This is a genomic window from Edwardsiella piscicida, from assembly GCF_021733145.1.
GTDB classification, from domain to species: Bacteria; Pseudomonadota; Gammaproteobacteria; order Enterobacterales; family Enterobacteriaceae; genus Edwardsiella; species Edwardsiella piscicida.
In genome coordinates, this window is sequence record NZ_CP090968.1 from 1,036,182 (window position 1) to 1,093,852 (window position 57,671).

The 57,671-nt window shown below is 61.5% G+C and carries 50 protein-coding genes (2 of these 50 cut by a window edge); 27 read left to right on the plus strand and 23 right to left on the minus strand.

Annotated elements, in window-relative coordinates; all coding sequences use genetic code 11:
• The 3 genes from L1P05_RS04655 to proY form a co-directional block, all read left to right on the plus strand.
• Positions 1–743, plus strand: the 3' end of a protein-coding gene (locus L1P05_RS04655) for an EAL domain-containing protein (protein WP_045474895.1). It extends 1,483 nt beyond the left edge of the window; 743 of the gene's 2,226 nt are visible here — the last part of the coding sequence; its start codon lies beyond the left edge, outside the window; it ends in the stop codon at positions 741–743.
• A 679-nt stretch (positions 744–1,422) separates the two neighbouring features.
• Positions 1,423–2,730, plus strand: coding sequence for a branched-chain amino acid transport system II carrier protein (gene brnQ / locus L1P05_RS04660; protein WP_034168418.1), 1,308 nt, complete (start codon positions 1,423–1,425; stop codon positions 2,728–2,730).
• 138 nt (positions 2,731–2,868) lie between these two features.
• Positions 2,869–4,266: a proline-specific permease ProY gene (gene proY / locus L1P05_RS04665; RefSeq protein WP_012847816.1), complete on the plus strand. Its 1,398-nt coding sequence runs from the start codon at positions 2,869–2,871 to the stop codon at positions 4,264–4,266.
• Between the two features lie 86 nt (positions 4,267–4,352).
• Here proY and L1P05_RS04670 read toward each other — a convergent pair whose 3' ends face one another.
• Entirely contained in the window at positions 4,353–4,619 is a 267-nt protein-coding gene (locus tag L1P05_RS04670; protein ID WP_012847817.1) for a hypothetical protein, read from the minus strand.
• A 131-nt stretch (positions 4,620–4,750) separates the two neighbouring features.
• Positions 4,751–6,028, minus strand: a complete 1,278-nt coding sequence (locus L1P05_RS04675) for a mechanosensitive ion channel family protein (protein ID WP_012847818.1) — start codon at positions 6,026–6,028, stop codon at positions 4,751–4,753.
• A gap of 287 nt (positions 6,029–6,315) precedes the next feature.
• Here L1P05_RS04675 and malZ point away from each other — a divergent pair, with 287 nt between their 5' ends.
• Positions 6,316–8,106: a maltodextrin glucosidase gene (malZ, locus tag L1P05_RS04680; RefSeq protein ID WP_012847819.1), complete on the plus strand. Its 1,791-nt coding sequence runs from the start codon at positions 6,316–6,318 to the stop codon at positions 8,104–8,106.
• A 54-nt stretch (positions 8,107–8,160) separates the two neighbouring features.
• Here the strand turns inward: malZ and L1P05_RS04685 are convergent, their stop codons facing one another.
• Together L1P05_RS04685 and L1P05_RS04690 are read right to left on the minus strand one after the other, a co-directional pair.
• Complete coding sequence (locus L1P05_RS04685) at positions 8,161–8,763, minus strand: peroxiredoxin C (protein WP_012847820.1); 603 nt, start codon at positions 8,761–8,763, stop codon at positions 8,161–8,163.
• Between the two features lie 260 nt (positions 8,764–9,023).
• A complete protein-coding gene (locus L1P05_RS04690) occupies positions 9,024–9,605 on the minus strand; it encodes an ACP phosphodiesterase (protein ID WP_012847821.1) in 582 nt (193 codons plus the stop codon).
• A 245-nt stretch (positions 9,606–9,850) separates the two neighbouring features.
• Here L1P05_RS04690 and queA point away from each other — a divergent pair, with 245 nt between their 5' ends.
• From queA to secF, 5 genes are all read left to right on the plus strand, one after another.
• Positions 9,851–10,924: a tRNA preQ1(34) S-adenosylmethionine ribosyltransferase-isomerase QueA gene (queA, locus tag L1P05_RS04695; RefSeq protein WP_012847822.1), complete on the plus strand. Its 1,074-nt coding sequence runs from the start codon at positions 9,851–9,853 to the stop codon at positions 10,922–10,924.
• Between the two features lie 147 nt (positions 10,925–11,071).
• The gene (gene tgt / locus L1P05_RS04700) at positions 11,072–12,211 is read left to right on the plus strand and encodes a tRNA guanosine(34) transglycosylase Tgt (RefSeq protein WP_012847823.1); all 1,140 of its coding nucleotides are present in this window, start codon (positions 11,072–11,074) and stop codon (positions 12,209–12,211) included.
• 140 nt (positions 12,212–12,351) lie between these two features.
• Complete coding sequence (yajC, locus tag L1P05_RS04705; RefSeq protein ID WP_012847824.1) at positions 12,352–12,684, plus strand: preprotein translocase subunit YajC; 333 nt, start codon at positions 12,352–12,354, stop codon at positions 12,682–12,684.
• Between the two features lie 27 nt (positions 12,685–12,711).
• Positions 12,712–14,568 (plus strand): protein translocase subunit SecD, encoded by a 1,857-nt coding sequence (secD, locus tag L1P05_RS04710; protein WP_012847825.1) that lies wholly within the window; start codon positions 12,712–12,714, stop codon positions 14,566–14,568.
• A gap of 11 nt (positions 14,569–14,579) precedes the next feature.
• Entirely contained in the window at positions 14,580–15,548 is a 969-nt protein-coding gene (gene secF, locus L1P05_RS04715) for a protein translocase subunit SecF (RefSeq protein ID WP_012847826.1), read from the plus strand.
• Between the two features lie 51 nt (positions 15,549–15,599).
• Here secF and L1P05_RS04720 read toward each other — a convergent pair whose 3' ends face one another.
• The 6 genes from L1P05_RS04720 to L1P05_RS04745 all read right to left on the minus strand — a co-directional run bounded on the left by L1P05_RS04720 (position 15,600) and on the right by L1P05_RS04745 (position 21,312).
• Positions 15,600–16,991, minus strand: coding sequence for a sigma-54 interaction domain-containing protein (locus L1P05_RS04720; protein WP_012847827.1), 1,392 nt, complete (start codon positions 16,989–16,991; stop codon positions 15,600–15,602).
• 153 nt (positions 16,992–17,144) lie between these two features.
• Positions 17,145–18,353, minus strand: a complete 1,209-nt coding sequence (locus L1P05_RS04725; protein ID WP_012847828.1) for an OFA family MFS transporter — start codon at positions 18,351–18,353, stop codon at positions 17,145–17,147.
• Positions 18,354–18,390: 37 nt separating this feature from the next.
• A complete protein-coding gene (locus L1P05_RS04730; RefSeq protein ID WP_012847829.1) occupies positions 18,391–19,074 on the minus strand; it encodes an EthD family reductase in 684 nt (227 codons plus the stop codon).
• Complete coding sequence (locus tag L1P05_RS04735) at positions 19,071–19,790, minus strand: EthD family reductase (RefSeq protein ID WP_012847830.1); 720 nt, start codon at positions 19,788–19,790, stop codon at positions 19,071–19,073. Before L1P05_RS04735 ends, L1P05_RS04730 begins: the two co-directional genes overlap by 4 nt.
• Positions 19,791–19,813: 23 nt before the next feature.
• Entirely contained in the window at positions 19,814–20,560 is a 747-nt protein-coding gene (locus L1P05_RS04740) for an SDR family NAD(P)-dependent oxidoreductase (protein ID WP_012847831.1), read from the minus strand.
• A 26-nt stretch (positions 20,561–20,586) separates the two neighbouring features.
• A complete protein-coding gene (locus L1P05_RS04745; protein WP_012847832.1) occupies positions 20,587–21,312 on the minus strand; it encodes an SDR family NAD(P)-dependent oxidoreductase in 726 nt (241 codons plus the stop codon).
• Between the two features lie 374 nt (positions 21,313–21,686).
• On the opposite strand from L1P05_RS04745, the gene L1P05_RS04750 reads away from it, so the two are divergent.
• Positions 21,687–23,753 (plus strand): oxidoreductase, encoded by a 2,067-nt coding sequence (locus L1P05_RS04750; RefSeq protein ID WP_012847833.1) that lies wholly within the window; start codon positions 21,687–21,689, stop codon positions 23,751–23,753.
• A gap of 78 nt (positions 23,754–23,831) precedes the next feature.
• Here L1P05_RS04750 and L1P05_RS04755 read toward each other — a convergent pair whose 3' ends face one another.
• From L1P05_RS04755 to L1P05_RS04765, 3 genes are all read right to left on the minus strand, one after another.
• Positions 23,832–25,883 carry an oxidoreductase gene (locus tag L1P05_RS04755; RefSeq protein ID WP_012847834.1) on the minus strand — a complete coding sequence of 684 codons (2,052 nt, stop codon included), beginning with the start codon at positions 25,881–25,883 and terminating at the stop codon, positions 23,832–23,834.
• Between the two features lie 69 nt (positions 25,884–25,952).
• The gene (locus tag L1P05_RS04760) at positions 25,953–27,377 is read right to left on the minus strand and encodes an APC family permease (protein ID WP_012847835.1); all 1,425 of its coding nucleotides are present in this window, start codon (positions 27,375–27,377) and stop codon (positions 25,953–25,955) included.
• Positions 27,378–27,447: 70 nt separating this feature from the next.
• Positions 27,448–28,632, minus strand: coding sequence for a MalY/PatB family protein (locus tag L1P05_RS04765; RefSeq protein ID WP_015683283.1), 1,185 nt, complete (start codon positions 28,630–28,632; stop codon positions 27,448–27,450).
• A gap of 361 nt (positions 28,633–28,993) precedes the next feature.
• Here L1P05_RS04765 and nrdR point away from each other — a divergent pair, with 361 nt between their 5' ends.
• The 6 genes from nrdR (at position 28,994) to pgpA (ending at position 33,237) form a co-directional block, all read left to right on the plus strand.
• The gene (gene nrdR / locus L1P05_RS04770; protein WP_012847837.1) at positions 28,994–29,443 is read left to right on the plus strand and encodes a transcriptional regulator NrdR; all 450 of its coding nucleotides are present in this window, start codon (positions 28,994–28,996) and stop codon (positions 29,441–29,443) included.
• Between the two features lie 22 nt (positions 29,444–29,465).
• Positions 29,466–30,587 carry a bifunctional diaminohydroxyphosphoribosylaminopyrimidine deaminase/5-amino-6-(5-phosphoribosylamino)uracil reductase RibD gene (ribD, locus tag L1P05_RS04775; protein ID WP_012847838.1) on the plus strand — a complete coding sequence of 374 codons (1,122 nt, stop codon included), beginning with the start codon at positions 29,466–29,468 and terminating at the stop codon, positions 30,585–30,587.
• Between the two features lie 155 nt (positions 30,588–30,742).
• Positions 30,743–31,213: a 6,7-dimethyl-8-ribityllumazine synthase gene (gene ribH, locus L1P05_RS04780; protein ID WP_012847839.1), complete on the plus strand. Its 471-nt coding sequence runs from the start codon at positions 30,743–30,745 to the stop codon at positions 31,211–31,213.
• Positions 31,214–31,234: 21 nt separating this feature from the next.
• The gene (gene nusB / locus L1P05_RS04785) at positions 31,235–31,654 is read left to right on the plus strand and encodes a transcription antitermination factor NusB (RefSeq protein WP_012847840.1); all 420 of its coding nucleotides are present in this window, start codon (positions 31,235–31,237) and stop codon (positions 31,652–31,654) included.
• A gap of 109 nt (positions 31,655–31,763) precedes the next feature.
• Positions 31,764–32,735, plus strand: a complete 972-nt coding sequence (gene thiL / locus L1P05_RS04790; protein WP_012847841.1) for a thiamine-phosphate kinase — start codon at positions 31,764–31,766, stop codon at positions 32,733–32,735.
• Between the two features lies 1 nt (position 32,736).
• Complete coding sequence (pgpA, locus tag L1P05_RS04795) at positions 32,737–33,237, plus strand: phosphatidylglycerophosphatase A (protein WP_012847842.1); 501 nt, start codon at positions 32,737–32,739, stop codon at positions 33,235–33,237.
• Positions 33,238–33,317: 80 nt separating this feature from the next.
• On the opposite strand, the gene dxs is transcribed toward pgpA, so the two are convergent.
• The 3 genes from dxs to xseB form a co-directional block, all read right to left on the minus strand.
• Entirely contained in the window at positions 33,318–35,183 is a 1,866-nt protein-coding gene (gene dxs, locus L1P05_RS04800; protein ID WP_012847843.1) for a 1-deoxy-D-xylulose-5-phosphate synthase, read from the minus strand.
• Between the two features lie 75 nt (positions 35,184–35,258).
• Entirely contained in the window at positions 35,259–36,164 is a 906-nt protein-coding gene (ispA, locus tag L1P05_RS04805) for a (2E,6E)-farnesyl diphosphate synthase (RefSeq protein WP_012847844.1), read from the minus strand.
• A 3-nt stretch (positions 36,165–36,167) separates the two neighbouring features.
• Positions 36,168–36,410, minus strand: coding sequence for an exodeoxyribonuclease VII small subunit (gene xseB / locus L1P05_RS04810; RefSeq protein ID WP_012847845.1), 243 nt, complete (start codon positions 36,408–36,410; stop codon positions 36,168–36,170).
• Positions 36,411–36,623: 213 nt separating this feature from the next.
• Between xseB and thiI the strand changes: the two genes are divergently transcribed.
• A complete protein-coding gene (thiI, locus tag L1P05_RS04815; RefSeq protein WP_012847846.1) occupies positions 36,624–38,072 on the plus strand; it encodes a tRNA uracil 4-sulfurtransferase ThiI in 1,449 nt (482 codons plus the stop codon).
• Positions 38,073–38,117: 45 nt separating this feature from the next.
• Here thiI and yajL read toward each other — a convergent pair whose 3' ends face one another.
• Together yajL and panE are read right to left on the minus strand one after the other, a co-directional pair.
• Complete coding sequence (gene yajL / locus L1P05_RS04820) at positions 38,118–38,711, minus strand: protein deglycase YajL (protein WP_012847847.1); 594 nt, start codon at positions 38,709–38,711, stop codon at positions 38,118–38,120.
• Positions 38,671–39,588: a 2-dehydropantoate 2-reductase gene (gene panE / locus L1P05_RS04825; protein WP_012847848.1), complete on the minus strand. Its 918-nt coding sequence runs from the start codon at positions 39,586–39,588 to the stop codon at positions 38,671–38,673. The genes yajL and panE overlap by 41 nt, the downstream gene beginning before the upstream one ends.
• 169 nt (positions 39,589–39,757) lie before the next feature.
• Here panE and L1P05_RS04830 point away from each other — a divergent pair, with 169 nt between their 5' ends.
• The gene (locus L1P05_RS04830) at positions 39,758–40,249 is read left to right on the plus strand and encodes a YajQ family cyclic di-GMP-binding protein (RefSeq protein WP_012847849.1); all 492 of its coding nucleotides are present in this window, start codon (positions 39,758–39,760) and stop codon (positions 40,247–40,249) included.
• Between the two features lie 35 nt (positions 40,250–40,284).
• Here L1P05_RS04830 and L1P05_RS04835 read toward each other — a convergent pair whose 3' ends face one another.
• The 3 genes from L1P05_RS04835 to L1P05_RS04845 are packed head-to-tail and all read right to left on the minus strand — an operon-like array spanning position 40,285 to position 43,804.
• A complete protein-coding gene (locus L1P05_RS04835; protein WP_012847850.1) occupies positions 40,285–41,664 on the minus strand; it encodes an MFS transporter in 1,380 nt (459 codons plus the stop codon).
• Between the two features lie 36 nt (positions 41,665–41,700).
• Complete coding sequence (gene ampG / locus L1P05_RS04840; protein ID WP_012847851.1) at positions 41,701–43,182, minus strand: muropeptide MFS transporter AmpG; 1,482 nt, start codon at positions 43,180–43,182, stop codon at positions 41,701–41,703.
• Positions 43,183–43,225: 43 nt separating this feature from the next.
• Positions 43,226–43,804 carry a lipoprotein gene (locus tag L1P05_RS04845; protein ID WP_015461117.1) on the minus strand — a complete coding sequence of 193 codons (579 nt, stop codon included), beginning with the start codon at positions 43,802–43,804 and terminating at the stop codon, positions 43,226–43,228.
• Positions 43,805–44,222: 418 nt separating this feature from the next.
• On the opposite strand from L1P05_RS04845, the gene bolA reads away from it, so the two are divergent.
• From bolA to L1P05_RS04885, 8 genes are all read left to right on the plus strand, one after another.
• Positions 44,223–44,549: a transcriptional regulator BolA gene (bolA, locus tag L1P05_RS04850; protein WP_012847853.1), complete on the plus strand. Its 327-nt coding sequence runs from the start codon at positions 44,223–44,225 to the stop codon at positions 44,547–44,549.
• A gap of 471 nt (positions 44,550–45,020) precedes the next feature.
• Positions 45,021–46,322 carry a trigger factor gene (gene tig / locus L1P05_RS04855; protein ID WP_012847854.1) on the plus strand — a complete coding sequence of 434 codons (1,302 nt, stop codon included), beginning with the start codon at positions 45,021–45,023 and terminating at the stop codon, positions 46,320–46,322.
• 226 nt (positions 46,323–46,548) lie between these two features.
• Positions 46,549–47,169 carry an ATP-dependent Clp endopeptidase proteolytic subunit ClpP gene (clpP, locus tag L1P05_RS04860; protein ID WP_015461119.1) on the plus strand — a complete coding sequence of 207 codons (621 nt, stop codon included), beginning with the start codon at positions 46,549–46,551 and terminating at the stop codon, positions 47,167–47,169.
• Positions 47,170–47,351: 182 nt separating this feature from the next.
• Positions 47,352–48,623: an ATP-dependent protease ATP-binding subunit ClpX gene (gene clpX / locus L1P05_RS04865; RefSeq protein ID WP_012847856.1), complete on the plus strand. Its 1,272-nt coding sequence runs from the start codon at positions 47,352–47,354 to the stop codon at positions 48,621–48,623.
• A gap of 221 nt (positions 48,624–48,844) precedes the next feature.
• Positions 48,845–51,199 (plus strand): endopeptidase La, encoded by a 2,355-nt coding sequence (lon, locus tag L1P05_RS04870; RefSeq protein WP_015461120.1) that lies wholly within the window; start codon positions 48,845–48,847, stop codon positions 51,197–51,199.
• A gap of 216 nt (positions 51,200–51,415) precedes the next feature.
• A complete protein-coding gene (hupB, locus tag L1P05_RS04875) occupies positions 51,416–51,688 on the plus strand; it encodes a nucleoid-associated protein HU-beta (protein ID WP_012847859.1) in 273 nt (90 codons plus the stop codon).
• 284 nt (positions 51,689–51,972) lie between these two features.
• The gene (gene ppiD, locus L1P05_RS04880; RefSeq protein WP_012847860.1) at positions 51,973–53,853 is read left to right on the plus strand and encodes a peptidylprolyl isomerase; all 1,881 of its coding nucleotides are present in this window, start codon (positions 51,973–51,975) and stop codon (positions 53,851–53,853) included.
• A gap of 142 nt (positions 53,854–53,995) precedes the next feature.
• Positions 53,996–54,331 carry a ComEA family DNA-binding protein gene (locus tag L1P05_RS04885; RefSeq protein ID WP_015461121.1) on the plus strand — a complete coding sequence of 112 codons (336 nt, stop codon included), beginning with the start codon at positions 53,996–53,998 and terminating at the stop codon, positions 54,329–54,331.
• A gap of 78 nt (positions 54,332–54,409) precedes the next feature.
• Here the strand turns inward: L1P05_RS04885 and queC are convergent, their stop codons facing one another.
• Both queC and L1P05_RS04895 read right to left on the minus strand, forming a co-directional pair.
• Positions 54,410–55,099 carry a 7-cyano-7-deazaguanine synthase QueC gene (gene queC, locus L1P05_RS04890; protein WP_012847862.1) on the minus strand — a complete coding sequence of 230 codons (690 nt, stop codon included), beginning with the start codon at positions 55,097–55,099 and terminating at the stop codon, positions 54,410–54,412.
• 51 nt (positions 55,100–55,150) lie between these two features.
• Positions 55,151–56,863 (minus strand): SgrR family transcriptional regulator, encoded by a 1,713-nt coding sequence (locus L1P05_RS04895; protein WP_012847863.1) that lies wholly within the window; start codon positions 56,861–56,863, stop codon positions 55,151–55,153.
• A 100-nt stretch (positions 56,864–56,963) separates the two neighbouring features.
• Here L1P05_RS04895 and cof point away from each other — a divergent pair, with 100 nt between their 5' ends.
• A protein-coding gene (cof, locus tag L1P05_RS04900) for an HMP-PP phosphatase (RefSeq protein ID WP_012847864.1) crosses the window boundary here: on the plus strand, positions 56,964–57,671 show its 5' portion. The gene runs 111 nt beyond the window's last position; the window shows 708 of its 819 coding nt (coding positions 1–708); the start codon lies at positions 56,964–56,966; its stop codon lies off the right edge, out of view.

Here is a 57,671-nt window from a genome sequence, read left to right on the forward strand (position 1 = left end):
TGAGAACCCTGCAACGCGCGTTGGAAAACGATCGCTTTATCCTGTCGGTGCAGCCCATCGACGGCTTTCGCGGCGAAAGCTATCAGGAGATCCTGCTGAAGATGGTCGATGAGCAGGGGGGCCTCCTGAGCCCGGAGAGCTTTTTGCCGATCGCCGAGGAGTTTGGCCTGACGGCCGCGCTCGACCGCTGGGTCTTGACCCATACGCTCGCCTTTATCGAGCGGCACCGGGCGCAGCTGCCCGGGATCCGGGTGGCCATTCCGCTCTCCTGCGCCGGTCTGAGTCCGCCGACGCTGCCGGCGCTGCTGGAGAGCGTGCTGGGGCAGTACCGCATTGAGCCCTGGCAGCTGATCCTGACCTTTCGGGCGGACCAGCTGGCGGCGCTGGCGCCTGCGCCGTCGGCGCTGAGCGCGCTGCGTGCGCTGGGGTGTCACGTCGCCCTGAGCGGCATAGACTTTGTTCACGCCGGCGGCCAGCCGGAGAGCCTGGATGCCGACATCCTGCAAATGACGCCCGCGCTGAGCCGCCGCCTGGGCGCCGACAGCGCGGAGCAGTATATCGTCACGGCGCTGTGTCAGGTTGCCCATCTTCGACGCCAGACGGTCGTGGCCCGGGGGGTGGATAGCGAGGCCCAGCGCGCGCGCCTGAAGCAGCTGGGGGTCGACGCCATTCAGGGGCGCCTGGCCGGGGTACCGATCCCGCTGAGCGCGCTCTTGCCCGCGGCGGAGATAGCAAAAGAATAGCGGTTTATTACGCTATTTTATTTGCAACGGGGAAAAGTGATGACTATCGACAGTTATCAGCTTGATTCTTCGTCTTTAACGGGTCGACTCTTTAACGATTTTCTGGGCGCTGACCACGCGATGTGTCCCGCCGGGCTATGCAGAGGAAAATGCTTTTCGTCGGCGTTTTTTTGCGCTAACGCCCGCAGGGTACACCAGCGATGGGGGCAATTTATCTCTGGTCATACTCCAATAACTCCAAATCATTATCTAAACTGGTGTATTTATATGGAGAATGATTCCGCAGTTGAATTTAATACTTGTCTTTTACCGGCGGTAACGTGTTTACTTATCACCGCTGTCGCCATATTACGCCTGTCGTGCATGGGGATCGTGAATGCCGTCGCCGTCAAGGCGCGGCAGGGCTGTGCGGCTCCGCACTGGAGTGCGTGCACGGTTTCCCCGCGGCGTGGTATGTGTGGATGTAAATGCGGTATAAGGACCTGGGCAAATGCCGCCCTGACGCGATTCTGAGGTAAGCTCCCCCAGAGTAGTGAGAGTGATCTCTGTTGCCATCCGCAAGGATTTTTCCCCCGCGATACCAAATAGTGACGCTTCCCAACCGCTGCGCGCCGCCGGGCCGCCGCGCGCTGTGGACAGCGGATATATCCTAAGAATTAAGGCATCACGACATCATATTATGACGCATCGTTTAACCTCTAGAGATATCCTGGCGCTGGGTTTTATGACCTTTGCGCTGTTTGTCGGCGCGGGCAATATTATTTTCCCACCGATGGTGGGACTGCAGTCTGGCGAACATGTCTGGATTGCCGCGCTGGGCTTCCTGATCACCGCCGTCGGTTTGCCGGTGGCGACCGTGGTGGCGCTGGCTAAGGTCGGGGGCGGCATCGACGCCCTCAGCTCGCCGCTGGGCCGCCGCGCCGGTCTGCTGCTGGCGACGGTCGCCTATCTGGCGGTGGGACCGCTGTTCGCCATTCCGCGTACCACCACCGTCTCCTTTGAGGTCGGGATCGCTCCGCTGACCGGCGATGGAACGTGGCCGTTGCTGGGCTATAGCGTGATCTATTTTGCGCTGGTGGTCGTGATTTCGCTGTACCCGGGAAAACTGCTGGATACGGTGGGCCACTTCCTGGCGCCGCTGAAGATTGCCGCGCTGGCGATCCTGGGGATCGCCGCGCTGATCTGGCCCGCGGGCAGCTTGGTTCCGGCGACCGAGGTGTATCGCCAGATTCCATTCTCCACGGGCTTTGTTAACGGCTATCTGACCATGGATACGCTGGGTGCCATGGTGTTTGGCATCGTCATCGTCAACGCCGCCCGCTCGCGCGGGGTCAGCGATGCCCGCCTGCTGACGCGCTATACCATTTGGGCCGGTCTGATCGCCGGTCTGGGGCTGACGCTGGTGTACCTGAGCCTGTTTAAGCTGGGGTCCGACAGCGGCGTACTGGTGCCGGATGCCCAGAACGGCGCGGTGATCCTGCACGCCTATGTACAGCACACCTTCGGCAACATGGGGGCTATCTTCCTGGCGGCGCTGATCTTCATCGCCTGTATGGTGACGGCGGTCGGTCTGACCTGCGCCTGTGCCGAATTCTTTGCCGAGCATCTGCCCCTGAGCTACCGCACGCTGGTGTTTATGCTGGGTCTGTTCTCCATGGTGGTCTCCAACCTGGGGCTGAGCCTGCTTATCAAAATTTCGATCCCGGTGCTGACGGCCATTTATCCGCCCTGTATTGCGCTGGTGGTGCTGAGCTTTACCCTGCGCTGGTGGCACCGCGCGCCGCGGGTCTTTGTGCCGGTGATGGCGGTCAGTCTGCTGTTTGGCATTCTGGATGCGCTGACCGGCGCGGGGATGGTGACGTCCCTGCCGACGTGGGTTCAGCATCTGCCGCTGGCGGAGCAGGGGCTGGCATGGCTGCCGCCGTCGCTGGCCATGATGGCGCTGGCCGGCCTGTACGATCGCCTGCTGGGGCGCGCCCGGTCATGATGTAAAGCGTGGTCGTCATGAAATTGTTACAGTTGATGGCGTGAACTGCGTCGGCGGCCACTCTATAATCATCGGCGTTTTTTAGCACGGGCGTCTGCGCCCGTGTTTTTTTTGACAGGCGAATGGGTAACTCATCACATGCAACAACAAGCCAATAAGCTAAAGCGGGGGCTCAATGCGCGTCATATCCGCTTTATGGCGTTGGGGTCGGCGATTGGCACCGGCCTTTTCTACGGTTCGGCCGACGCCATTAAGATGGCGGGGCCCAGCGTGCTGCTGGCCTATCTGATCGGCGGCGTGGTCGCGTTTATCATCATGCGTGCCCTGGGTGAGATGTCGGTTAATAACCCACAGGCCAGCTCTTTTTCGCGCTATGCGCAGGACTATCTGGGACCGATGGCCGGCTATATCACCGGTTGGACCTACTGCTTTGAGATCCTGATTGTGGCGATCGCCGACGTGACGGCGTTCGGCATCTATATGGGGGTGTGGTTCCCGGCGGTGCCGCACTGGATCTGGGTGCTGAGCGTGGTGCTGATCATCGGCGCGGTGAACCTGATGAGCGTGCGGGTGTTTGGCGAGCTGGAGTTTTGGTTCTCCTTCTTTAAGGTCGCCACCATCGTGGTGATGATTCTGGCGGGCTTTGGCATCATCATCTGGGGCATCGGCAACGGCGGTCAGCCGACCGGCATTCATAACCTGTGGAGCAACGGCGGCTTTTTCAGCCACGGTGTGATGGGGATGATCCTGTCGCTGCAGCTGGTGATGTTCGCCTATGGCGGGATTGAGATCATCGGCATCACCGCCGGCGAGGCGGCCGATCCCAAGACGGCGATCCCCAAGGCGATCAATTCGGTGCCGCTGCGGATTCTGGTGTTTTACGTCGGCACCCTGTTTGTGATCATGTCCATCTATCCATGGAATGAGGTCGGCACCCAGGGCAGCCCCTTCGTTCTGACCTTCCAGCACCTGGGGATTACCACCGCCGCCGGGATCCTGAACTTTGTGGTGATCACGGCCTCGCTGTCGGCGATTAACAGCGATGTGTTCGGCGTGGGCCGCATGCTGCACGGTATGGCGCAGCAGGGACATGCGCCGCGTATCTTTGCCCGCCTCTCTCGCCACGGCATTCCGTGGGTCACGGTCGTGGTGATGGTGCTGGCGCTGCTGGTGGCGGTATACCTGAACTACATCATGCCGCAGAATGTCTTTTTGGTGATCGCCTCCCTGGCGACCTTTGCCACGGTTTGGGTATGGATAATGATCCTGCTGTCGCAGATCGCCTTTCGTCGTCGCCTGACGCCGGAGCAGGTCAAGGGGCTGGATTTCCCGCTGCGCGGCGGCGTGTATACCTCTCTGCTGGGGATCCTGTTTCTGGCCTTTATCATCGCGCTGATCGGCTATTTCCCGGATACGCGGATATCGCTGTACGCCGGCGCCATCTGGATTTTGGCGCTGCTGATCGGCTATCGCTTTGTCCGTCAGCCAGCGTCACCGGACCTGGCGCAGTCGCTGCCGCCGGAGCACGCGGAGTGATACGCGCCGCGCGCCGCTGAACGCGAGAGAAAGAAACGGAGCCTAAGGGCTCCGTTTGTCGTTATAGAAGGGCTCCGTCTGTCGTATCAGCGAGGGCGGCGGCGGGCGCGGACTTCGCTTACGCCGGTAAGGGGATCGGCCGGTGCCTCCTCCTGTTCATCGCGCCAGGCGCCGTTGCTGCGCTGGCGCAGCGCATCGCGGACGTCGTGCAGGGTACTGATCATCTCTTCATAGTGCTGTGCGGCATGCAGGCTGTCGGGCGAGACGCCGTTGCCGCTGGCGCCGTGCAGGCAGCCCACCAGGATCAGGGCCGACAGCAGCGGCAGCAGATGTGCGCGTAGCCGTGTAAACAAAGCAAACTCTCCCGGTTAAAAACGTGCGTTGTCTTTGTATCCCAGCCACGGTGGGGCGTGAACCCCGTATTCATATCGTGAGAGAGATGGGAGAGCTTTGTTACGGCACGAAACATCTGCGTCGGCAACTGTCAGCTAAGGGTAAGGTTACTCCCGCTGTCTTGGGACAGATGCTGCGCGATGGCGCGCACGTCCGTACCGGTCGGCGTCTGGTGGAGCCGTAGGCCAAACTGCTCGATGACGGCAAAGGTGTGATCGAAGATATCGGCCTGAATCCCCTCATACTCAGCCCAGACAACGGTATTGGTGAAAGCGTAGATCTCGATGGGCAGGCCATCGGACGTCGGCGCAAGCTGACGAACCATCAGGGTCATGTCCTTGCGGATACGGGGGTGATGCTGCAGATAAGCCTGCAGATAGGCGCGGAGGGTGCCCAGATTGGTCATACGACGGCCGTTGAGCGGCGAGTCCAAATCGATATGCTGCCGCTGGTTATCGTTGGCAATCTCCAGGCTCTTGTCGCGCAGATAGGGCTGCAGCAGCGCGCTGCGACGCAGTCGAGCCAGATCGTCATCGTTGAGAAAGCGAATGCTGGTGGTATCGATGTTCAGGCTGCGCTTGATGCGGCGCCCGCCCGACTCCGACATGCCGCGCCAGTTTTTAAACGAGTCGGACACCAGGGCATAGGTGGGGATGGTGGTGATGGTATTGTCCCAGTTACGCACCTTAACGGTGGTCAGACCGATGTCGTTGACCGCCCCGTCGGCGCCGTACTTGGGCATTTCCAGCCAGTCGCCGAGGTGCAGCATGTCGTTGGCCGACAGCTGGATCCCGGCGACCAGCCCCAGGATCGGATCTTTAAACACCAACATCAATACCGCCGCCATGGCGCCGAGGCCGCTGATCAGCAGGATCGGCGACTGCCCCATCAGCAGCGAAATCATCAGGATGCCGATAAGGATCGCCGCCAGCAGCTTGGTGCCCTGAAAGATGCCGCGCAGCGGCAGCTGCGTGGCGACGGAGAGCTGATGGGAGAGATCCAGCAGGATATCCAGCAGGGAGAACAGGGAGAGCAGGGCGAACAGCAGGATCCACAGCTGGGCGGCGACGATCAGCGCATAGCCGGCGTCGGTGCCGGGGTGCAGCCAGAATACGGCCTGAATATTGACGATGATCCCCTGGAACATCGAGGCCAGGCGGTGGAAAAGCTTGTGCTGTGTTAGCGCCTTAATCCACATATTCTCACTCTGCAGGCCGCGCGCCTGTAGACGGGTGAGCAGCAGACGGTGCAGCAGCAGGTGAATGATCGCCGCCGTCAGAATAATCAGTCCCAGAACAATCACCAGCGAGGTCACATGGGTGAACTCAAAACCGAACTGCTCCAGCCAGCGCATTAATACTTTTTGCATGCAGGCTCCTTCATTTTTCTTGTGATGCATTGCGTGTGGTCACGGGCGCCACGGCGCCCCTCCCGGCGTCGATGCGCGGTGAGGGCGGGCAACCCTGTGATAGGCTAGCGGCTGTAGGCGAGCAGTCAACCGGTTTTCTCTTTATTTGACACTGACTTACAAAAAAACGGATGTGGGTATCGCCTCATCCCCCGCGCTCATCCCCCTAAAATAGCGCGACAGGGGAGGCGCGGCCACGCTGGGCGGTGTCATGATCGCGGTATCTTGCTGAATGAGGGAAGGGAATCATGTTCAATGCCTGGCACCTGCCGGTCGCGCCCTATGTGCGTCGCCGCGGAGACGATATGGTGGTGACGCTGCTGCTGACGGGTGAGGATCTGCCGCAGCGGGTACTGCTGCGCTGTGAACCGGACAATGAGGAGTGGCTGCTGCCGATGCGCCGCCACCGGCGCCGCGCGGGCGTGTGCTATCGGGCCCGCCTCTCGCTGCGGGAGGGTGAACCGCTGCGGCGCTACTGTTTTAAGCTGCTGTGGGCCGATCGCCAGCGCTGGTTTACGCCCTTGGGGCTGCAGGCGACGCCGCCGGGTCAGGAGGCGCAGTTTGCCGTCAGCGTACCGTCGCCCTATCCCGAGTGGGTTGCCGATCAGGTGTTTTACCAAATTTTTCCCGATCGCTTCGCCCGCGGCGCCGCGGCGGAGAACGCGCCGCACCCGGGCTGGCGCGACTGGACGACGCCGCTGGACGCGACGGCGGATGCCCACACGTTCTACGGCGGCGATCTGGATGGCGTCACCGCACGGCTGCCCTATCTACGGTCGCTGGGGGTTACCGCGCTCTATCTGAACCCCATCTTCAGCGCGCCGAGCAACCATAAATATGATACCGCCGACTATTATCGAGTGGATGCGGGGCTGGGCGGCGATCCGGCGCTGATCCGGCTGCGGCAGGCCACCGCCCAGGCGGGTATCCGCCTGCTGCTGGACGGCGTATTCAATCATACCGGAGATACCCACCGCTGGTTCGATCGCCCGCGGCGCGGCGAGGATGGCGCCTGTCACCACCCCGCGTCGCCGCAGCGTGAACGCTACAGCTTTGACGCCGACGGGCGGGCGCTGGGCTGGAAAGGCGAGGCCTCCCTGCCCAAGCTGGACTACGCCAGCCCACGGGTGGTCGACAGCATCTATCGGGCGGATGACAGCGTGATGCGCTATTGGCTGCGCCCGCCCTATGCCATTGATGGCTGGCGGCTGGACGTCATCCACATGCTGGGCGAAGGGGGCGGTGCCCGGGGTAATCTGCATCATCTGGCGGAGATGTACCGGGCGGTTAAGGCCGAAAATCCCCAGGCCTACGTGCTGGGCGAGCACTTTGGCGACGCGCGCCGCTGGCTGCAGGCCGGGGTAGAGGACGGCGCGATGAATTACATGGGCTTTGCCCTGCCGCTGCGCGCGTTTCTCGCCGGCGTGGACGTCGCCTACCAGCCCATTCGGCTCAGCGCGGCCCAGTGCGCTGAATGGATGGCGTCATACCGCGCCGGGCTGAGCCAGACGCAGCAGCTGTGTCAGTTTAACCAACTGGATAGCCACGATACCGCCCGTTTTATTACCCTGCTACGGGGAAACCGTCAGCGGATGATGCTGGCGTTGACCTGGCTGTTTACCTGGATAGGGGCTCCCTGCCTGTACTATGGCGACGAAATTGGCCTGGCGGGGGAGAACGATCCCTACTGCCGAGCGCCGTTTCCCTGGGACCCTGCGCAGTGGGATGGCGCGCTGCTCAGCCTGTGCCGTCAGCTGGCGCAGATGCGTCGCCGACACGCCGCGCTGCGCCGCGGCGGCTGTCAGATAATCCATGCCGATGGCGAGACGCTGCTGTTTATCCGCCGGCTGGCGCGGCAGTCGATTCTGGTGGCTATCCAGCGCGCTGGCGCGGGGGCGCTGACGCTGCCCTGTACGCCGCTGCTGCCGGCGGGGGCATGGCGCGCGCTGTGCGGCGCCGGGCAGCTGGAGGCGGGGGCGGAGACCTTGGCGCTGAGGCTCCCCGCAGAGAGCGCCAGCGTGTGGGTGCTGAATGGGTGAGCGGGCATAAAAAAAGCGACCCGCGGGTCGCTTTTTTTGGCGCAGAATAAACGATTACAGTTTATCGGCGTTTTCAGTCAGGTACTTGGCAACGCCGTCCGGAGAGGCGCCCATGCCAGCTTTACCCTTTTCCCACTGCGCCGGGCAGACGTCGCCGTGCTCTTCGTGGAACTGCATGGCGTCGACCATACGCAGCATTTCATCAACGTTACGACCCAGCGGCAGATCGTTGACCACCTGGTGACGTACGATGCCATCTTTGTCGATCAGGAAAGATCCGCGCAGCGCTACGCCCTCTTCCGGGTGTTCGATGCCGTAAGCGCGCATGATTTCATGCTTAACGTCGGCAACCAGCGGGTACTGTACTTCGCCGATACCGCCCTTATCCACCGGGGTTTTACGCCAGGCGTTGTGGACAAACTCGGAGTCCATGGAGACGCCGACCACTTCAACGCCGCGCGCTTGGAACTCGCTATAGCGGTGATCGAAGGCGATCAGTTCAGACGGGCAAACGAAGGTAAAGTCCATCGGCCAGAAGAAAACCACGGTCGGTTTACCCTGAGTGAACGCTTTGAAGTTGAATTTATCAACGATTTCACCGTTACCCATCACTGCGGCAGCGGTAAAGTCGGGGGCTTGACGAGAAACCAGGACCATAATAACTCCCGTTAATAGTATTCAGTAGGTTATCGAATCTTTATCTGGCGTTAACTATACGAAGTTGTCGTTTGTAAATAAAGCGTGAAGCGCCAATCAATATGATAGTCAGTGCCAATCAATTGTTACGGATAATGACTAAAAAGTGGCCATCACCGACGATGAGATGTCAAAACCATAGCGCAAAATACGATTTTAGCCACCTTTTATGTGCCTATATTGTTATGAAAATGCGCGTTTGGGAACATATTGCACAGGCGCTACAGCGCCTTGGCGCCCGCCTGGCGCATCATCTGGGGGTAGAATTGCCAGAACTGAGCCTCTAAACGATGGTAGTGACGTTCGATATCGCCGAACGATCCGCTCAGCGCCGCCAGCCGGGGACGGCGCTGAGCCATGCCGCTGAGCACCCTGGCGATAAACGGCAGCTCGGCATAGCGCTGCAGCCAGCGCTCTTGCCACAGGTGTTGATTCAGCGTGCGAAAGCGCGGCGGGGTCCCCGCGAGATGGGGCAGGATCGCGGCGCGGGCCTGGGCGATAAAGTCAGGCAGCGGCCGCTGCGGCTCCAGCGTTGACCAGTGGCGGGCCAGAAAATGGTCCCAGACGATATCCAGCGTGATCGGGGCGACGCGACGATAGTCGTCGCCGAACCAGGCACGAGCGGCGCGGACCTGCGGCAGGCTATCGGTCACGCTGTCGACGCGGCGGTGCATACGGATCCCGGCGCAGACGTCGGCATCATAGTAAGGCTTGGGATCGCCGCGGACAAAGTCGGCCAGCAGGTTACCGAGCAGCGAACTGTCCGCCAGCGCGGCCAGATGAAGGTGGGCGAGAAAATTCATCCGCAGAGTATACGGGAGCGCGCGGCGCAGAGCCAGAGCCTACACCGATGCGCCGCGCCGCCGGTCGTGCTCCCGGTCGCCCTGGGAGCCCCGCCTTGCGGTGGTTCTCGCCGCCGCCGCCGCGCGCGGGAAAGCGCCTAATTTGCCGCCGGGCGGCATCTGCGGTTGCAGCCTCTCGTCGGCGGCTCTAGACTAGGCCGTTTTTCTTCTGCGTATTACCGTCAATCATATAGTGAAACCAAACCATGCGTGTGTCCGACTTTACCTTTGAACTGCCCGATGAACTGATTGCCCGCTATCCCCAGGAACAACGCAGCGGCTGTCGCCTGCTGTCGCTGGATGGTCCGACGGGCGCGCGGGAGCACGGGGTGTTCACGGATATCGTCGATAAGCTCAATCCGGGCGATCTGCTGGTGTTCAACAACACCCGGGTGATCCCGGCGCGTCTGTTTGGCCGTAAGACCAGCGGTGGTAAGGTCGAGGTGCTGGTCGAGCGCGTTCTGGATCGCGCCCGGGTACTGGCGCACGTGCGGGCGTCCAAGGCACCCAAGCCGGGCGCCGAGCTGCTGCTGGGGGATAACGAGGATATTCGTGCCACCATGCTGGCCCGCCACGATGCCCTGTTTGAGCTGGGGTTTGACGATCCGCGCGATGTGTTGGCCATCCTCAATGCGGCCGGCCATATGCCGCTGCCGCCCTATATCGATCGCCCGGATGACGAGGCGGATCGCGAACTGTATCAGACCGTGTACAGCTCACGCCCCGGCGCCGTGGCGGCGCCGACCGCGGGTCTGCACTTCGATCAGCCGTTGCTGGACAGGCTGCGCGACAAAGGGATCGAGATGGCCTTTGTGACCCTGCACGTCGGCGCAGGCACCTTTCAGCCGGTGCGGGTTGAGAGCATTGAAGATCACATCATGCACTCCGAATACGCGGAGGTCCCGCAGGAGGTGGTCGATGCGGTCCTGGCCTGTAAGGCGCGCGGCAATCGGGTGATCGCGGTCGGCACCACCTCCGTTCGTTCGCTGGAGAGCGCGGCGGCGGCCAGTAAGCAGGCGCTTATCGCGCCCTTCTTTGACGATACGCAAATCTTTATCTATCCGGGCTATCACTATCAGGTGATTGATGCTCTGATTACCAACTTCCACCTGCCGGAGTCCACGCTGATCATGCTGGTCTCCGCGTTTGCCGGGTATCGCCATACGCTGGATGCCTATCGCGACGCGGTGGCGCGGCAATACCGTTTCTTTAGCTACGGGGATGCCATGTATATTACCCGTAACCCGCAGGCTGAACAGGAGCAGGTGGTTTCAGCCTGATTTTTACGCGGCCCGCCGGCGCAAGCGGCGGGCTATTTTTCGCCCGATTACGGCGGCTAACGCCGTCGGGGGCCGGTTTCCCGCCGCGTCGGGTGCGCCGGTAGGGCATGACACCATCAGACTGTTTTTCTGATGACGGAGGTTTGAGTGAAGTACGAATTAGTCAGCACCGATGGACGCGCACGGCGTGGCCGCCTGATTTTTGAACGCGGCGTCGTTGAGACGCCGGCGTTTATGCCGGTAGGGACCTACGGCACGGTAAAAGGCATGACGCCGGAAGAGGTGGCCCAGACCGGCGCCCAGATCCTGCTGGGTAATACCTTCCACCTGTGGCTGCGCCCGGGCCAGGAGATCATGAAGCTGCACGGCGATCTGCATGACTTTATGCAGTGGCCGGGGCCGATCCTGACGGACTCCGGTGGTTTCCAGGTGTTCAGCCTGGGTGCGATGCGTAAGATCAAGGAGGAGGGGGTTTACTTCCGTAATCCGATCAACGGTTCTCCGGTGTTCCTGAGCCCGGAAAAATCGATGGAGATCCAGTATGACCTGGGCTCGGATATCGTGATGATCTTCGATGAGTGCACCCCCTATCCGGCGGACTGGGACTACGCCAAGCGCTCCATGGAGATGTCGCTGCGCTGGGCTAAACGCAGCCGTCAGCGTTTTGATGAGCTGGGTAACAAGAATGCGCTATTCGGCATCATTCAGGGCAGCGTTTACGAAGATTTACGAGATGTATCATTAAAAGGGCTGGTAGAGATCGGCTTTGATGGTTACGCTGTGGGCGGCCTGGCGGTAGGTGAGCCCAAAGAGGATATGCACCGTATTCTGGAGCATGTCTGCCCGATGATCCCGCAGGATAAGCCGCGTTACCTGATGGGCGTCGGCAAGCCGGAGGATCTGGTGGAAGGGGTGCGGCGCGGTATCGACATGTTCGACTGCGTTATGCCGACGCGCAACGCGCGCAACGGCCATCTTTTCGTCACCGGCGGGGTGGTAAAAATTCGCAATGCGAAATACAAAGAGGATACCACTGCGCTGGATCCCGAGTGCGATTGTTACACCTGTCGCAATTATAGCCGCGCCTACTTGCATCATCTCGACCGTTGTAACGAAATTCTGGGTGCCCGTTTAAACACCATCCACAACCTGCGTTACTATCAGCGTTTGATGGCGGCTTTACGCCAGGCTATCGAGGAAGGTAAATTAGAGCGCTTTGCGGCTGATTTTTATGGTCGCCGAGGTCGTACGGTTCCGCCGCTGGGCGCAGCCGACGCCGCGTCCTGATCCCGCCGTCGTGCGGCGTTAAGGGCGGCAGCGTAGAAAGGTTAGGCCGGTTGGGAAATGGATCCCGACCGGTTTAATGCACTTACTGTGCTTTGGCAGTGTGTTGTTGCTATCTATAGTAATTAATGAGGGATATTTCGATGAGTTTATTCATTTCTGACGCTGTTGCATCTGCAGGGGCTCCGGCGCAGGGCAGTCCGTACTCTCTGGTGATCATGCTGGTCGTATTCGGCCTGATTTTCTATTTTATGATCCTGCGCCCGCAGCAAAAACGTGCCAAGGAACATAAAAAACTGATGGACTCCATCAGCAAGGGTGATGAGGTGCTGACCAACGGTGGTCTGATTGGCCGCGTGGTTAAAGTGGCCGACACCGGCTATATCGCCATTGCGCTCAATGACACTACCGAAGTGATCATCAAACGCGACTTCGTGACCGCCGTCCTGCCGAAAGGTACGATGAAAGCGCTGTAATTTTCGATTTTCCCTAAGGGAACTGCCGTGTTAAACCGTTATCCTTTGTGGAAGTACATCATGCTGATCGTGGCGCTGGTCATCGGTCTGCTGTATGCGCTCCCTAACCTTTATGGCGAGGATCCGGCTGTTCAAATCACTGGCGCGCGCGGTGTCGCCGCCAGTGAGTCAACACTGGTCCAAGTCCGTGATGTGCTTGAAAAACAGCATATCCCCAGCAAATCCATTGCGCTGGAAAATGGTGCCATTCTGGCACGCTTTACTGATACCGACATTCAGCTGCGGGCGCGCGAAGCGCTGGTCGATACGCTGGGTGATAAATATGTCGTCGCACTCAACCTGGCACCCGCTACCCCGAAGTGGCTGGCGATGGTCGGCGCCGAGCCGATGAAGCTGGGTCTTGACCTGCGCGGCGGCGTGCATTTCCTGATGCAGGTGGACATGGATACTGCGCTGAGCAAGCTGCAGGAACAGACCATGGATACCCTGCGCAGCGATCTGCGCGACAAAGGCATTCCTTACTCTACCATTCGTAAGCTGCCCGATCCCGCCAGCGGAGGCGTGGAGATCAACTTCCGTGACGCCGCCGCCCGCGATGCGGCCAGCAATTACCTCTCTCCGCGCCACCGCGATCTGGTCTTCAGCAACGCCGGTGATACGACGCTGAAAGCGGTGATGACGGACGATCGCCTGCGTGAGGCCCGTGAGTATGCGGTGCAGCAGAACATCAACATTCTGCGTAACCGTGTGAACCAGCTGGGCGTTGCCGAGCCGCTGGTACAGCGCCAGGGCGCCGATCGTATCGTGGTTGAGCTGCCGGGTATCCAGGACACGGCGCGTGCCAAGGAGATTCTGGGTGCGACCGCGACGCTGGAGTTCCGTCTGGTCAACAGCAACGTGGATGCGCAGGCCGCCGCCAGCGGTCGCGTGCCGGGTGACTCTGAGGTCAAATATACCCGTGACGGCCGCCCGGTGGTGCTGTACAAGCGGGTGATCCTGACCGGTGACCACATCACTGACTCCACCTCCAGCCAGGATGAGTTTAACCGTCCGCAGGTTAACATCTCCCTCGACAGCGCCGGCGGCAGCGCCATGTCCAACTTCACCAAGGACAATATCGGCAAGCCGATGGCGACCCTGTTTGTGGAATATAAGGACAGCGGCAAGAAAGACGCCAGCGGCAAGCCGATCCTGGAGAAACAGGAAGAGGTGATCAACGTGGCGACGATCCAGTCGCGCCTGGGTAACAGCTTCCGGATTACCGGCATCGATAACCCGGCTGAGGCCCGTCAGCTCTCTCTGCTGCTGCGCGCCGGTGCGCTGATTGCGCCGATCCAGATCGTGGAAGAGCGGACTATCGGCCCAACCCTGGGGATGCAGAATATTGAGCAGGGGCTCGAAGCCTGCCTGTGGGGCCTGGTCGCCTCTATCATCTTCATGGTGGTGTACTACAAGAAGTTCGGTCTGATCGCGACCACCGCGCTGTTGGCTAACCTGGTGATGATCGTCGGGATTATGTCGCTGCTGCCGGGGGCCACGCTGACCATGCCGGGCATTGCGGGGATCGTGCTAACCCTTGCGGTAGCGGTTGACGCCAACGTACTGATAAACGAGCGTATCAAGGAGGAGCTGCGCAACGGGCGAACCGTTCAGCAGGCGATCCATGAAGGCTATAAAGGCGCGTTTTCCAGTATTATCGATGCCAACGTGACCACGCTGATTACCGCAGTGATTCTGTACGCCGTGGGCACCGGCTCCATCAAGGGCTTTGCCATCACCACCGCTATCGGTGTGGCGACCTCGATGTTTACCGCCATTGTCGGTACCCGCGCCATTGTCAACCTGCTGTACGGCGGCAAGCGCATCAACAAGCTGTCTATCTAAGGGGTTAGGGAATGGCACAAGATTATACCGTTGAACAACTTAACCATGGGCGTAAGGTCATTGACTTTATGCGCTGGGATTACGTTGCCTTCACGCTTTCCGGGCTGCTGCTGCTGGCTTCCTGTCTGGTGATGTACGTGAAGGGCTTCAACTGGGGCCTGGACTTCACCGGCGGGACGGTGATTGAGCTGACGGTGGAGAAAGCACCGGATCTCAATGCGATGCGTGCCGCTCTGGTGAAGTCAGGCTTTGACGAGCCGGTGGTGCAGAACTTCGGCAGCAGCCGCGACATCATGATCCGCATGGCGCCGATTAGCGGCAACGCGGGTCAGGAGCTGGGTAACCGGGTCGTGGCGGTGGTCGAGCAGGTCATCGATGGCAATGCTTCCGTTAAGCGTATCGAGTTCGTCGGTCCGAGCGTGGGCAGCGATCTGGCGCAGGCCGGCGGCATGGCGCTGCTGGTGGCGCTGATCAGTATCCTGATCTACGTCGGCTTCCGCTTCGAGTGGCGTCTGGCCCTCGGTGCGGTGCTGGCGCTGGCGCACGACGTGGTGATCACGCTCGGGGTGCTGTCGTTGTTCCACATCGAGATCGATCTGACCATCGTGGCATCGCTGATGTCGGTTATCGGCTACTCGCTCAACGACAGTATCGTGGTCTCTGACCGTATCCGCGAAAACTTCCGCAAGATCCGTCGCGGTACGCCTTATGAGATCGTGAACGTTTCGCTAACGCAGACCCTGAGCCGTACCATCATGACCTCTGCTACCACGCTGGTGGTGGTGCTGTGTCTGTACGTCTTTGGCGGCGCGATGCTGAAAGGCTTCTCGCTGACCATGCTGATCGGGGTCTCCATCGGTACCGTGTCGTCTATCTATGTCGCCTCGGCACTGGCGCTGAAGCTGGGCATGAAGCGTGAGCACATGCTGCAGCAGAAAGTGGAGAAAGAGGGCGCCGATCAGCCTTCGCTGCTGCCATAAGCGATGCGAATGGCCGCTAAGGGCGGCCAACGCAGACGGAACAATCCGCCATTACAGTCCGTAATGGCGGATTTTTTTATACAGCGTACTGCGAGAGATCCCCAGCGCCTGGGCGATGCGGGTCTTATTCGCGCGGTAGCGCTGCATCAGGGTCCATATTTGGCGCCGCTCCCAGGCGGCATAGCTGTCCGGCGACGTCGACTCCTCCTCCGGTTGGTCGAGCTCGGGCGGCAGATCGCCGCAGCGCAGGGTGGCGCCGTCGGTAAAGTTAATCCCCCGCTCGATGACGTTGCGTAGCTGACGAATATTCCCCGGCCAGCGGTAGGCGCACAGGCGGGCCATGGCCTCCGCCTCGATGGCGGTCACGCGGCTGCCCCCCAGCGAGGCGAGAAAAAAGTGGGCCAGCAGCGGGATATCCTGCGGTCGCTGGCGCAGCGGCGGCAGCACAATGGGAATGACGTTGAGTCGATAGTAGAGATCCTGGCGAAAGGTACGCTCGCGCACCATTTGCCGCAGATCGCGGTTGGTGGCGGTGATAATGCGCACATCGATGGGGATCCCCCGGGTATCGCCCAGACGTACCACCGTGCGCTCCTCCAGCACGCGCAGCAGGATCGCCTGGGCATCGAGCGGCAGCTCACCGATCTCATCCAGCAGCAGCGTCCCGCCGTGGGCGGCCTCAAATTGGCCGCTGGCGCCGCCGCGTCGGGCACCGGTAAAGGCGCCTTCGCGGTAGCCAAAGAGCTCGCTGCTGATCAGGCCGCTGGGGATGGCGCTGCAGTTGATGGCGATAAATGGACGGGCGGCGCGTGGGCTGTGGCGATGGATGGCGCGGGCGAACAGCTCTTTGCCGGTGCCGCTTTCACCGCTTAGCATGATGGAGCTGCTGCCGCCCGCAACGCGCAGCATGGTGCGCCAGGCGCGTAGAAAGGCCGGCGCTTGGCCGATCAGCCCATCCTGCCGCGCCGGCTCGCCTTGGTCGAGCGGAGGGGCGGGAAGGGCGACGGCGCCCGATGGGGAGAGACGGCGGCGAAAGTGGTGCATCATCAGTAAAAACACCGGCGAGTACAGGGATGCGGGCAGCAGAATTAACAGAATATAGGCGCTCTCCCCCGTCGACGGCGTGTGAAGCCAGGCATAGCTGGCCTGATCCTGCAGATCGTGAGGGGGATGCTCCGCCGGGCTGAGCCAGGCCACCGGGTGCGCGGGCGTAATTTGGGCGGCGGCGCTCGCGGCGAGCGCCTCCGCTCGCCATACAGCGGGCGGAAAGTCGGCGCCCACCGTATGAAGCAGGCGTAAATCGGGGCGCATAATCGCGATGCCGGCGCCCAGGGCGTTCATCTGCGCCAGCCATTCGCACAGCAGGCTATCGGTCAGCAGCGGCGATAGCTCCGCCGCGTTTTTACAGGCGCTGAGGGCGCGGTCGGCGGCGGTATCAGGCATGGGGTCTGCTCCAGGAAAGTATCCTGGACAGCAGAGTAGCAAAGGCGTCGGGTGGAGCAGTAGCGCTTTTGGGTCGCTTTATGATCGCCGCCGCACAGCGGACGATCATAAATTTTATAATAAAATATAATATGTTGAATATATACCAACGGTCTATTCAATCACGGGGATCCGCTGCCGCTTTTGCAGCCATAGCATACCGGCAATGCTGATCAGGGCGATAACGATGATGGCGTAGTAGGCCTGGGCATAGGAGCCGGAGCGTTCGTAGGCCTGCGCCGCAATGCGCGGAAAAATCAGGCTGCCGCTTGCCGGTCCCAGCAGGTACAGAATGCCGTAGTTGACGCCCAGATGCTTACTGCCCCACAGCTCGGAGATCATGGCCGGATAGACGGCGTAGGAGCCGCCCCAGCATAGGGCGAAGGTGGCACAGCCGCCCATAAAGAGCAGTCGGGTGTCGGCGCGCATCAGCGCCAGGGCACCGAGGCAGTAGAGGGCAAAGATGGCGGCCTGACAGGCAAATCGGCCGAAGCGGTCAGAGAGCGCTCCCCAGAGCAGGCGTCCGGCCAGATTGAAAAAGGCGAAGACGGTGACCGTTGAGGCGGCATCGGCCACGTCCAGCCCTAGCTGATTGACCGCAATAGCGACCGAGTGGCCTACCATCACCGCGCCGGAGCCGACGGCCAGGCTAAAGGTGGGGAACACCACGTAGAACGCCGGGTCGCGCACCATGCCCGGGGGGGGGATCTCGGGGCCGCCGAGGGGGGCTGGGGTATTCTCTCGTCGTCTCCCCGGCGGCTGATAGCCGGCGGGGGGGGCGGAGAGAAATAGCGCCAGCAGCACCATGGTCAGCAGGAAGATCAGGGCCGACAGCGCATAGAATGCGGTGGGGTGGCTCGGGTCGAAGTAGGCCATGGCGATCGGCTTCCAGAGGAAGGGCCCCAGCGACGCAAAGGCGACGATCGCACCGCCGGCCAGCCCCTTTTTATCCGGAAACCAGCGCACTACGTTGACCACGCAGTTGGTGTAGATAAAGCCATCGGCAATTCCCGCCAGGATCCCCGCGGTGAGATACAGGTGCCACATTTGGGTGGCGAAGGAGGCCAGATACCAGGCCAACGCCCACAGCGCACAGCCCGCGCTGATGACGATACGCGGCCCGAATCTGTCCATCATGCGCCCGGCGAAGGGCGCCGTAAGGCCAATAAAGATCAGCAGCAGCGAATAGACCAGCACGATCTGGGAGATGGTGGCGCCGGGGATATAGGCCAGCAGCGGCTGCTGGAACAGACTCCAGATATTGATATAGGACACTTGGCACAGAATAACCCCTGAGGCCAGTAAAATAAGCCAGCGTTGCATAGCACCTCCCTGTCAGTGTGTCATACGGTGAATCCGGTTAGGGAATGATCCGCTCCTGCTCTACGAGATAGGTCGAGACGGCCTGCAGGAAGCTGTGGGCATGGCGCTGCGCCCGCTGTCCGGCTTCGGAAGCGAAATCGGCCTCCAGGGCCGCCAGATCGTCGAAGTAGAGTTCGACAATGCCGTCAATGGCGACCTCATCGTAGGCGCAGGGACGTCCTGCGACGCTGCGCCCCAGGATCAGGCTTTGCTGATAGCCCCGTACTCCCTGAAAACGACGGAGATAATCACCGTGGATATCCCACCACTCATGGCGGAACCGTTCGGGGGACATCTCCGGGCGCCGCTGAATAAAAGAGACGCGTTTGAGGCGTGGGGGAAGAGGGGCTGGCGTGGGGATGATGTTGTTCTTGAGCGTGATCAGGCGGATTGGCGGCTGGGCCGGATCGATCTCACCCATGAGGGATTGCCGTACCGGATCGTCGTAAGCCTGCATCAGCTGAAACAGATCATCGCACGCTATTTCTATAAAAAGATTGGCATCGACGGGACAGCGTGGAAAGTCGACGCCGCGCTGCGCGGTATCTATCACGCGATGGCGCACCAGACGACGTAGCGTCGGGTACGACGGCGCCGCGCTGGCCGGATCTTGTCCGGCAAGGGGACGCGTTTCGGGTGTTGACGGGGGGCTGCGCATGAGCAATTCCCAACTGGTGATCATGTGGAGCTCTCCTGTGACGCGCTGCCTGCGATAGGCGCGGTTTCGACGAGGAAGGTGGTCATGCTGGCAATAAAGGTCTGTCCGTGGGCGGCGATCTGTGCATAGGTCGGTGAGGCAAAGCTGGCTTCCAGACTGGCCAGATCGGCAAACCAGAGCTCAACAACGCCGTCATAGGGGTAATCGTCATACGGCGCGGATACGCCATCCACCAGACGATCCAGAATAATGTTCTGGTTATAGCCGATGACGCCGGGCATGCGTTTGACCATCTCGGCATGAGGGCCAAACCACGCGTTTTGAAACTGCTCTGCGCTTATCTCGGGTCGACGACGCAGGAAGGTGATGCGTTTAATCCCGGCGGCGGCGGGGCTGGGTAAGGTGACGACTTCATGCTTGAGTAAGATCACCACGGGACATACCTGAGTAAACCGGGCTAGATCGGCCTGGGCAGCCTCCGCTTGCGAGGTTATTCCGCGCTGCATGGCGTGCAAATCGTCAAACCACAGTTCGGAAAAACCGTCGGCTTTTAGCGTTTCATGCTCATCGTGGGCGAATTGGATACCGTGTTGGCGGCAATCGACGACCCGGTTTTGCTGGTAGCGGCGGATCCCCGTCATGGCACAGACGATCGGGGCGTGTACCTCACGCCAGTGGTGAAGAAACTGTTCACGGCTGAGATCCTGCCGCCGCGAAACGATCCCCATGCGTGTAATCATAATGCGATCTCCATCGTTGAGGGTCAGTGGGTGGTATAGCCGCTGTCAACGATGTAGCTATCACCGTGGACATAGGCGGCGCGATCCGAGGCGAGGAACAGCATCACGGCGGTGATCTCCTCTGGATGGGCGAAGCGGCCAACGCTGTACTTTTGCAGCATGCGCTGGTACTTCTCGGGGTTGCTGCGCGTGGCTTCGGTCAGCGGCGTAATGGCGGATCCGGGACATACGGCGTTGACCCGAATGCCGTGGGGGGCCAGCTCCAGCGACATCAGGCGGGTCAGCTGTACAACGCCGGCTTTGCTGGGGCCATAGGCGGCGGAGTATGGCGTGGCGCGCAGAGCGCCTATCGACGCCGTGTTGACGATGATGCCGCGGATCCCCAGGCGTATCATTTCGCGGGCCACCGCCTGCCCGACCCAAAAGCAGCCGTTCAGATTGATGTCGATAACCCTGCGCCACGCCGCCTCGGTGATCTCCATCAATGGGGTAAAAATGCCGATGCCGGCGTGGTTAAACAGAATATCGATGCGGCCAAAATGCGCGACCACGTCGCTGACCATGCGGATGACCGCGGCCCGATCGCTGACGTCACAGGGGAAGGGAAAGGCGCGCTCGGGCAGGCTATCGCACAGCGCCTGCGTCGCCAGCGCATCGCTATCGGCGATGGCGATTCGGGCGCCTTCGTCTGCCAGGCGCCGAACCAGGTTTTCCCCCAGCCCGCTGGCGCCGCCGGTGACCAGCACAATCTTGTCGTTAAAGCGTGTCATGAGATGACTCTCCTCAGCGTAGGGGGCTACTGAACGCGGTAGCCGCCGTCGACGTAATAGCACGCGCCGTTGATAAAGCTGGCTTCGTCGCTGGCCAGGAACAGCGCCACGGCGGCGATCTCGTCCGGCTCGCCGTAGCGCTGATCCACCAGCTTGGACATGAACATGGCCCTGCGCTGCGGATTCGCGCGGCTTTGCGCGGTCATGTCGGTTCGCGTAGCGCCCGGGCCAAAGGCATTCACGCGAATGCCATGCTGGGCCAGCTCCAGCGCCATGACCCGGGTTAACTGCATCACCGCGCCCTTGGACGCGGCGTAGGCGGCGGTGGTGGGGGAGACTAACTCACAGGCGATCGAGGCCGTATTGACGATGGCGCCACGGGTGCCGCGCTCCACCATGGCGCGGGCGACGGCCTGGCCCAGCAGAAACATGCCCTTGACGTTGACGTTGAAGGTGGTTTCCCAGCTTTGCTCGCTCTCTTCTAAAAACAGGTTGTAACGGCAGATCCCGGCGTTGTTGAACAGCAGATCGATATGGCCGTAGCGCTCCAGCGTCAGCGCGATCAGCTGCGCGACGTCCCGCTGACGACTGACGTCCGTCGGAACGGCGAGCACCCGTTCTCCCAGCGTTGCCTGTGCGTCGGCGATCACCACCGCCTCGGCGCCCTCCTGCAGCAGGCCGCAGACGATCGCTTTGCCAATGCCCTGTGCGCCGCCGGAGACAATGGCGACCTTCCCTGCAAAACGCGACATAGCACACCTCCTGTGCGGTAAGCGCGGGATTCCGGCGGCGCGTCTGCGCCGCTGCGGAGCCCGCCGTACACGGTAAGCAAGGTCTGTACCAGCCGGGCTATGGCGTGAGGCGCCGCCGACGGCGGCGATGGCGGGTAAGAAGAGGAGCGGATTTTTGCTCTGTATGTATAAAAACGTCCATATTTGTCGAGCGGCTACTGGTCAAAACGCAACGCTTGGGCGTTTGCGCCGGCGCCGGGTGCGGCGGTGGTCCGCGGGGCCGGCGTACGAGAGGGGGCAGCCCCGCTGGCGTGGCGTACATATTGCATTCGTCTTACCGCTGTCCGCGCTGGGCGGCACCCATATCGCCCGCTGTTTACCGTAAGGGGAATTCCATGGCCGACTACACACACCTGCTCTCACCGCTGGCGCTGACGCCCACGCTGTCGCTGAAAAACCGCATCATGAAGTCACCGCAGTCCACGATGTACTGGGGAGAGGAGTATGCGATGAGCGATCGGGTGGTGGATTTTTACGACAGCATTGCCCAGGGCGGCGCGGGGATGATCGTGATCGCCGGGATCCTGTGGTATCCGGCCCACCCCGGCGGGGTCTACGGCGCGCTGTTTGACGATCGGTATATCGCCGGGATGAGACGGCTGGTGGAGGCCCTGCACCGCCACGACTGCGTGGTGTTTTGTCAGTTTCACCACACCGGTCCCTCGGCGCCCAGCGATGAGCACGGCGGCCCTCCCTTTGGCGCCGCCGCGCTGGAGCAGGCGGCGCTGCCTTCGCCCGCCCCCTATCTGCATGCCAGCCGCGGCGTCACCCGGGATGAGATAGCCATGCACCGCGAGCGCTATATTGCAGCGGCGGTACGCGCCTATCAGGCGGGGTTCGACGGGGTCGAGGTGCACGGCGCCCACGGTTATTTTCTGCAAAGCTTTCTCAGCCGGGTGTGGAATCGGCGCGAGGACGAGTATGGTTGCCAGAGCATTGAAAACCGCACCCGGCTGATGGTGGAGATCATTCGGGGTATCAAGGCCAGGCTGGGGGAGGATTTTCCGGTCGGCGTGCGCATCAACGGTGAGGAGTTTATGGCGCAGGGGGCGATGACGCTGGAGGAGTCTATCCAGATAGCCCAGGCGCTGGAGCGGGCGGGCGCCTGCTATATCAGCGTGAGCGGCTATGGGTTTGGTCCGCTACCGATGACCTATGTGCCGGACTATTTTCCCTATCCGGAGCCGGAGCCCGCGATGCGCCCCTATATGGCGCGCTACCGGCATGACGGGCTCTATGCCGTTGGTGCGGCGGCGATCAAGCCTCACGTCGGGATTCCGGTGGTGGCGGTCGGGCGGATGGATGAGCAGCGCGGGGAGCGGCTGCTGCAGGAGGGGAAGGCGGATATCATCGCCTATGGCCGTATGCTGTGGGCCGATCCGGCCTTTCCCAATAAGCTGCGGGAGGGGCGGTCTCTCGATATCGTGCGCTGTAACCGCTGCGCCACCTGTGAGGATCCCCCGCGCGCCGCGCGCCGCTGTCGGGTGAATCCGGCGCTGGGTCGCGAGCACGCGCTGGCCATTCACCCGGCCGTACAGGCCAGGCACATTCTGGTGATCGGCGCTGGCCCCGCCGGAATGGAGGCCGCGCGGGTGGCAGCGCTACGCGGTCATCAGGTAACGCTGTGCGACGCGGCGCCGCGCCTGGGGGGGCGGCTGTGGCTGGCCGCGATGATCAAAGGGGCGGAGGTCGAGGATGTGCAGCCGCTGCTGCACTATCTGACGCGTCAGGTGCAGCGCGGCGCCGGCATTGAGATCCGCTTGAATCAGTCCATGAGCGTCGAAGCGGTCGCCGCCCTAAAGCCGGATGCCGTGGTGGTGGCGACCGGGGGTAACTATGCGCTGCCGGATATTCCCGGTATTCAGCGCTGGAATGTCCGGGGGGTCAAGTCACTGGCGCGTCTGGCGGCCTGGCCGCTGCGCGTGTTTGGTCCGGATCTGCTTAATCGGCTGAGTCGGATCGCGCTGCCGCTGGGATCGCGTGTTGTGATTCTCGGCGGGCAGATCGAGGGTATCCAGGGGGCTGTCTTTCTTGCCAAGCGCGACAAACGGGTCACCGTACTGGAGCCTTCGGCGCAGCTGGGCGAGGGGATACCGCCCCGCTATCGGGAGCGTGCGCTGGCCTGGCTGCGGCAGCATCCGCGGGTCACGCTGCATACCGGCGTACGCTGGCAGCGCATTGATCGGGAGGGTGTTCATATCGTCACGGAGGCGGGCGTCGCCCGCTGCGAGCCCTGTCATTCGGTGCTGGTGCTGACCCGGCAGAGCCCGGCGACCGAACTGGCCGATGCCCTGCGCGCGCGTGGAATAGAGGTACATACGATCGGCTCGATCAACGGCGCTCGACACAGCCTGATCGTCGATGCCCTGGCACAGGGGCGGGAGGTCGGCGTGCTCCTGTAAATATGGCAGAGCGGCGTCCGCTGTGGGCGCCTTTTTCTGTCTGTTGACCCCCGGCGATGCCGGGGGATATTTATTGACTTACAGAGTGCAGCCGATGCGCCGCCCGTCGAGCAGGGCGTGCTTCAGCAGCCCGTTTTCTGCCCCCAGCGCCGAGCCAATCTGGTGCAGCTCCGCGACAAGGGGGGTGAGGGCGTCCGCCAGTTTTCGCGCAGGCGCTTGGGGTATCAGCACCATTACCGTATCGCAGGGAAGCGTGTGGCGCTGCCCTAGCTTGTCGCACACGATGACCTCATGACGCTGAATTGACAAGACGCGCGTTTCTGTCAGCAGGGTGACCTCTTTACGCTGTAGCCACGGCAGTAAACGCTGCAGATAGCGCTCCGGGATCCCGCTCCCCACCTCCGCGCCGGACTCTACCACGGTGACCGTACGTCCACGCTTGCGTAGAAATACGGCGCCCTGCAGCCCCTCGATCTGTCCGCCAAGCACCACCACCCGTTGTCCTACCGGCAGATAGAGGCGGGTCAGACGTTCCAGCAGCCGGGGGCCGAGCAGGCGCAGGGGGAGCGCGGCGCGCTGGGCAAGCCGTTTGATGCTCAGGACGTGGGGTAGATCGATACCGGGAAGGGCGGGCAGCGGATACTCTCCGCTGCTGGCGATGACGATGGCGTCGGGCCGCTCGCGCTGCACCAGCGCCTCGGTTACCTCGACATCTAAGCGTAGAGTAACCGTGGATTTGGCCAACTGTGTGCTGAGCCAATCATAGAGGGGGAGGACGTTTTCCACGTCGCACCCTTTGATCATCGCCGCCAGGCGGATCCGTCCACCGAGCACGGGGGCGCGATCGTACAGCGTGACCCGATGACCGCGCAGCGCCGCCACCCGTGCCGCCTCCATCCCGGCGGGACCCGCGCCGATGATCATGACGCGCTTAGGCTGGGCCGCAGGCTGGATAGCCAGCTCGCGCTCACGGCCCAGCGAAGGGTTGACCCGGCAGATCCGCGGCTGAGTGACCGGATCTTCGCAGCTGGCGCAGCGGGTGCAGCGCATGACGTCCTCAGGACGCCCCTGGCGCACCTTTTGCGGGAAGTCGGGATCGGCCCACAGCGTTCGCCCCAGGCCGATGAGATCGGCATCGCCGTCGCGCAGGATGCGCTCCGCCCGATCTTCGTCCATTCTTCCTGCGGTGATCACCGGTACGCTAACCACGTTGCGGATCTGGCGCGCAGAGTCGGTCCACAGCCCTTTGTCGTGCCAGCTAGCCATGTAGGGCTGCATAAAGTCATCGGGCTCGGGATAAGGGAAGTAGTCGGGACAGTAGCGAAAAGGGGCGCTGCCGTAGCCGTAGCCGGCGACGTTGATGAACTGGGCGCCGGCCTGCTCCAGCGCGGCGGCATTCTCCATCGCTTCTTCAATAGTAATGGCCCCATCGGCGCCGTATTCACGCCCGTTGATTCGCACGCCCAGCACGAACTCGGGGCGGCAGCGCAGGCGGGCGGCGTACAGGATCTCGCGCACGATACGGGTGCGGTTTTCCACGTTTTGACAGCCATATTCGTCCTGGCGTCGGTTCCATACCCGGCTGAGGAAGCTGTTTAGCAGGTAGCCGTGGGCCGCGTGGATCTCCATGCCGTCCAGCCCGCCGCGATCGGCGCGGACGCAGGCGTCGACGATCTGTCGCTGGCGGAAGCGGATCTGCGCCAACGTCATGCCCTGACAGGGGTTGGCCAGCGGCGGTTTCATCGGGATCTCGTCGATGCTCAGGGTTGATGACGAGATGGGCGGCGCGCCCAGGCGTGGCCAGGCCGCCGGCCCGGAGTGGTGGAACTGAGCAAACAGCTTGCAGCCGTGGCGCTGTACCCGCTGCGCCAGGTGGCGCAGGCCGGGAATAAACCGGTCATCCCAGAGACCCAGGTAGATCCCCGGCGTTTCCTCGATGGCGCAGCCGCCCAAAACGATGGCGGCGGCGCCACCGCGGGCGATGTTTTCATACAGATCGGCGGCGCGGCTATTCTGAGCGCTACCGTCCTGATTCCACAGCCAGGTGGACTGGCCGCTCTTAATCAGACGATTTTTCAGCGTACAGTGCGGCGTCAGCGCCAGCGGGGAGAAGATCAGCGGGTATGGCATGACGGCCCTCCGGTGAGGTGGCATCGTGGGGATATGGCGCCTGAGTCGGAGCCTGTCCGGCGGTAGCGGTTACTCGTTCTCATGGCTGGCTTCGATTGCGTGGGCGATATGGGGATAGCGCCAGTGGCAGTAGAGAATGCCGAAAACGACGACGCTCGCGAGTCCCCACAGCTGAAAAGCGCTGGCGCGGGAGAGCAGCAGGTAGCATTGAAAGGTAATGCCGGACACCGAGAGGGCGATCAGCCAGCGGAGCGCCAGGGGAGAGACCCGGTATGGCGACTCGGCATACTGCTGGGGAAACAGCTTGGGCAGATCCAGCACTTTATAGGCGAGCACGATCTTAAAGCTGTAGGCCAGCAGCAGCACCACGCTGGCGATGGTGCCCATGCTGAAGTCAAACAGGATCGGTATCAGCCCAATCAGGTAGAAAATCATCAGCAGATAGACCGGCGTTTTGTAGCGGGGATGCAGGTAGGCCAGTCGCCGGGGGAACCACCCGTCGTCGCAGGCCTGCAGGATAGGTTTGGTGCAGGTGCTGATTTTGGCGTTGAGGGTCGTGGCCAGGGCGAAAATAGCGCCGCAGATGACAAAGTAGATGAACAGCGGGCGGGGAAGGATCGCTTCAGCCACCAAAATTAATGACTTGTCGGCGACGTCGGCCACGGGCAGGACGCCGGAGGCTACGGTGCACATCAGGCAATACAACAGGGCGACCGTGAGCGTGGAGACAATCACCACCAGCGGGATGTCGCGCTTGGGGTTTTTGGCTTCGCCGCTGACGTCGACGATGACCTCGGCCCCGCCGGTGGCGAATACCAGCAGCGCCGCGGTCTGCAGCAGGCCAAGCATGCCGTGGGTGAGAAAGTCCGGCGGACTGAAGAAGCCCGGCTGGATTTTAAACAGGCCGAAGACGGTAAACAGAAGCAGGGCGCTGAGCAGACACAGCACCATCAGCTTTTGCACCCGGGCGGCGTTGGCCACCCCAAAGTAGTTGATGATGAAGAACAGCGTCAGCACGACGATGGCGATGCCCTTTTCACTGAAGATGGGCAGGAAAGGGTGGAGATACTGCGCCAGCGAGATGGTAAACAGCGAGATGGAGATACAGCCGATGGCGTACTGGATGATGTACAGACCGGACCATTTTGCGCCGATAAAGAGGCTGGTCTGGGTGTAGGCCCCGCCGCGTAGACGCAGGCAGCTGTTGACGAAGACCAGCGGAATGGCCGCCGCAATGACGAATAGCGTGGAGATGAGAAAGGCGAAATTGGCCGATCGGCCGGTCATGGCGATGGCCACGCCGGTTAGCGACATGATCCCCGCGCCGATAATCTGGCCGACGGCGATCCCCATTAAGTCGGAGCGACCCAATACCCGTTTTAGCTCTTTGGTGCTCATGATGTCAGTCCTTTGCGCAGGCGATCCGTGGCTCTGCACCCGGGACAGCTGACGCCGGGTCAGGGGAAAGCGGCGGCGAGTGATGTCGTTTTTCACCGCGCGCTCGCTATGTATGGGTGGTGACTCCGCCCCGGCGCGCAGCGCGCGGCGGCGGAGAGGGACGATATTAGGACGATTTCAGCGCCATGATGATATTGTCGACCGCCTGACGAATATACTCTGGCGAGGTGGCGATATTCAGGCGGATAAAACCGCGCCCTGCGTCGCCAAACCAGGCGCCATAGTCGACGGCCAGCCGCCCCCGCTGCTGGATCAGCTGCGGCAGCGCCTCGTCGCTGCAGTAGGCGCGCAGATCGATCCACATCAGGTAGGTTCCCTGCAGCGGCGAAATCTGGATCAGGGGCAGCGCCCGGCGCAGAGCGGTGTCGATATAGTCATAGTTGCTGCGAATGATCGAGAGCACCAGCTGCAGCCAGTCGGCGCCGTGACGGTAGGCGGCGGCGATGGCGTAGTACCCCAGCAGACTGCCGTTGGTGGTGTGGGCCACGCGCCTGGCATAGTCATCAAAGGTCTCCCGCAGCGCGGGGTGCTCAACGATCAGGAAGGCGTTCTTGAGCCCGGCGAGATTGAAGGTTTTGGAGGCGGCGGCGAAGGTGAGAATGCGCGCTCGAAATGCGCCGTCGTCAACGGTGGCGCTCGGCTGGTGCTGACCGTCGAGCACCAGATCCTGATGGATTTCATCGGAGATGACCAGCACGTTATGCTGTTCGCACAGCGCCAGCAGCTGCGCCAGCTCCTGCTCTTGCCAGACCCGCCCCACCGGGTTGTGGGGTGAGCAGAGAATAAACAGCCGTACCCGGTTAGCGGCGATCTTCTCCGCCATATCGGCGAAGTCCATGCTGTAATACCCCTGATGGTTGATCAGATCGGAGGTGATCAGCGTACGCCCGCAGTCGCGGATCGCCTGTAAAAACGGATAGTACACCGGGGTATTGACCATCACGGCGTCGCCGGGGCGGGAGAAGGCGTTGATCAGCCAGTACAGGCCGGTGACGACGCCGGGCGTATAGCGCAGCCACGCGCGCTGGACAGGGTAGCGGTGCCGCTGCTGCTGCCACTGTATAAACGCCTGAAAATACGCCTCGGGTATCTGGCTGTAGCCGAATACGCCGTGCTGCACCCGCTGAAGCAGGGCATCGGTGACGGCGTCAGGAGAGCGATAGTCCATATCGGCAACCCACATGGCGAGCAGATCGTCATCGCCGAATTTCTCCTGTAAACCGTCCCATTTCACGCTGTCGGTGTGCCGACGCGGCGTAAAGTATTTTTCTATAAATGTATTCTGTTCCATAAATAAATGATCTCCTTTTTTATTATTATAAAGTTCGCCAAGGGCGCAGAGATGTGAATTCCTGCTCAATAATTAACCAGTGTCGGGCGGAATGAATTTTTTATTTATATGCGAATAAAAAGAATATTCATTAAAGTGAATCTTATTAGCGGCGCCGGCGGATACCAGGCTATTTTCCCCGCGGCGTGCGCCGGTGGTATATCCTGGGCTCGCTGAGCGCGATCCCGGGGATATGTCCGGCGAAATATGCGTTTTATCGTGCGGTTGTGTGATTTTCCCGGCAATCGAAGGGCCGTCTCCCTTTGTTGTCGGCGAGGTTGAGGGTACACTATGGCGACCCCGAAGCCGTCCAGGAAGAGTTATGCACTGTCCGTTTTGTTCCGCTGTCGATACCAAGGTCATTGATTCGCGTCTGGTGGGCGATGGCTCACAGGTGCGCCGCCGTCGCCAGTGTCTGGTTTGCAATGAACGATTTACCACCTTTGAAGTGGCCGAACTGGTGATGCCCCGGGTGGTCAAGAGCAACGGTGTGCGGGAGCCCTTCAACGAGGAGAAGCTGCGCAGCGGCATGCTGAAAGCGCTGGAGAAGCGCCCGGTGAAATCCGACGATGTCGAGATGGCCATCAGCCATATTAAATCCCAGCTGCGCGCCACCGGCGAGCGTGAGGTCGCGACCAAGATGGTCGGCAATCTGGTGATGGATGCGCTGAAGAAGCTCGATAAGGTGGCCTACATCCGCTTTGCCTCCGTCTATCGCAGCTTTGAGGATGTGCGAGAGTTTGGCGAAGAGATCGCCCGTTTGCAGGAGTAGCGCGTTCAGCGTAGGAACCGTGATGATGATGTCTGCAGCCCATTCCGATGAATTTTACATGGCGCGCGCCTTTGAGCTGGCGCGCCGTGGCCGTTTTACTACCACCCCTAACCCTAACGTCGGCTGCGTACTGGTGCGCGACGATCGCATCGTGGGCGAAGGGTTTCATCTGCGCGCCGGTGAGCCCCATGCGGAGGTTCACGCGCTGCGGATGGCCGGCGAGCTGGCCCGCGGTGCGACGGCCTATGTCACTCTGGAGCCGTGCAGCCACCATGGCCGTACGCCCCCCTGTGCCGACGCGCTGGTGGCCGCCGGCGTTAGCCGGGTGGTCGCGGCGATGCAAGACCCAAACCCCCATGTGGCCGGCCGGGGGCTATACCGCCTGCAGCAGGCGGGGATTAGCGTGCGCCACGGCGTGATGCTGGCCGAGGCTGAAGCCATCAATAAAGGCTTTCTGAAGCGAATGCGCACCGGTTTTCCCTATGTACAGCTGAAGCTGGGCGCATCGCTTGACGGGCGTACCGCGATGGCATCCGGCGAAAGCCAGTGGATCACCTCTGCCGCCGCCCGCGCCGACGTCCAGCGCTACCGGGCGCAGAGCTCGGCGATTTTAAGCAGCAGCGCGACGGTGCTGGCGGACGATCCGGCGCTGACGGTGCGCTGGGCGTCGCTGGATGAAGCGACTCAGCGCCTGTATCCGCAGGAGCACCTGCGCCAGCCGCTGCGGGTGATCGTGGACAGCCATAACCGGGTAACGCCGCAGCATCGGCTGATTACACAGCCCGGAGAGACCCTGCTGGCGCGGGTTGATCCCGATACGCAGGCCTGGCCGTCGTCGGTGAGCCAGCTGGCGGTACCGCGCCACGGCGAGGGGCTGGATCTGGTGCTGCTGATGATGCAGCTGGGTAAAATGCAGCTGAACAGCGTGTGGGTCGAAGCCGGGCCACGCCTGGCCGGTGCCCTGCTGCAGGCTGGACTGGTCGATGAGCTGATTGTTTATCTGGCGCCGACGCTGTTGGGCGATGCGGCGCGCGGACTGTGTCACCTGCCTGGGCTGGATCGCCTGGGCGATGCCCCGGCCCTGACGTTTAGCGACGTCACTCGGGTCGGCAACGATTTGCGTCTGACGCTGCGCATGGTCTAGGCGGCGTCATCCCGCCCGGCAGCGCGTGAGCGCTGACGTCGCGTCCGGCGGGGCGCGGCCGCCGAAATGACAATGGATCTGAGCAGAAGCGCAAAGAGTATGATAGAATCCGCCCCCCTGCGGGGTATATAACTGACGTATGTTAAGGAAACCGTATGAAAACGATTCAAGGCGTTGTTGCTGCTCCCCAAGCGCGTGTTGCCATCGCGATCGCGCGCTTTAACCATTTCATCAATGACAGTTTGCTGGAAGGGGCGATCGACGCGCTGAAGCGTATTGGTCAGGTTTCTGACGAAAATATTACCGTAGTGTGGGTGCCGGGCGCCTATGAGCTGCCGTTGACCGTCCGCGCGCTGGCGTCCTCTGGCCGTTACGACGCCGTCGTGGCGCTGGGCACCGTGATCCGCGGCGGCACCGCCCATTTTGAATTCGTTGCCGGTGAGTGCAGCTCCGGTCTGGCCAGCGTTGCGCTGAATACCGACGTACCGGTCGCCTTTGGCGTGCTGACCACCGAAACTATCGAACAAGCCATTGATCGTGCTGGGACCAAAGCGGGTAACAAAGGTGCGGAAGCCGCGCTGACCGCGCTCGAAATGATCAATGTACTTAAAGCCATTAAAGCCTGATTTATTAGTAAGGGGAATTCCGTGAAACCTGCTGCCCGTCGCCGCGCCCGTGAGTGTGCTGTCCAGGCACTCTACTCTTGGCAGATCTCTAAAAACGACATCGCCGATGTCGAATACCAGTTTCTGTCAGAGCAGGACGTGAAAGATGTTGACGTTAACTATTTCCGTGAGCTGCTGTCCGGTGTGGCAAGCAATGCGGACTATCTGGATGGCCTGATGGCACCCGTGCTGTCACGTCAGCTGGAGGAGCTGGGACAGGTTGAGAGAGCTATCCTGCGCGTGTCCATCTATGAGCTGAGCAAGCGTCAGGATGTCCCTTATAAAGTGGCCATCAATGAAGGCATTGAGCTGGCAAAAACCTTTGGCGCCGAAGACAGCCACAAGTTTGTCAACGGCGTATTGGATAAGGTTGCACCGCAGGTGCGTCCGAACCGTAAATAATCATCGCGGGTCGTCCGCCCGGCCTTATGGGGCCTGACAGCTACGCAACAGGCCGGTTCTCCGGCCTTTTTTTCGGCTGTGCGACCGGCCCAAGCGCAGGAAACAAGCTATGGCACACGGTGAATTTGATCTGATAGCCCGTTACTTTAACCGTCGGTGCACCCCGCGACACGATGTTCAGCGCGGTATCGGCGATGACTGTGCGCTGCTGTCGGTGTCGGAAAAACAGTGGGTGGCCGTCAGCAGCGATACGCTGGTCAGCGGCATTCACTTTTTGCCGGAGATTGATCCGGCCGATCTCGGCTATAAATCCCTGGCGGTAAACATTAGCGATTTGGCGGCGATGGGCGCCGATCCGGCCTGGGTGTCGCTGGCGCTGACCCTGCCCGCGGTGGATGAACCCTGGCTGCAGGCCTTCAGCGATGCCCTGTTTGAGCAGTTAGACTACTACGGTATGCAGCTGATCGGGGGAGATACGACCCGCGGCCCGCTGTGTCTGACCTATACCGTGCAGGGATTGGTGCCGGCCGGTCGGGCGCTGCAGCGCAGCGGCGCGCGGGTGGGCGACTGGATCTATGTCACCGGGACGCTGGGCGACAGCGCCGCGGGGCTGGCGCTGCTGCAAGCGCGTCTGACGGTGGCCGATGAGGCCGATCGGCGGTATCTGCTCGGGCGCCACCTGCGCCCGCAGCCGCGGGTGCTGCAGGGGCAGGCGCTGCGCGATCTGGCCAGCGCCGCCATCGATATTTCCGACGGGCTGATCGCCGATCTGGGCCACATCCTTAAGGCCAGCGACTGCGGGGCTCACCTGTACCTGGATAAGCTGCCGCTGTCGGCGGAGCTGATGCGCCACGTCGATGCGGAAACCTGTCAGAACTGGGCGCTGGGCGGCGGCGAAGACTATGAACTGTGCTTCACCGTGCCGGAGATGTACCGCGGCGCGCTGGATATGGCGCTCGCCCAGCTGGGATGCCGCTATACCTGCATCGGGCAGATGGCGCCGGCGTCAGAGGGCGTATGCCTGTGGCGCGGGGATCGTCAGGTGACGCTGGATATACAGGGGTTCGATCACTTTGGCTAAGATGACGAAGCAACAGCAGCGGGCGGCCAAGGCGCGCCTGCGCATGGGGAATCCCTGGCACCTGCTGGCGACCGGGTTTGGCAGCGGGCTGAGCCCGCTGGTGCCCGGCACCATGGGATCGATCGCCGCCATCCCGTTCTGGCTGCTGTTAGTACAGCTGCCGCTGTCGCTGTATATCGTGGTTCTGCTGCTAAGCATTGCGCTCGGCACCTACCTGTGTCACCGCACCGCGCGTGATATGGGAGTGCATGATCACGGTAGCATCGTGTGGGATGAGTTTGTCGGTATGTGGATCACCCTGATGGCGGTGCCGGCGCTGGAGTGGCGCTGGGTGCTGGCTGGGCTGGTGATCTTTCGGGTGCTGGACATGTGGAAACCCTGGCCCATCCGCTGGTTTGACCGCAACGTGCACGGCGGCTGGGGCATTATGGTCGATGATATCGTCGCCGGGGTGCTGTCGGCGCTGCTGCTGTGGCTGGCCGGGTACTATGGAATACGCTGAGTCCGCGCTGACGCGGGGCGTTGGATGACATAAAAAAGGGGCCGCAGCGCGGCCCCTTTTTTGTCGGGTAGCGGCGGGCGTTAACGCGCCAGCCAGGTCTCCAGCTGCGCGAGGATGCCGTCGGCGTCCAGCCGCAGATCGCGGCGGATCTCCTCCTGGCTGCCCTGGGGAACAAAGCTGTCCGGCAGACCGATATTGAGCACCGGTCGCGGCAGGCGCAGCTGCATCAGCAGCTCATTGACGCCGCTGCCGGCGCCGCCCATGACGGCGTTCTCCTCCAGGGTGACCAGGTAGTCGTGCTGCTCAGCCAGGCTGCGCACCAGCGCGTCATCCAGCGGTTTAACAAAGCGCATATCGGCGACGCTGGCGTTCAGGCGCTCGGCGGCCTCCAGCGCCTGCGGCAGCAGGGTGCCGAAGTTGAGGATAGCGATGCGCTCGCCGCGGCGGCGCAGCACGCCTTTGCCGATCGGCAGAGCCTGCGGCGGCGTCAGCGGCGCGCCGGTACCGGTGCCGCGCGGATAGCGCACCGCCGAGGGCCCTTCGCGGTATTCATAGCCGGTCTGCAGCATCTGGCGGCATTCGTTCTCATCGCTCGGCGTCATGATCACCAGATGGGGGATACAGCGCAGGAACGAGAGATCAAAGGCCCCCTGGTGGGTCTGCCCGTCGGCGCCGACGATCCCGCCGCGGTCGATGGCGAACAGCACCGGTAGCCGCTGGATGGCGACGTCGTGGATCACCTGATCGTAGGCCCGCTGCAGGAAACTGGAGTAAATTGCGACCACCGGGTGATAGCCGCCAATGGCCAGCCCGGCGCCAAAGGTGACGGCGTGCTGTTCGGCGATCGCGACGTCGAAGAACTGCTGCGGGTATTCGCGGGAGAAGCGCACCATCCCGGAGCCCTCGCGCATCGCCGGGGTGATCCCCATCAGCTTTTCATCATTGAGCGCCGTTTCACACAGCCAATCGCCGAAAATCTTGGAGTAGGTCGGCAGGGTTCCGCTGCTTTTGGGCAGGGTTCCGGAGGCGGGGTCGAACTTGGGGACCGCGTGCCAGCTGATGGGATCCTTTTCCGCCGGCGCGTAGCCCTTACCCTTCTTGGTCATGATGTGCAGTAGCTGCGGGCCTTTCAGGCCACGCATGTTTTTCAGGGTGGCGACCAGCGCCTGCACATCATGGCCATCCACCGGGCCGATGTAGTTAAAGCCCAGCTCTTCAAACAGGGTGCCCGGCACCACCATGCCTTTGAGGTGCTCTTCGGTACGCTTGACCAGCTCTTTGATCGGCGGCAGCCCGGACAGGACTTTCTTGCCGCCTTCGCGCAGGCTGGCGTACAGCTTGCCGGACAGCAGCTGGGCCAGGTGGTTGTTCAGGGCGCCGACGTTTTCGGAGATCGACATTTCATTGTCGTTCAGCACCACCAGCATGTCGGCCTTGATATCGCCGGCGTGGTTCATGGCCTCAAAGGCCATCCCCGCGGTCATGGCGCCATCGCCGATGACGCAGACGGTACGGCGGCTCAGCCCTTCGCGCTCGGCGGCGACGGCCATGCCCAGTCCGGCGCTGATGGAGGTCGACGAGTGGCCGACGCTCAGCACGTCATATTCGCTCTCGTCTCGCCAGGGGAACGGGTGCAGCCCGCCCTTTTGGCGGATGGTGGCAATGCGGTCGCGCCGTCCGGTCAGGATCTTGTGCGGGTAGGCCTGATGCCCCACGTCCCAGATCAGCGAGTCGAACGGCGTGTTATAGACATAGTGCAGTGCCACGGTCAGCTCGACGGCCCCCAGGCCGGAGGCGAAGTGCCCGCTGGAGCGGCTGACGCTGTTCAGCAGATACTGGCGCAGCTCATCGCACAGCGTCGGCAAACTCTCTTTGGGCAACAGGCGCAGATCGTCGGGATCCTGCACCAGCGCCAGCGTTGGGTATTTGGCAATATCAAAACTCATTAGCGGCTCATGTCTGCGTATTCGTGTGACAACGCCCGCCGAGCGCACGGGCCGACGGAGATTGTTATTATGGCGTTAATTATCGCGCTCAACGATAAAACTGGCTAAGGATTTTAGCGCCTGCGTATCCAGGTTGTGGCGTTGTTCAAGCTCTGCCAACGCCTGCAGCGCTTCATCCAGCAGCGTCGCGGCCTTCTGCCGGGCCTGATCCAGGCCGAGCAGGGCTGGATAGGTGCTCTTGTCCAGCTGCTGATCCGCCCCCTGGCGCTTGCCGGTTTTACTGCTGTCGCCCACCACGTCCAAAATGTCATCCTGTACCTGGAACGCCAGGCCGATGGCGGCGGCGTAGCGGTCGAGGGCCGGGAGGGCGCGCCGTCCCGCATCGCCGCCGGCCAGGGCCCCCATGCGCACCGCGCAGCGGATCAGCGCCCCGGTTTTATGGCGATGGATCTGCTCCAGCGCCGCCAGCGCGACGTGTCGCCCCTCGGCCTCCAGATCGAGCGCCTGGCCGCCGCACATGCCGGCGACGCCGCTGGCGTGGGCCAGCTCGCTCAGCATCTGTAGGCGGTCGCGATCGGCAACGCCGGGCATCGGGCCGTCGGCCAGAATGGAAAAGGCCAGGGTCTGCAGCGCGTCGCCGGCCAGTATGGCATGGGCCTCGCCAAACTTGATATGGCAGGTCGGCTGGCCGCGGCGCAGATCGTCATCGTCCATCGCGGGCAGATCGTCGTGCAGCAGCGAGTAGGCGTGAATGCATTCCACGGCGGCGGCCGGCGCGTCCAGCGCCGTCGGCGAGCAGCCAAACAGGCCACCGGTGGCGTACACCAGATAGGGGCGCAGGCGCTTGCCGCCCAGCAGGGCGCCGTAGCGCATGGCGCCCACCAGCGGTCCGTCGGCAAAGGGCAGGGTGTCCAGCGCCTGGATCAGCGCCGCATCCGCCCGCTGGCGGCAGGTTTTCATCTGTTGTTCAAAAGATGCCATGGCTTACTCTTGTTCCGCATTGAAAGGCGAGAGCGGGGCATCCTGATCGTCGCTGAGCAGGATCTTAACGCGCTGTTCTGCCTGCTGCAGGGTCTGCTGTCCCTGGCGGGCCAGGCCGACGCCGCGCTCGAACTCGCTGAGCGCCTCCTCCAGCGGCAGATCGCCGGACTCGAGGCGTACCACTATCTGTTCCAGTTCGCTAAGTGCCTGTTCAAATGCCGGTGCGGCGGGTGCTTTCTTGGCCATATTCTCTTTACTTGGTTGCTGGCAAAACGGTGGACGGGTCCGTGGCGCGACAAGATTCTGCATCTGCCGATGTACATGTTCGCACCGTTTTGGCTAACTTAGTGGTATACTGCGCGCCCTGTGCTCGGCACGGCGCCGCATTCGACAGAAAGCGCGCCCGTGCAGTGTAAGCCCTTTTAACGCATATCTCGACGACTATTAGCCACGACCGCCATGAAGTTTATCATTAAATTATTCCCGGAAATCACCATTAAAAGCCAGTCCGTACGTCTGCGCTTTATTAAAATCCTGACCGGGAATATCCGCAACGTGTTGAAACCGTTGGTTGAAGATGTGGCGGTAACGCGCCATTGGGATCATATCGAAGTTCGGGCCAAAGAGGAAAGCCGCCGCGACCTGGTTCGCGATGCCTTAACCCGGATCCCGGGTATTCATCACATTTTAGAGGTGGAGGATCATCCCTACACCGACATGCACGACATCTTTGAGCAGACGCTGGCGATGTACCGCGCGCAGCTGGAAGATAAAACCTTCTGCGTGCGCGTTAAGCGCCGCGGCAAGCATGCGTTCACCTCGATTGAGGTGGAGCGCTATGTCGGCGGCGGCCTGAATCAGAATATTCCCAGCGCCCGGGTTCGTCTGAACCACCCGGAGGTGACGGTGAATCTGGAGATTGAAGACGATCGCCTGCTGCTGGTGCGCGGTCGCTTTGAAGGCCAGGGGGGCTACCCCATCGGCACCCAGGAAGATGTGCTGTCGCTGATCTCCGGCGGCTTTGATTCCGGGGTTTCCAGCTACATGCTGATGCGCCGCGGTTGCCGGGTGCACTACTGCTTCTTTAATCTGGGCGGTTCGGCGCATGAGATCGGCGTGAAGCAGGTGGCGCACTACCTGTGGAACCGGTTCGGCAGCTCCCACCGGGTGCGCTTTGTCGCCATCGACTTTGCACCGGTGGTCGGCGAGATCCTGGAGAAGGTGGACGACGGCCAGATGGGCGTGGTGCTGAAGCGCATGATGGTGCGCGCCGCGTCGCGGGTCGCCGAGCGCTACGGCATTCAGGCGCTGGTGACCGGGGAGGCGCTGGGACAGGTCTCCAGTCAGACCTTGACCAACCTGCGCCTGATCGACGGCGTGAGCGATACGCTGGTGCTGCGCCCGCTGATCGCCCACGACAAAGAGCATATCATCCGCCTGGCGCGCCAGATCGGTACCGAGGACTTCGCCAAGACCATGCCGGAGTTCTGCGGGGTGATCTCGAAGAGCCCGACCGTGAAAGCGGTGAAGGCGAAGATCGAGGCGGAGGAGACCCACTTCGATTTCGCGATCCTGGAGCGGGTGGTCGATGAGGCGCAGACGCTGGATATCCGCGATATCGCGCGTCAGACCGAGGCCGAGGTGGTGGAGGTCGAGACCATCGCGTCGCTGGAGCAGGGCGATGTGGTGCTGGATATCCGCGCGCCGGATGAGCAGGAGGCGAAACCGCTGCAGCTGGCGGACAGCGAGGTGATCTGTCTGCCGTTCTATAAGCTGGCCAACGCCTTCGGCGATCTGGATCAGCGCCGCAGTTATGTGCTGTACTGCGATCGCGGGGTGATGAGTCGCCTGCAGGCGCTGTATCTGAAAGAGCAGGGCTACGATAACGTACGCGTTTACCGCCCGTAAACGCCGTTCCCACAGGGGCCGCCGCGGCGGCCCCTGCGCATCGCGTCAGGCATCCTGATACTGATGAATGCCGGCGGCGGTGACCAGCTGCGCCGCGACGGCGGCCGCGTTCTCTCTGCCCAGCAGAATATCAATGATCTTCAGCGCAAAATCGATACTGGTGCCCGGCCCTTGGCTGGTCAGCAGGCGTACCCGCTCGTCATAGTAGGCCCGCTTATCCATCCACTTCTCCGCCGGAATGGCCGATTTCATACCGGGATAGCCGGTCATGTTGGCGATGGGAAACAGGTTGTGGTGCTGTAGGATCAGCGCTGGGGCGGCGCAGATGGCGGCGATCAGGCGCCCCTCCAGATGCATCTGGCGGATCTTTTCGATCACCAGATCGCTATCGCGCAGGCACTCGGCGCCGGCCACGCCACCGGGCAGGATCAGCGCATCGAAGGGCTCATCGGCCACCTGAACCAGCGTCGTGTCCGCCAGCAGGCGCACGCCGCGCGAGCAGACGATCTCCCGGCTGCCGTCCGGCGCGGCGCTGGCGCTGACGACGCGAATACCGGCGCGCACCAGCAGATCGTGGGTGGTGACCACTTCGGTCTCTTCACTGCCAGGTGCCAGACACACCAAGGCCGATACGCTCATAGGTTTGTTCCTTTCGTTTTATCAGATCAAAAAGTTGACGGTTTTCCGGCAGCGCCAGGCCGTGGCTACGGCCACAGCGGATCAGATGGCCAGTGATGTAGTCGATTTCGGTATGGCGCTGGGCCTGAACGTCCTGCAGCATCGAGGAGTGGTTATCGGCGGTGAGGTTAATCACCTGCATCACGTAGCTGTGCAGGGTCTCCGGGGTGGTGCGATAGCCCTCGGCCTCCATCACCTCGGCGATCTCGGCGATCAGGGCGTGAATGTGATCCTGATGACGGGCCAGCGCGCCGTTATGGCAGCTATAGAGCACGCTGAGCGGATTAATCACGCAGTTTATCGCCAGCTTATTCCACAGCGCGGGCTGAATATTGTCGTGCCAGGCCACGTCGGGCAGGGCCCGGTGCAGGGCGTCGGCCAGCGCGCTGCAGGATTGCCCCGCCTCATTGAGCGGGCCGATATGGGTGATCCCCCCGGCGACGTGCCAGACGGTATGCCCTTCTCGGCGCGCGGCGTGCGTCGTGCTCCCCTGCAGCAGGGGCTGACGGGGGAGCGTCCGCAGCTCATCGATCGCCCCCATTCCGTTGTGCAGCAGCAGCAGGGTACAGTGCGGGGAGAGCCGGGGCAGCAGCGGCGGCAGGGCGTTGGCGATTTGCCAGGCTTTCAGGGTCACCAGCAGCAGATCGCTTTGCGCCAGCAGCTCGGGGTCATTGGCAGGAAGCTGGCGCTGGTAGGTTAGCCCCTGCGGCGTGATCAGGTGGACGCTACAGTCTGGCTGGGGAAGCCGCAGCCAGCCTTGAACCTGGTGTCCGCGCCGCGCCAGTGCAGACAGCCACAGTTTGCCCAGAGCGCCACAGCCCAGAACGGTTATCTTCATTACACCTCCACGGCATTTCCGTGCGCGCCGAAAACGCATGTTACCCCATACAGTATAAACTTTTATGCCGCTCGGTGTCCCGTCGCCGTTAGCGGCGGCGGCCCGGCGATCTTGCATCATGGCGCTGAGCCGTTATCATGCACGGCATTATAGCGAGAGGAGAAGTAGCATGCCGTCATTCGATATCGTATCCGAAGTGGATCTGCAGGAAGTGCGTAACGCCGTCGAAAACGCCACGCGTGAGCTGGCGTCGCGCTGGGATTTTCGTAATGTGGAGGCCAGCATTGAGCTGAATGAAAAGAATGAAACCATCAAGCTCACCACCATCTCTGACTTTCAGGTTAAGCAGCTGATCGATATTCTGCGCGAGAAGCTGGTCAAGCGCGGCATCGAGGCCGGAGCGCTGGAGATCCCGGAGGCGTGCGAGCACAGCGGTAAGCTTTACAGCGTAGAGGCGAAGCTGCAGAAGGGCATCGACAGCGCCATGGCGAAGAAGCTGGTGAAGCTGATTAAAGACAGTAAGCTGAAGGTGCAGACGCAGATTCAGGGCGAACAGCTGCGCGTCACTGGCAAGTCACGCGACGATCTGCAGGGGGCGATGGCGCTGGTGCGCGGCGCCGATCTGGGCCAGCCGTTCCAGTTTAATAACTTCCGCGACTGATCCCCTTGGGGCAGGCTCAGTCCTGCCCCAAGGGGTTACTCTCCCCGTTCTGCGGCGCGCTGCAGGAACGTTTCCAGCGCCTCGCGGCTGGTCACCTGGCTGTCGATCTTGATGTAGGCGGTATGCTCATCGGCGATCAGCATGACATCGTTCACCCCCGGCTGCTGGCGCAGCTGGCAGGCCAGCGCGGTATCGGCCGCCAGCGCCGGCGGCAGCACGATACGCAGGCTGCTGACGTAGGGCGGCTCCTTCATGGTCAGGCTGATCACAAACCACATCACCGCTAGCACCGCACAGCCGGTAAAGATGGCTTCGGCCCCGCCGCGGGCGTAGACGATCCCGCCGAGAATGCCGCCGATGGCGACGCCGATAAACTGGCAGGTGGAGTAGACCCCCATCGCCGTTCCCTTATAGCCCGGCGGTGACTCCTTGCTGATCAGCGACGGCAGCAGCGCCTCCATCATGTTAAAAGCGAAGAAAAAGAGCTGAATCCCGAGAATAATGCCCCACAGATGCAGTTCGGCGTACCACAGTACCACCTCGGCGGCGATCATCAGCACGACGCACAGCTGAAAAACCTGCTTCATCCGCCGCTGTTTTTCCGCGTAGATAATAAAAGGCACCATGGTGATAAAGGCGATCAGCATGGTGCACAGATAGACTTTCCACTGCTCACCGCGCGCCAGCCCCGCCTGCTCCATCAGCGGCGGCAGCGCGATAAAGCTGGACATCAGCAAAATATGTACGCACATGATGCCGGCGTTGAGGCGCAGCAGGGCCGGACGTAGCAGCACGCTGCCGAAGGCGCCGCGTACCATGCTGGCGTCGCGGTTGAGCAGATGACTGGTCGGCGCGGGGATCAGGTACAGGGTAATGGCGATGCCGAGCAGCGCGAGCAGGGTGATCAGGCCGAACAGCCCAGAAAGGCCCAGCGCGTGGGTAACCAGCGGCCCTGCGACCATCGCGATGGCAAAGGTGACGCCAAAGCTGACGCCGATGAAGGCCATGGCTTTGGTTCTGTTTTGCTCGCGGGTCAGATCGGAGAGCAGCGCCATCAGCGCCGCGGCGATGGCGCCGGCGCCCTGCAGCGCGCGCCCGAGGATGACGCCCCAGATAGAGTCGGTCATGGCGGCGACGGCGCTGCCGAAGGCGAAGATCAGCAGCCCGGCGACGATCAGCGGCTTACGGCCTACCCGATCGGAGATGATGCCAAAGGGGATCTGAAATAGCGCCTGGGTGATGCCGTAGATACCGATGGCCAGCCCTATCAGGGTCTCGCTGGCGCCGCTGAGGGACATACCATAGGTTGTGAGCACCGGCAGCACCATAAACATGCCCAGCATCCGCAGGGAGAAGACGGTGCCCAGTCCCCAGGTGGCCTTACGCTCGTCTGGCGTCATGCGAAAATCATTCATTACAACCTCACGTCGGTATGGGGATTTTCCCGTGGTTTAGCGCTGCGGCGCGGGCAGGGATTGGGCGCGGTAGTCGAGCCAGGCTCCCCAGAGGATGCCTGACACGCACAGGGTGAGCCCCAGCGTAAACAGCGGTTCAGACGGGATGCGCAGCGCGGGATCGTACAGGTATTGCGCCAGCAGGATCAGCAGCCAGATGCCGATCAGCAGGACGCCGGAGAGCAGCAGGCGCAGCGCGCGGCGGTAGGCCTGTGGCGAGGCGTGACGCGGGCGAAAGCGCCCGGTCTCTTGGGCATACTCCAGGGTGCGGCGGCACAGCAGCAGCAGCGCCAGCCCCGGCAGGGCGGCGATGACGGAGAACAGGTAGAACAGCGGCCAGCCGTGCAGCTCAACGAACCAGCCAGCGATGGGACCGACGTAGACCCGCCCGACGGCGGAGAGCGCGGAGAGCAGGGCGAACTGGGTTGCGGAGAAGGCCCGGTTACACAGGGTCATCAGCAGGGCGACAAACGCCGCGGTGCCCATGCCGCCGCACAGATTCTCCAGGAAGATGGCACCGCCCATGGTCAGCAGGTTCTTATCCGTCACGGCCAGCAGCCAGTAGCCGAAGTTGGAGACCCCCTGCAGAATACCGAACAGCATCAGGGCGCGGAACAGCGACAGGCGCTGCATCAATACCCCGCCCCACAGGGCGCCGACGATGGTGGCCAAGAGTCCCAGGGTCTTGTTAACCAAGCCGACCTCGCCGGCATCGAAGCCGACGCCGCGGATCAGAAAGGTGGTGCTCAGGCTGCCGGCGAAGGCATCGCCCATTTTGTACATCACGATCAGCAGCAGGATCAGCCAGGCGTTGTCGCGCAGAAAAAAGTCGCGCAGCGGCGCTAGCACCGCCTGCTCCAGCGTGCGCGGCGGCGGGACATCGGCCTGAGGCTCCGGCGCCATCAGGGTGGCGGCGATACCGATCAGCATCAGGGCCGCCATCAGCCAATAGGTGGCCTGCCAGCCCAGATAGCGATCGGCCAGCCACAGCGCCAGCCCCCCGGAAACCAGCATCGCCAGGCGGTAGCCGAACACGGAGATGGCCGCCCCTGCGCCGCGCTCCTCTGCGCTGAGCAGGTCGGTTTTATAGGCGTCGAAGACGATATCCTGTGATGCGGAGCAGAACGCGACCATGACCGCCAGCGCGGCCAGCCACCACAGGTGCCGCTCCGGATTGAGCAGGCCCATGCTAAAGATGGCGATCAGCAGCAGCACCTGGCTCAGCAACAGCCAGCCCCGACGTCGCCCAAGCAGCGGCGGCGTGTAGCGATCCATCAGCGGCGACCAGAGAAATTTAAAGACGTAGGCCTGGCCGACCAAGGAGAAGAAGCCGATGGTTTTCAGGTCGACGCCGGCGACGGTCATCCACGCCTGCAGGGTGCCGGAGGTCAGGGCCAGCGGCAGTCCCGAGGCGAAGCCGAGCAGCAATAAAACGGCGCTGCGGCGTTGGGTGAAAATGGCTAAATAGGCTGTTGGCATATAGGGTATTGGCCGGCGCGCCGCGGCGCACCGGCGTCAGGGGTTAACGGGCGTTGGTTTTGATAAAGTCGCTGATGCTGCTGTCCTGGGCCATGCTGCTGACAATATCGCTCAGCGCATTGTTGACGGCGTTGGCGATTTTGCTATTGCTGGCGGTAAAGGCGCCCTGCTCGTTATAGCTGGCGCGGTAGGTTTTCACCAATTTACTGCCGTTGCGCGCGGTGGCGATGATGGAGACATCGGCGTGGGTGGTGATGCTGTAGCGTAGGTTGCCTTCGCTGACGTCGGCATACAGACGGTTAACCACGATCTGCAGATCCACGGCGCCGTTCGCCCCGATCATGTAGCCGCGGGCGGTCATCTGCTTCTCTAGGATCTCCTGCAGCAGGAAGCGCAGATCGCGCTGTGCCGTTAGGGTGACCAGCTGGCCGTCGCGGTTTACCTTGGCCAGCGCTTTGTCCTGGCGCATGTCGGCGCCGTTGATGCTGATGGTGATCCCCTGCAGCGTCGGATCCTGCTGCGGCAGCGCCATCTGCGGGTTGATATTCAGGGTGGTGCTGTGGCTGGCACAGCCGGCCAGGGCGATGAGCGCCAGCAGAGGAATAAAGAATTTTTTTAGCATCGTCATTATGATAGCCATTGTCTGGTGTTGAGTGATAACAGGCATTGTGTCCACTGTGCCGGGCACAGATTTTCATATCATATCATTGCCCCCGCAGAGGCGGGAGGCCTGCGGCGGGGGATTTTCGCGGCGCGGCGCGGCGAGCGCTGATCGTGGCGAAGATATCGTTTTTACCGCATTGATTATAAGGATTTATTTAGGGTTGAAAGCAGATTATACGTAACGTTAAATTACAGGCGGGAGTGCGTAGAATAGTAAAAAGCGGCTACGCTTTAGGGTAGGAGGCGGGAAAGGTATACCGTTTAGCCCCGCGAAGGGCGGGTATATCGGATGCAGGTACTGCGCCTGCCGCCGCGATGTGCTCCCGACGCGTTAGCGTGTCATGTACCACTGCCGTTGCCGGATAAGGGGATGTCGTATGATGAGAGAGCAGATAGAAGCCAAACTGCGGGCGGCCTTTGAGCCGGTCTATCTGGATGTTGTGGACGAGAGCTACCGGCACAATGTTCCAGCCGGCTCGGAGACGCACTTTAAGGTGGTGATGGTCAGCGATCGCTTCCAGGGCGAGCGTTTCCTGTCGCGCCACCGCGCGATCTATGGCGCGCTGGCGGACGAGATGGCCGATGGGGTGCACGCCCTGGCGCTGCATACCTATACCCGTAAAGAGTGGGCGGGGCTACAGGATACGGTGCTGGCCTCCCCGGTATGCCGCGGCGTGGGCAGCGGTAGCGCACGTCTGGCCTGAGGGCGCCCTCTCTGCCGGGCGGGGGATGGCATCGGCGAGCGCACGAAAAGAAGAAGATGGCCTGCGGGCCATCTTTTTTATACCCTGTGCAGAGTCGGACGGGATAGCTCGGCGCGAAAATGTGAGGCGCCACGTGACTTAATCCCGGCGGTTCTCGACTCCCAGTGCGCGCATCGCTATAATGTCGCGTCTATTTTTCCGGAATGGTATTCGGGACGCTTCTGAAAACAGGGAAAGCGGTATACACCCGATGCGCTTCGGGTTGCATCGGCGCGGCGACGCAGTGGACTCTCTGAAACTTACTGAGGTAGGTGACCGGGAGGGCGCGGAGAAGCCAGCGGCGATGCGGCTTGAAAAGCGACGGGGTTACGTCTTGCGTCATCCCGCTTCAGAGTAAGTTGCGGCTCTCAGGCATGATGCAGAGAACGGCTTCTGGCGTTGACCGAGCACTGTGATTTTTTGAGGTATAAGATGCAAGTTTCTGTTGAAACCACCGAAGGCCTGGGTCGTCGCGTAAATATTACTGTTACTGCTGATAGCATCGAAAAAGCAGTAGAAAGCGAACTGCGTAATGTTGCCAAGAAGGCACGCATTGACGGTTTCCGTAAGGGTAAAGTGCCGATGAACATCGTCGCTCAGCGTTATGGCGCATCTGTACGTCAGGACGTGCTGGGCGATCTGATGCAGCGTAATTTCGTCGACGCGATCATCAAAGAAAAACTGAACCCGGTCGGCGCACCGAAGTATGTGCCGGGCGAATACAAACTGGGTGACGACTTTGCCTATGCGGTAGAGTTCGAGGTATACCCGGAGATCGAACTGAAGGGTCTGGACACCATCGTGGTTGAGAAGCCGCAGGTTGATGTTAACGACGCTGACGTAGACGCGATGATCGAAACCCTGCGTAAGCAGCAGGCTTCCTGGGTGGCCAAAGAGGGCGAAGTGGGCGCTGAAGATCGTGCGACCATCGACTTCGCCGGTTCTATCGACGGCGAAGCCTTCGAAGGCGGCAAGGCGACTGACTTTGTACTGGCCATGGGCCAGGGCCGGATGATCCCGGGCTTCGAAGACGGTATCCTGGGTCACAAAGCCGGCGAAGAGTTCGTTATCGATGTGACCTTCCCGGAAGACTATCACGCTGAAAACCTGAAGGGTAAAGCGGCCAAGTTCGACATCGTGCTGAAGAAAGTTGAAGAGCGCGAGCTGCCGGAGATGACCGCCGAGTTCATCAAGCGCTTTGGCGTTGCCGATGGTTCTCTGGATGGCCTGAAGGCCGAAGTGCGCAAGAACATGACCCGTGAGCTGAAAAACGCCGTGCGTAACCGCATCAAGGCACAGGTTCTGGACGGTCTGGTTCAGGCGAACGAAATCGACGTTCCGGCTGCGCTGGTCGACGGCGAAATCGACGTGCTGCGCCGTCAGGCTGCACAGCGCTTCGGTGGTAACGAGCAGCAGGCGATGGAGCTGCCGCGCGAACTGTTCGAAGAGCAGGCGAAGCGTCGCGTTATCGTGGGTCTGCTGCTGGGCGAAGTGATCAGCAAGAACGAGCTGAAAGCCGACGATGCCCGCGTGAATGCGCTGATCGAAGAGATGGCATCCGCCTACGAAGATCCGCAGGAAGTGGTCGAGTTCTACAGCAAGAACAAAGAGCTGATGAACAACATGCGCAACATGGCGCTGGAAGAGCAGGCGGTTGAAGCCCTGCTGTCCCAGGCTAAAGTCAGCGAAAAAGCGACCACCTTCAACGAACTGATGAACCAGCCGCAGGCGTAAGCCCCAGGCCATTAGGTTCGTGAGTATGAAAACCTTCGTCCTCGGGCGAAGGTTTTTTTTATGCGGCGGCTTTATTTTATCTCATCCGCCCCCAGATCGTTTAAATACTGTCTGCCTGATGTGCAGGGACGGCAGGGGAGAGCCCGATTGCGCATAGTCAATCCGGCCTATCTCAAGTAGAATCAAAACGTACCACTGCTGAAGAGATTTCTATAGGAGACGGTTAATGTCATACAGTGACCAGCGTGAGTTAGCACCGCACATGGCGTTGGTGCCCATGGTTGTTGAGCAGACTTCGCGCGGCGAGCGTTCATACGATATTTTTTCCCGTCTGCTCAAAGAACGCATTATCTTTCTGACAGGGCAGGTCGAGGACCATATGGCCAACCTGATCGTGGCCCAGATGCTGTTCCTGGAAGCAGAAAACCCGGAAAAAGACATCCACTTATATATCAACTCACCGGGTGGGGTGATCACCGCCGGGATGTCCATCTATGACACCATGCAGTTTATTAAACCGGATGTCAGCACGATCTGTATGGGGCAGGCCTGTTCAATGGGGTCGTTCCTGCTGGCGGCCGGCGCGCAGGGCAAACGTTTCTGTCTGCCGAACTCTCGGGTGATGATCCATCAGCCGCTGGGCGGCTTCCAGGGGCAGGCGACCGATATTGAGATCCATGCTAAAGAGATCCTCAGCATCAAGGCGCGCATGAATACCCTGATGGCCAAGCACTCCGGACAGCCGATTGAGGTTATCGAGCGCGACACCGAGCGCGATCGTTTCATGTCTGCACAGGACGCGGTGGAGTACGGTCTGGTTGACGCCGTACTGACCCAGCGCGCCTGATTTGTGCGGCGAACCTACCCTCATGCTGCCTGTCTGGCCATTCGCCGATATACTAGAGTGATGCAAAGCGCCCGCGGGCGCTTTCGTTCGGATATCGCTGTGAACCGCGCGGACCCTACACGCATTGATGGGACGTACGCCCGCCGTTGGCGGGACAGCTATTAAATGAAAGAGGTTTACTGATGACAGATAAGCGCAAAGACGGTTCAGGCAAGCTGCTGTACTGCTCTTTTTGCGGCAAAAGCCAGCATGAAGTTCGTAAGCTGATCGCCGGGCCGTCAGTGTATATCTGCGACGAATGTGTCGATTTGTGCAATGACATCATTCGCGAAGAGATTAAAGACGTAACGCCGCACCGTGAGCGCAGCGCGCTGCCGACGCCCCATGAAATCCGTCATCATCTGGATGACTATGTCATCGGTCAGGAGCAGGCGAAGAAGGTGCTGGCGGTGGCGGTATATAACCACTACAAGCGCCTGCGTAACGGCGATTCCAGCAACGGCGTCGAGCTGGGCAAGAGCAACATCCTGCTGATTGGCCCGACGGGCAGCGGCAAGACCCTGCTGGCGGAGACGCTGGCACGCCTGCTGGATGTGCCTTTTACCATGGCGGATGCCACGACGCTGACGGAAGCCGGCTATGTCGGTGAAGACGTTGAGAACATCATTCAGAAGCTGCTGCAGAAGTGTGATTACGATGTACAGAAGGCCCAGCGCGGCATCGTGTATATCGATGAGATCGATAAGATCTCCCGTAAGTCAGACAACCCGTCGATCACCCGCGACGTGTCCGGCGAAGGGGTGCAGCAGGCGCTGCTGAAGCTGATCGAAGGTACGGTTGCCGCGGTACCGCCCCAGGGCGGGCGCAAGCATCCGCAGCAGGAGTTTCTGCAGGTGGACACCTCCAAGATCCTGTTTATCTGCGGCGGCGCCTTCGCCGGCCTGGATAAGGTGATCGGTCAGCGCGTGAATACCGGCACCGGCATCGGCTTTGGTGCCAAGGTGAAAGGGAAGGCGGACAAGGCCAGCGAAAGCGAGCTGCTGGGCCAGGTCGAGCCCGAGGACCTGATCAAGTTTGGCCTGATCCCGGAATTTATCGGCCGTCTGCCGGTCGTTGCGACCCTGAAAGAGCTGGATGAAGCGGCGCTGATCCAGATCCTGAAAGAGCCGAAGAACGCCCTGACGAAGCAGTATCAGGCGCTGTTCGGTCTGGAAGGGGTCGAGCTGGAGTTCCGTGACGAGGCCCTGACCGCTATCGCCAAGAAGGCCATGGCGCGTAAGACTGGTGCGCGCGGGCTGCGCTCTATCGTTGAAGGGACGCTGCTCGACACGATGTACGATCTGCCCTCCATGGAGAACGTGGAGAAAGTGGTAGTCGATGAGAACGTTATCGATGGTCAGAGCAAGCCGATGCTGATCTATGGTCAGCCAGAGGCGCAGGCCTCCGGCGAGTAACTCACCGTTGCCGCCGTCGCGCGCAGGCCGCCGGCAGCGATACGGGAGACGGGGTAAAAAATGGGGGATAGCATCCCCCATTTTTTTTCCGCGGGCCATAGCGTTGAATCCCGCAAATGTATCCCCATATACTCAGATAATCCTCTGGCGAAGCAGCCATTGTCCGTTGTGCGGCGCTGTTTCTCCATAACCTGGCGGAAGCTAAACAAAGAGAGAGCTCTATGAATCCTGAGCGTTCCGAACGCATAGAAATCCCCGTATTGCCGCTGCGCGATGTGGTGGTTTATCCGCACATGGTGATTCCGTTGTTTGTAGGCCGGGAAAAATCGATCCGGTGCCTGGAAGCCGCAATGGATCACGACAAGAAGATCCTGCTGGTGGCGCAAAAAGAGGCCTCGACCGATGAGCCGGGGATCAACGATCTGTTTACGGTCGGCACGGTAGCCTCCATTCTGCAGATGCTGAAGCTGCCCGATGGCACGGTAAAAGTGCTGGTTGAAGGGATCCAGCGCGCGCGCATTACCACACTGTCTGACGGCGGCGAACACTTTGCTGCCCAGGCGGAGTACCTGGATACGCCGGAGATGGAGGAGCGCGAGCAAGAGGTTCTGGTTCGCACCGCCATCAATCAGTTTGAAAGCTATATCAAGCTGAACAAAAAAATTCCGCCGGAGGTGCTGACGTCGCTGAACAGCATCGACGACGCCGCCCGTCTGGCCGACACTATCGCCGCCCATATGCCGCTGAAGCTGAACGATAAGCAGACGGTACTGGAGATGTCCGACGTGGCGGAGCGTCTGGAATACCTGATGGCGATGATGGAGTCCGAGATCGATCTGCTGCAGGTAGAAAAACGCATCCGTAACCGGGTGAAGAAGCAGATGGAGAAGAGCCAGCGCGAGTATTATCTGAATGAGCAGATGAAAGCGATTCAGAAAGAGCTCGGCGAAATGGACGACGCGCCGGATGAGTTTGAGGCCCTGAAGCGCAAGATAGAAGCGGCCAAAATGCCGAAAGAGGCGCGCGAGAAGGCGGAGTCCGAGCTACAGAAGCTGAAGATGATGTCGCCGATGTCGGCGGAAGCGACCGTGGTGCGCAGCTATATCGACTGGATTGTGCAGGTGCCGTGGCATGCGCGCAGCAAGGTGAAAAAAGATCTGCGCAAAGCGCAGGAGACGCTCGACGCCGACCACTACGGTCTGGAGCGGGTCAAGGATCGCATCCTGGAATACCTGGCGGTACAGAGCCGGGTCAGCAAAATTAAAGGACCGATCCTGTGCCTGGTGGGGCCGCCGGGGGTAGGTAAGACCTCGCTGGGGCAGTCTATCGCCCGGGCGACCGGACGCCAGTATGTGCGCATGGCGCTGGGCGGGGTGCGCGACGAGGCGGAGATCCGCGGTCACCGTCGGACCTACATCGGCTCCATGCCGGGTAAACTGATCCAGAAGATGGCCAAGGTAGGGGTGCGCAACCCGCTGTTCCTGTTAGATGAAATCGATAAGATGTCCTCTGACATGCGCGGCGATCCGGCCTCGGCGCTGCTGGAGGTCCTGGACCCGGAGCAGAACGTCGCCTTTAACGATCACTATCTGGAGGTGGACTACGATCTGTCCGACGTGATGTTCGTCGCCACCTCTAACTCCATGAATATTCCGGCGCCGCTGCTGGACCGCATGGAGGTGATTCGCCTGTCCGGCTATACCGAGGATGAGAAGCTTAACATTGCCCGCCAGCACCTGCTGCCGAAGCAGATTGAGCGTAATGCGCTGAAGAAAGGCGAGCTAACGGTGGATGATAGCGCCATCGTTGGGATTATTCGCTACTACACCCGCGAAGCCGGGGTGCGTGCGCTGGAGCGTGAAATCTCCAAGCTATGTCGCAAGGCGGTGAAACAGCTGCTGCTGGATAAGTCGCTGCGCCATATTGAGATCAACGGCGATAACCTGAAGGATTACCTGGGCGTTCAGCGCTTTGACTATGGCCGCGCCGACAGCGAAAACCGCGTGGGGCAGGTCACCGGCCTGGCCTGGACCGAGGTCGGCGGCGATCTGCTGACCATTGAAACCGCCTGTGTCCCGGGTAAGGGTAAGCTGACCTATACCGGCTCGCTGGGCGAAGTGATGCAGGAGTCGATTCAGGCGGCGCTGACCGTGGTGCGCGCGCGCGCCGACAAGCTGGGGATCAACCCGGATTTCTACGAGAAGCGCGATATCCACGTGCACGTACCGGAGGGGGCGACCCCGAAAGATGGTCCGAGCGCCGGTATTGCCATGTGTACGGCGCTGGTCTCCTGCCTGACCGGTAATCCGGTGCGCGCCGACGTGGCGATGACCGGGGAGATTACGCTGCGTGGCCAGGTGCTGCCGATCGGCGGGCTGAAGGAGAAGCTGCTGGCGGCCCACCGCGGTGGGATCAAGACCGTGCTGATCCCGGACGACAACAAACGCGATCTGGAGGAGATGCCGGAGAACGTTCTGCGCGATCTCGACATCCATCCGGTGAAGCGGATCGACGAGGTTTTGGCCCTGGCGCTGCAGAATTCCCCGTTTGGGATGGACGTGGTGACGGCGAAATAGTGATATATCGCAAAATACGTTGATAAAACATCGGCTGGCAGCGCATTTCGGGCTTGCCAGCCTTTTTTTGTACGGCTAACGTAGAGCCCTGTCGGCCGTAGCAAGCGCCCGTGAAGCGCCTTGCCGGACAGAGACAGGCTAGATATAACAGCTGCGCAGCCGTACGGTAGGGAGAACGGTTTCCTGTACGGCGAGATTTCTAAAGGGGATGATAGAGTGAATAAATCACAACTGATCGACAAGATTGCTGAGGGTGCAGATATTTCCAAAGCGGCAGCCGGTCGCGCGCTGGATGCATTCATTGCATCCGTGACCGAAAGCCTGCAGGAAGGTGACGCCGTCGCACTGGTCGGTTTTGGTACTTTTGACGTCCGCGAACGTGCTGCCCGCACTGGCCGTAATCCGCAGACGGGCCAGGAAATTGATATTCCTGCCGCGAAAGTTCCGGGTTTCCGCGCGGGCAAAGCGCTGAAAGACGCCGTTAACTAAGCCTATGGCGCGCTGCGCCGGGCGTCGGCGGGCGATGATTTCCATAAATCGCAAACAATCGACTGACGCCATGGCATAGCTAAGGTAAAATACAAGGCGCATCATGCTGATGCGCTTTTTTTATGGCGGGCAACTGCCTTCCCTAGACGCGGCGGCGCGATCGTCCGTCAGGGCAGCCTGAAGCAGTTAATCTATATCGTGTGCTGTGCGTATACGGGCCATGGCCTGGAACAAAGCGGAGTCACAACGTATTACCAACAATCACAGCGGAGTGTTGCCACACTATGATGGACAATTTACGCGCGGCCGCCAATCACGTCGTGCTCAAGGTTATCCTGGCTCTGATCATCATCTCGTTTGTGCTGACCGGGGTAGGTAATTATCTGATCGGCGGCTCCGGCGACTACGCGGCCAAGGTGGATGGCCAAGAGATCGGTCGGGCCCAGCTCGAACAGGCGGTGCAGAACGAGCGCAGCCGTCTGCAGCAGCAGCTGGGCGATCAGTTCTCCGTGCTGGCAGGAAACGAAGGCTATATGAAAGAGCTGCGCAAGCAGGTACTTTCTCGCATGATCGATGACGTGCTGCTCGATCAGTATGCCCAAAAGCTTAATCTGGCGATCAGCGATGCGCAGGTAAAAGAAGCGATCCGCGCGATGCCCTATTTCCAGACCGACAATCATTTCGATAACGCGAAGTATCTCGATATGGTGGCGCGTCTGGGCCTGAGCCCGGACGCCTACGCTCAGCTGATGCGTCAGCAGCTGGTGACCCAGCAGCTGATCCAGGGGTTCACAGCCACCGGCTTTACCCTGCCGGCAGAGGTCGACGCCCTGGCGGCGCTGACCATGCAGCAGCGTCAGGTCAGCCTGGCAACCATCGATATCAGCAAGCTGATGCCGCAGCAGCAGGTTAGCGACGCGGAGCTGCAGGGCTATTATCAGCAGCACCAGAGCAGCTTTATCGCCCCAGAGGCGGTCAAGGTACGCTATATCGAAATGGATGCCGCGGCCATCAACGATAAGATGACGGTCAGCGATGCGGAGATTAGCGCCTACTACGATCAGCATAAAGGCAGCTTTACCCAGCCGGCGCGCAGTGACTACAGCGTTATTCAGGTGAAGACAGAGGCGGAGGCTAAGGCCATCGCCGCGCAGCTGGCCAATGGCGCCGATTTCGCGACCCTGGCCAAGGAGAAGTCCACCGATATTATCTCCCGTAAAAACGGCGGCGAGCTGGGTTGGCTGGAGCCGGAAACCACGCCGGATGAGATCCGCGCGGCTAAGCTGAGCCATAAAGGGGATGTTTCCGCGCCGATCGCGTCCAGCGTGGGATACCTGATCGTGCGTCTGAACGATATGCAGCCCGCGGTGGTTAAGCCGCTCTCTGAGGTGCGTGCCGAGATCGCCGATAAGGTGAAGCAGCAGAAGGCGCTGGATGCCTTCTATGCGCTGCAGCAGAAAGTGAGCGATGCGGCGACCAACGACAATGATTCGCTGGCCGGGGCAGAAGACGCCGCCGGGGTGAAGGCGACGGAGACCGGCTGGTTTGCCCGCGATAACGTACCGCAGGTGCTTAATTTTAAACCGGTGGTTCAGGCTATTTTCGACGGTTCCCTGTTCGGGGAAAACGGCACGCCGGGCAGTAACTCTGACGTGATCAGCGTCGAGGGCGATCGCGCCTTTGTACTGCGCGTCAGTGAGCACAAGCCGGAAGCGGTTAAACCCTTTGCTGAGGTGCGCGATCAGGTGACGGAGCTGCTGAAGCGTCAGAAGGCGATTGCCCAGGCGCGTAGCGAGGGCGAGAAGCTGCTGGCCGCGCTGCAGGCAGGCAAGGGCGACGCGGCGCTGAAGGCTGCCGGCCTGAGCTTTGGTGCCGAGCAGACGCTGACTCGCGCTTCAGAGGATCGTCAGCTGACGGATACGGTATTCGCCATGCCGCACCCGCAGACCGATAAGCCGGTGTACGGGCTGTCGGCGGACCGCCATGACAACATTGAGCTGATTCGTCTGAACGCCGTCACGGCGGGTCATCTGTCGGCGGAGCAAATGAAGGCGTTCGCCTCTCAGATGCTCACCGGGGAGACCGGGATCACCTTCGATGCCCTGATGGATAACCTGCGCGCTAATGCCAAGATCAAGCTGGGCGCGGCGGCAGATGTGCAGTAATCCCCAGCGTTGTGGGTGATATGATGTAACAACAAAAGGCCGCATTCGCGGCCTTTTGCATATTGCGCGCTCCGGCTTTGCCGGCCCCCTCGCCGCAGGGCATCGTAAGGGACGATAACTCTCATCCCTAAGGAGCCCGGCCATGAATCCATTAACTCTGCTGTTATCTTCCCCACTCTGGATCGCTTTACTCTTTTTTCCCGCAGCGCCGCAGGCCGCCACGGCGCCAGCCGCGACACCGTCGGCGAGCCCCGCCACGCCCAGCGGTGGGGGCGCGGAGCGTGGGCGGGTGAATATCAATCAGGCGTCGGCGCAGGCGCTGTCCGAAGGGCTTAGCGGCATCGGCCTGGAGAAGGCCCGGGCGATCGTCGCCTTTCGTGAACAGCACGGCGCGTTTTCCCGTTTGGAGCAGCTGCTGCAGGTGAAGGGGATCGGCGCTGCGCTGCTGGAGAAGAACCGGGCGCGTCTGGCGCTCTAGCGATAGCGCGGCACCGCGCCGGCGTACGGGCGGTGTCGCGTAGTCTCCGCGTTTGGCGCAGGACGGCGAAAGGGGGGGTTACTGCAGCCCGCTCTTTTGCTTCAGCGCGGCCATCACCGCCGCCGGATCGGCCAGATACTGCTGCAGGCCATGGGCGCGCAGGTGGCAGGCGGCGCAGTGACCGCAGCCATCGCCCTGAATGCCGTTGTAGCAGGTCAGGGTGTCGTGGCGCACCCTCTCTAGCTGACCATAGTAGTCCGCCAGCGCCCAGGTCTCGGCTTTGTTGAGCCACATCAGCGGCGTTTCAAAGCGAATGTCGCGCGCCATGCCCAGGCAGACGGCGTGATTCAGCGCCTGCACGAACTGATCCCGACAGTCTGGATAGCCGGAGAAGTCGGTTTCACAGACGCCGGTGATCACGGCCTCAGCCTCAACCTGGTAGGCATAGATCGCCGCCAGGGTCAGAAACAGTACGTTGCGGCCGGGGACGAAGGTATTGGGAATGCCATCCTCGCTTTGGGTTGGCACGGGGATGTTATCCCGGGTCAGGCTACTGATGGCCAGCTCATTGAGCAGGCCGACGTCCAACACCTTGTGGGCGCTGGCGCCCAGCTGCTTGGCCAGCCGACGGGCCACGTCTATCTCGGCGCGGTGGCGCTGCCCGTAGTCAAAGGTGATGCAGTGGACATCATCATAGCGGTGCAACGCCTGGATCAGGCAGGTGGTCGAGTCCTGACCGCCACTGAAAACTACTACGGCGCGTTTCATGCAATAACCTCAATTGTGCGCAAAAGAAAATATCTGTCGTATGGTAGCCGCTTAGCCCGGCGATGAACAGCCCGCCTCCGGCGCCGGCACCCAGGCCTGACAAAAGTCGAACCAGCCGTGGGCGGTCAACACGATGCCGTTGACCCGGGGCGGAACGCTGACCTGGTAGCGATAGTTGAACAGCGGCGCCATATATCCCTGCGCCATCAGCGCGCCGTACAACTGACGCAGCGCGGCTAAGCGCTGTGCCTCCGCGCGGGCCTGTCGCTGGAGATTGAGGCGCGCCAGCGTATCCGCATAGGCGTTGGCGGGGAGGATCGCCGGCCACAGTCGGTCGGTGCGCGGCCAGTTGTCCAGGGTGGTGCCGGGCGATTCGCCGATGCGTTTATCCCCCAGGATAATGTCTGCCTGAGCCAGCTGGGCATCATCGCTCCAGCGTTTTCCGCTGACGAGCTGCAGCGTGAGGGCGCAGCCGTAGGCGGCCAGGCGGATCTGCAGTCGGCGCGCCAGCTGGTGCAGGGCGGACGCCGGGTAGCTAAGAAGGGTCAGGCGGGGCGGCAGCGGACCGGGCGGCTCGGTGAACGCCGGGATTGCCCAGCCGGGCAGCAGCTCCTCACAGCGTAGCGTGATCCCCTCCTCCTGCGACAGGGCGCTGAAGGTCTGCTCCTCGCGCATCAGGCCGAGCAGCGCGCGCGCCTGGCGCGGAGAGAGGCGTCCCTGACGCAGGTTAACGGCCATGTAGCCAAAGCCCAGGCTGGTGCTGCTTTTGAGACGGCGGGTGTCCTGGGTTCCCTCATCTTGTCCTATCTGTATTCTGACCGCCCTCTGGCAGGAGGGCGGCGCCGTACCGGCCCCGGCGGTGATCCAGTATTCGATGGCGTGCAGATAGGGCCGCCGCAGATGGTAGCCCTCATACTGCTCTAGGCGCAGCAGGGTTGGACTGGCGCTGACCAGGCGGAATGGCCCCGCACCGATATCGGGCTGCTGCGGGTGGGGCAGCAGGCACAGCAGGTTGGCCAGCCGGTGCGCCAGCCAGTAGTCGGGCTGATGCAGGGTAAAGCGCAGGCACAGCGGATGGGGGTGGTCGATAGCGGCGACGCTGGCCAGCAGGGCGCCGGCCTGGGGATGGGCGCAGAGGGCGCGCAGCGTCGCCAGAAGCTGCTCGGCGCCGATCGGTTGGCCGTGGTGCCAGCGCAGATCGCTGTGCAGTAAAAATTGCCAGCATAGGCCGTCGTCGCTGATCTGCCAGTGGTGGGCCAGATCTGGCTGCGGCGCGGCGTTGCCGGGAACGAACCGCGTCAGGCCGGCGTGCAGGGTGTGCGCCAGGTGCTGCTCGGCGCGTCCGCTCAGCCGCAGGGGCTGGATGGGCTCCAGCGGGCGATAGTAAGGAATACGCAGGGTAGGCAGCTCGGCCTGCCACTGGCCGCCGAGGTGGGGCTGCAGATAGGGGGTTAGCTGAGCCGGATCGCGGGCCGCCAGCCGCAGGGCCCCCTGATGGTTGCCCTCGCGCAGCAGGTGCTCCATTAGCTGGCGCCGCAGCTGCGATACCGGAAGTAGGCAGCGCAGGCTGCCGCGCCGCCCGCGCCCGGCGCTGGCCTGCCAGCGGATCCATCCGGCCTCCTGCAGCTGGCCGAGCAGGGTTCGCACGTGGCGATCGCTGCAGCAGATAATGGCGGCCAGCTCGGCGACGGTAACCGACACCGGGACATCGCCGGCAAACTGGTACAGACGTTGATATTGATTAAGGCGTTGCAGCAGGCGCATTAAAAAATCCTGAACTCTTTTTTCTAATTGTTCACTATTAGTTCCGCAAATGCCACGCGATACTGTAGGCCATGCAGTAGCGGTCACAAACGGAGGCGGTATGCGTTTGGCAGCGTTTGATATGGACGGCACTCTGTTGATGCCGGATCACCGCATCGGTGCGGAGACGCTGGATGCCCTGCAGCGCCTGGCGCAGCAGCAGGTCGTTCTCACCTTTGCTACCGGGCGTCACTTTTTAGAGGTTAGCCGCATGACGCGCCGCTTGGGGCTGCGGGGACACCTGATCACCGCTAATGGCACTCGGGTGCATGATCACGATGGCCAGCTGCTGTTCAGCCAGGATCTGGCGCCGGAGGTGGCCTATGAGCTGATGCACGCCGACTGGAGCGATACCGCCTCGCTGCACCTGTTTCGCGACGATGGCTGGCTGACGGCCTGCGATTGCCCCGCGCTGCTGGCGCCCCACCGGGCCGATGGCTTTACCTATCGCCTGACGGATCTGCGCCGTCTGCCGGCTTACGGCGTCAGCAAGGTGTGCTTTATCGATGGTCATGAACGTCTGCTGGCGCTGCAGCAGCGTCTGCGTACCCACTTCGGCCGCGCCGTCGATCTCTGCTTCTCGGGCCATGACTCGCTGGAGGTGATCCCGCCGGGCAGTAACAAGGGCAGCGCGCTGGCGGCTCTGTGCGATCGCCTGAATATTGGTCTGGATGAATGTATGGCGTTCGGCGACGCGATGAACGACCGGGAGATGCTTGGCATGGTCGGTCAGGGATTCATCATGGGCAACGCGCTGACGCAGCTTCGG

What these genes read in the sequence shown, in the direction of transcription:
- brnQ (WP_034168418.1), top strand. Translation starts at nt 1,423, where the DNA reads ATGACGCATCGTTTAACCTCTAGAGATATCCTGGCGCTGGGTTTTATG.
- ppiD (WP_012847860.1), top strand. Translation starts at nt 51,973, where the DNA reads ATGATGGACAATTTACGCGCGGCCGCCAATCACGTCGTGCTCAAGGTT.
- L1P05_RS04735 (WP_012847830.1), bottom strand. Translation starts at nt 19,790, where the DNA reads ATGATTACACGCATGGGGATCGTTTCGCGGCGGCAGGATCTCAGCCGT.
- panE (WP_012847848.1), bottom strand. Translation starts at nt 39,588, where the DNA reads ATGAAGATAACCGTTCTGGGCTGTGGCGCTCTGGGCAAACTGTGGCTG.
- L1P05_RS04845 (WP_015461117.1), bottom strand. Translation starts at nt 43,804, where the DNA reads ATGCTAAAAAAATTCTTTATTCCTCTGCTGGCGCTCATCGCCCTGGCC.
- tig (WP_012847854.1), top strand. Translation starts at nt 45,021, where the DNA reads ATGCAAGTTTCTGTTGAAACCACCGAAGGCCTGGGTCGTCGCGTAAAT.
- queA (WP_012847822.1), top strand. Translation starts at nt 9,851, where the DNA reads ATGCGTGTGTCCGACTTTACCTTTGAACTGCCCGATGAACTGATTGCC.
- L1P05_RS04685 (WP_012847820.1), bottom strand. Translation starts at nt 8,763, where the DNA reads ATGGTCCTGGTTTCTCGTCAAGCCCCCGACTTTACCGCTGCCGCAGTG.
- dxs (WP_012847843.1), bottom strand. Translation starts at nt 35,183, where the DNA reads ATGAGTTTTGATATTGCCAAATACCCAACGCTGGCGCTGGTGCAGGAT.
- L1P05_RS04885 (WP_015461121.1), top strand. Translation starts at nt 53,996, where the DNA reads ATGAATCCATTAACTCTGCTGTTATCTTCCCCACTCTGGATCGCTTTA.
- ispA (WP_012847844.1), bottom strand. Translation starts at nt 36,164, where the DNA reads ATGGCATCTTTTGAACAACAGATGAAAACCTGCCGCCAGCGGGCGGAT.
- xseB (WP_012847845.1), bottom strand. Translation starts at nt 36,410, where the DNA reads ATGGCCAAGAAAGCACCCGCCGCACCGGCATTTGAACAGGCACTTAGC.
- L1P05_RS04835 (WP_012847850.1), bottom strand. Translation starts at nt 41,664, where the DNA reads ATGAATGATTTTCGCATGACGCCAGACGAGCGTAAGGCCACCTGGGGA.
- yajC (WP_012847824.1), top strand. Translation starts at nt 12,352, where the DNA reads ATGAGTTTATTCATTTCTGACGCTGTTGCATCTGCAGGGGCTCCGGCG.
- lon (WP_015461120.1), top strand. Translation starts at nt 48,845, where the DNA reads ATGAATCCTGAGCGTTCCGAACGCATAGAAATCCCCGTATTGCCGCTG.
- thiL (WP_012847841.1), top strand. Translation starts at nt 31,764, where the DNA reads ATGGCACACGGTGAATTTGATCTGATAGCCCGTTACTTTAACCGTCGG.
- ribH (WP_012847839.1), top strand. Translation starts at nt 30,743, where the DNA reads ATGAAAACGATTCAAGGCGTTGTTGCTGCTCCCCAAGCGCGTGTTGCC.
- L1P05_RS04895 (WP_012847863.1), bottom strand. Translation starts at nt 56,863, where the DNA reads ATGCGCCTGCTGCAACGCCTTAATCAATATCAACGTCTGTACCAGTTT.
- clpX (WP_012847856.1), top strand. Translation starts at nt 47,352, where the DNA reads ATGACAGATAAGCGCAAAGACGGTTCAGGCAAGCTGCTGTACTGCTCT.
- thiI (WP_012847846.1), top strand. Translation starts at nt 36,624, where the DNA reads ATGAAGTTTATCATTAAATTATTCCCGGAAATCACCATTAAAAGCCAG.
- queC (WP_012847862.1), bottom strand. Translation starts at nt 55,099, where the DNA reads ATGAAACGCGCCGTAGTAGTTTTCAGTGGCGGTCAGGACTCGACCACC.
- L1P05_RS04690 (WP_012847821.1), bottom strand. Translation starts at nt 9,605, where the DNA reads ATGAATTTTCTCGCCCACCTTCATCTGGCCGCGCTGGCGGACAGTTCG.
- ribD (WP_012847838.1), top strand. Translation starts at nt 29,466, where the DNA reads ATGATGATGTCTGCAGCCCATTCCGATGAATTTTACATGGCGCGCGCC.
- secF (WP_012847826.1), top strand. Translation starts at nt 14,580, where the DNA reads ATGGCACAAGATTATACCGTTGAACAACTTAACCATGGGCGTAAGGTC.
- nrdR (WP_012847837.1), top strand. Translation starts at nt 28,994, where the DNA reads ATGCACTGTCCGTTTTGTTCCGCTGTCGATACCAAGGTCATTGATTCG.
- L1P05_RS04675 (WP_012847818.1), bottom strand. Translation starts at nt 6,028, where the DNA reads ATGCAAAAAGTATTAATGCGCTGGCTGGAGCAGTTCGGTTTTGAGTTC.
- L1P05_RS04730 (WP_012847829.1), bottom strand. Translation starts at nt 19,074, where the DNA reads ATGATCACCAGTTGGGAATTGCTCATGCGCAGCCCCCCGTCAACACCC.
- clpP (WP_015461119.1), top strand. Translation starts at nt 46,549, where the DNA reads ATGTCATACAGTGACCAGCGTGAGTTAGCACCGCACATGGCGTTGGTG.
- L1P05_RS04830 (WP_012847849.1), top strand. Translation starts at nt 39,758, where the DNA reads ATGCCGTCATTCGATATCGTATCCGAAGTGGATCTGCAGGAAGTGCGT.
- L1P05_RS04740 (WP_012847831.1), bottom strand. Translation starts at nt 20,560, where the DNA reads ATGACACGCTTTAACGACAAGATTGTGCTGGTCACCGGCGGCGCCAGC.
- L1P05_RS04765 (WP_015683283.1), bottom strand. Translation starts at nt 28,632, where the DNA reads ATGGAACAGAATACATTTATAGAAAAATACTTTACGCCGCGTCGGCAC.
- proY (WP_012847816.1), top strand. Translation starts at nt 2,869, where the DNA reads ATGCAACAACAAGCCAATAAGCTAAAGCGGGGGCTCAATGCGCGTCAT.
- yajL (WP_012847847.1), bottom strand. Translation starts at nt 38,711, where the DNA reads ATGAGCGTATCGGCCTTGGTGTGTCTGGCACCTGGCAGTGAAGAGACC.
- L1P05_RS04745 (WP_012847832.1), bottom strand. Translation starts at nt 21,312, where the DNA reads ATGTCGCGTTTTGCAGGGAAGGTCGCCATTGTCTCCGGCGGCGCACAG.
- L1P05_RS04720 (WP_012847827.1), bottom strand. Translation starts at nt 16,991, where the DNA reads ATGCCTGATACCGCCGCCGACCGCGCCCTCAGCGCCTGTAAAAACGCG.
- pgpA (WP_012847842.1), top strand. Translation starts at nt 32,737, where the DNA reads ATGACGAAGCAACAGCAGCGGGCGGCCAAGGCGCGCCTGCGCATGGGG.
- bolA (WP_012847853.1), top strand. Translation starts at nt 44,223, where the DNA reads ATGATGAGAGAGCAGATAGAAGCCAAACTGCGGGCGGCCTTTGAGCCG.
- L1P05_RS04725 (WP_012847828.1), bottom strand. Translation starts at nt 18,353, where the DNA reads ATGCAACGCTGGCTTATTTTACTGGCCTCAGGGGTTATTCTGTGCCAA.
- L1P05_RS04750 (WP_012847833.1), top strand. Translation starts at nt 21,687, where the DNA reads ATGGCCGACTACACACACCTGCTCTCACCGCTGGCGCTGACGCCCACG.
- L1P05_RS04755 (WP_012847834.1), bottom strand. Translation starts at nt 25,883, where the DNA reads ATGCCATACCCGCTGATCTTCTCCCCGCTGGCGCTGACGCCGCACTGT.
- ampG (WP_012847851.1), bottom strand. Translation starts at nt 43,182, where the DNA reads ATGCCAACAGCCTATTTAGCCATTTTCACCCAACGCCGCAGCGCCGTT.
- malZ (WP_012847819.1), top strand. Translation starts at nt 6,316, where the DNA reads ATGTTCAATGCCTGGCACCTGCCGGTCGCGCCCTATGTGCGTCGCCGC.